A 43407-nucleotide genomic window follows, 5' to 3' on the forward strand; every position below is an offset into this window, starting at 1 on the left:
GTTGGAGCCGTGACTGCGTTCCACAACTTCGGCCGCTTTTCCACGAATCATCGTTATCCCTTCATCCAACAGTCGGCTGTAGAATTCTTCGTACCCTTTTCCGAACGCGCGCATATCGATGTAAAATTGGTAGATAGCCGCATCGGTTCTGTCGTGAACTAAATGCGCGAATTTAAGTGCATACATGCAGCACACACGCGAACAGTACGGATGGTTTTCAACATCACGTGAACCTATACAGTGAATTATGCCGACTGATCTGGGTTGGTTCCCATTTTTCATTACAACTTTTCCACTGGTTGGACCGGTTGAATTCAATATTGCTTCAAACTCGAGAGACGAATAAACATTATCGAGTCGTCCGTAACCAAACTGCGCAAGTTTTGAAGCATCGAAAAGATCGTAGCCGGTTGCGAGCAAAACCTGTCCGGCATCAATTTCAACAATTTCATCTTCCATTTTATAATTGATCGCCTGCGGTTCGCATACCTTTGCACATGTTTGACACCCGCCGGTTTCAAAATAGATACAAGACTCGGTATCGATTACCGGAACCCGCGGAACGGCTTGCAGTGTCGGCACGCTTATCGGAGTTTTCACACCAAGTGTAAATTCAGGTTTCTTGCCTTTATAATCTTCGACAACCATTTTAATATGACCGGTTGGACACACATGAGCGCAAGCGCCGCATACAATACACGCATCCGAACGTTCACCGAACGGCAGAACAACTTTCCGTTTTATACCGCGGCTTTCGAAGCCGAGCACCGATGCTTTAACCAGATCGCGGCAAACATTCACGCACAAGCCACATAAAATGCAGGCCTCTGTCGCTTCATCTTTCTCCAGACTTTCGAACCGGGGTTTTTCAACCCCCAATCGTTGGGCCATCTCTTTAACAACTTTAACATTGGGCCAGCGCGACAGCATCAATTCCATTATAACTTTTCTGATCCATTTGACCTTGTCGGAATTTGTCAAAACACTTATACCATCCCGGACCGGATAGTTGCATGCCGTAACAAGACGGCTCCTTTTCCCACGAACCACCTCAACGCTGCACAATCTGCATACTCCATAAGGTTCAATAAGATCCGAATAGCACATCGTTGGGATCCAAACACCTGCTTTTTCGGCCGCTTGAACTATTGTGGTATCTTCCACAACTTGAATTTCTATTCCATCTATTTTTACATTTACCATAGCTGCTCCTGTTGATTACTCTATATGGATAGCATCGAATTTACAGACATCATAACAAATGCCGCACTTTCCGCATTTGGATGGATCGATACGGTGAGCCTGATTTTTTTCACCGATGATTGCATTATCGATACATTGCTTTCGGCAAACATCACAACCATGCCCGACTTGAATGCAGACATTTTCATCTATACTATATTTAATGAGTGGTTTACAAACGTGCGCAGGACATTTTTTATCGCGGACATGCGCTTCGTATTCTTCACGGAAATATTTCATGCTGGTTAAAACCGGGTTGGGCGCCGAACCGCCAAGCGCGCACAGAGAAGACTCCACTACCATACTCGATAATTCTTCGAGCATAACAAGATCTTCCTCGGAACCTTTTCCCATCGTTATTTTATCCAGAATATCCAGCATCCGCTTTGTACCTTCTCTGCAAGGGATGCATTTTCCGCAAGATTCATCTTGAGTAAAGCTAAGGAAATATTTTGCCATATCAACCATACAGTTTTCCTCATCAGTCACAAGCATTCCGCCGGAACCCATCATAGATCCGACTTTTGCAAGTTCTTCATAATCGACAGGCAAATCGAGTAAAGTTTCGGGTATGAATCCACCGGAAGGTCCACCGGTTTGAACGGCTTTAAATTTTTTACCTTCCGGGATACCGCCGCCGACTTTATAAATAATATCGCGCATGGTTATTCCCATCGGAACTTCTACAAGCCCGGTATTATTTACTTTTCCGGCTAACGAAAACACTTTTGTTCCTTTGCTTCCGCCCCATGGATCGACAGAAACATCTCCTGTTCCAATACTTGAAAACCATTTGGCACCCTTGAGTATAATCTGAGGAACATTAGCCCATGTTTCAACATTATTCAGGCACGTGGGACAGTCCCAAAGACCTTTTTCGACTGTGTGAATATATTTTGCTCTCGGTTCACCGACTTTTCCCTCGATTGATGTCATGAGTGCAGTCGACTCACCGCACACGAACGCGCCGGCACCACGACGGATTTCAATATCGAAGTCAAAACCTTTATCGAAAATATTTTTTCCAAGAAGACCATACTCACGCGCCTGTTTAATTGCGACCTCGAAGCGATGGATTGCAAGAGGGTATTGCATACGAACATATATAAAACCCTGCGTAACATTTTCAATCGCGTACGCCCCAATCAGCATTCCTTCAATCACAGAATGAGGATCACCTTCAACAATACTTCTATCCATAAATGCACCCGGATCTCCCTCGTCGGCATTGCATATAACATACTTAGCTGTGCCATGGGCTTTTTTACACGATTCCCATTTTACACCGGTAGGGAATCCACCGCCGCCTCGTCCTCTCAAACCCGATGCTTTTATCTCTGTTACAACTTCTTCGGGTTTCATGGATGTTAATACTTTCGCGATAGCTTTATAACCGCCCCGACCAATATAATCTTCGATTTTTTCTGGATCGATCATGCCGCGGTTGCGAAGAGCAATTAAAGTTTGATCTGCAAAAAATGGTATCTCCGACATTTTCGGAATAGGCGTTTTCTCTTCCGGCGGAATGTACATCAGTTTCTTTACGGGGCGCCCCTTAAGGAAATGTTCTGCCACCAAATGCGGAATATCCGACACCTTCAGAAGTTGATAGAAAATTCCATCGGGCTGCACAACTACAAGAGGTCCGGCACCGCAAAATCCGTTACAGCCCGTTGTTATGACCGCTGCTTCTGTTTGCAGATTGTTTTTCTTAATTTCCCTTTCAAACGCATCTCTTATTTCAAATGCATGGTTCGATACACAACCGGTACCTGTACATACCATTACTTGTATTCGATGAGTCGTCATTCTAATCTCCTTTTATAAAATTTTTTCACTGCCGATAGCGTAGGCATATTCCTGCACAAATTTACCTTTCATGATGTGCTCATCGAAAATTCGTTTCGCTTTCGCTTCGGTAAGTTGGATGTACTTTACAGGTGCCTGACCCGTCAGCTCAATCGTTATCATCGGTTCTTTATTGCAAAGACCGGCACAACCTGTGCTTGTTATAATAACATCATGTACATCGTGCGTTTCAATCTCTTTCAAAAATGTATTCATGATGTTTCGGGCACCGGCGGCAATTCCGCAGGTTCCCATATGAACCGTGATTTTTGCCCTACCACCGCCTTCGCGTATCGTCATTTTTTTGCGCGCCTCTTCGGCAATTTTCTCTAAGTCTTCTATTTTCAGTTTACCCATACCTTATTTCCTTTTCGATGAATTCGGTTATTGGTATTTTTTTAATAGCTTTGTGGTTCCTTGTGCCGTCACTTTACCGTAGAGATCTTTTCCGATCACGACAACGGGGGCAATTCCGCATGCACCAACACATCGTACCGACTCAAGTCCGAACTTCATATCTTTCGCAGTTTCACCGCACTGGATTCCGAGTTCTTTCTCTAAAACATTCATTATTTTTGGAGCGCCGTAAGCATGGCATGCTGTTCCCATGCAAACGCAAACCTGGTATTTTCCGCGCGGAACCAAGCTGAACGCGTTGAAAAAAGTTGCAAGACTGTAAATCTGACTAAGCGGTACATGTGATTTTTTTGCAACTTCAAATATGATATCCCGCGGCAGATAATTAAACTCATTCTGCACATCATGCATCATCTCGATGATGTTCTCCGGACGCGCACCCCAGCGCTGAACAATTTCATCAGATTTGAGTTGAAGATTATATTCCATGGTCTTCTCCTTTAATTCTTAAAAAAACTTTCAATATTTTCTTCGATATATTTTTCGATAAAACTCAACACACTTGTTGAATTGATTGCGACATCTCGAATCTTGGTTTTAACATCCTTTGTCGCGAAGTTAAAACCTTTTTCATTTCTCTTAATATTTAATGTAAAATCAACATCGGGATAACTCGAAATAAGAGCTACGATCGTTTCGGAAATTTTACCGATCGGTTTCCGATCGATATGGCTCCAATTAAATACGGCAGTTACCGTTGTTCCAATATTCCTTTTCGATTCTATACTTAATGAACCGTCCGCCATCCGCGCGGCATCTTCAAGCAACGGTAATCCTAAACCGATTTTTCGACCAGACTTTCCTGTATAAAACGGATCCGGCGCCATCCTGGTTTGGGCATCATTCATACCCGCGCCGTTATCTTTGACGATTATCGTAAGAAGATCTTTGGCGGTTTCTCTTATCACGCTTATTACTATTTCCTTTGCCCCGGCACGAATCGAATTTTCGGCGATATCGAGAATATGAAGAGAAATATCTTCCATTATTGAATTATCTTTCTGCCTTTTTCATTTCTGAACGCTTTTACTATTTCGGCGAACGATATTTCTTCTATCAAAAATTTTGAAAAAACGTTTCCGAAATCTTTCAGGAAGTGGGCATCTGAGTTTTGAACGAACGTGTAGTTGGAATATTCGGGAAATCTTTTACGCGCCTCCGCAACCGTTAGGTTCGACGAGATTTCAAGACCATCGAAATGCGTGGTAATCGGTACAAATCCTAATTGAGATATAACGCTGTAGCTCTGCCGGTCGATATGAGATGCAAATGCCAGACCGTTTAGAGAATGAATGATATTAATAGCTTGCTCGATTGAGATATCAGCGGCACCGATTAGAAGTTTAGAATTGAATCCGACTACTTCATCGTTCTCGTCGGCAACAACCTGCATTCCGAAAGTTTGCTCGTCATTTTCACCTTCGAGCCGTTCGTACACATATTGCTGTAATTCGAATGCTGATTCTACATTATCAAAGAGCGCGACGACGTGAATTTCTTCTCTCGTGCAAACTTCCATGCCGGGCAGCACGATAAGCGGCGTTCCGTGAGCCGCGCGAAGAACTGCCGGAATGTTCACCGCGGTATTATGATCGCTGATTGCGATAACGTCTATGTTATGATGTAAAGCTTTAGCTACAATTTTTCGTGGCGTCATTTGCAGATCGCCACAGGGTGAAAGGCATGTATGCACATGCAAATCTGCCCTGATAATTGTTGACATTACGGTCCGGGGTGAATACCCATCTCGTAAAGTTTGCCGACAACCTGAAACGTCGATAATGTTGTAAGCATCAATGGAATTTTCTCTTCCTCGGCTTTTTTAACCGTTTCAGTGTCCGGTTCACGACCTTCGGTAATAATAATTCCGCCGAGATCTTTTAAAACCGCGACCGCAATTATATTGGCATGAGACATCATGGTTACCCAAACATCCCCCTTTTTACTGCGGGCAATTACATTGCTCAACAAATCACTTGCGTATCCCCCTGTAATTTCCTGCTCAAATTTTTGTTCGCAGCAGAGTAATTTTAATCCTAACTTATCGACTATACTATGCAATTTCATGATGTTATCATTTTAATATTGCTGTTTATTTTTTCACTGTGTCGAAGCACTGTTTCAAGCAAATCGCTTGATAATTTTTCAAATTTTTTTATCGCAACAAAGATGCAATCATCGAGCATTACACGCTCTAAAACCACGTCTTCGGCAAAAGCCAAACATGTTGGCGAACCACAAGCACCGCAATCAATCTTTGGAAGTTTATCGTGAATGTCTTGTTTCTTTTGCATTTTCTCGATAGCCCTTGATATTTCCTCATCCAGCGGTTGGACGGGGTGCGGCGAAATTTTACCAATTAATGAAAAGAAGTTCTTTTGATATAATCCACGAATTTTTTCTCTATTTTGACATGGGATTAATCCGTATTTTTCCACCATTCGAAGAACTCTGCCCCTGGCGATATAAGGATTTTCAACAGTCAGCGTTCCTCCTACACATGCGGTTGGACATGAATGACATTCAACATATTGAATATCTTTTAATCTATCATTCTCAATATCCTCAAGAATACGAACTGTATCTGTTAATCCGCCTACCGCGAAACAATCTTCTGCCTTCAAACACGCAACTTGCCCGCCGACTATGGGCCAGCCAAGTCCCAATCCTTGAATATCTTTTATATCATGATTACCATTAGATTGAGAAATTGTTTGCAGCAATGTAGGATAAATATCGCGCATGGCAATTGCGCCGTCGATGAAAGAGTGCTTTTTGCGCAACGGATTTTTTATGCTTAACATCTTCGCCGGGCATGGAGTTATATAGATCGCTCCTATTTCGCTTGCTTTGAGCCCGGTCTCTTTCATTTTCAAATTTTTCGCTTCCCGCGCGGCAATCTCCATCGGCGATTCAATCGGTATGAGATGGTCTAGTAAATTCGGATAACGAATCTGAATTAACTGCACGATAGCGGGACAAAAAGAAGATATCAACGGTCGTGGTGACTTATTCGTATCGAGATATTCTTGAATCGCGATACTAACGGCTTCCGAGGCGCACGCCACGTCGTACACATCGTTAAAACCGATTTTTTTTAGAGATTCTAAGATCAGAGAAGGAGTTGTATCTTTTCCGAACTGGGCATAGAATGCAGGAGAAGGTAGCGCAATTGTATATTTAAACTTTGAAAAATCTTTGAACGAGCTTGTCATCGCGATAATTGCATTATTCGGACAAACCCGAACGCATTCACCACAATCAATGCACCGGTCATCGAGCAACGATGCTTTCTGATTCCGAACACGGATGGCTTGTGTTGGACAAACACGCATACAATGCATATGCCCGTCACACAAATCATCGACAAACTTTATAGTATGAAATTCTCCGTGCATTTATTAATTAACATTCAGTGTTATAATTACTTTTGTTCCTTTGCCTATTACAGATTCAATTTTTAAATAATCAGAATTTTTCTTTATGTTCGGTAAACCCATTCCGGCCCCGAAACCCATTTCACGCATTTCACGTGTCGCTGTTGAAAATCCTTCTTGCATCGCTAAACTGACATCCGGAATCCCGGGTCCTTCATCATCAACTATTATCGATATTTGTGACGGTGAAACTTCAAACGTCAATGTTGCTTGCTTTGCATACATTACTACATTCATTTCGGCTTCATAAGAAGCTATTGCAACGCGCCTGACAATTCTTGCGTTTATGCCGAGCTGTTTCAGGATCGCTTTAATTTCCGTTGATGCTTTCCCGGCATTGTAAATATTTCCCCCTTGAATTTTAAAAGTTTGTAAAAAAGTATTATCCATTCTCGTTTTCGCACTTCAAACGCTCCATCGTTGGATCGAGTCCAATCTTGTACAATAAACCGCAAGCTTCATACATCGAGAATCGTGTGCCCAGAAGCGGTATCTTTTTTTCGGTTGCGAAAGCGATCATGCTAATATCAGGTTTTTTACCTCGAACCAGTATTACAGCGTTAATCTCTGCAATGTGTGCCGTTTTAATTGTTTGTATGTTCGCTAATCCTGTTAATAAAAGCGCTCCGGATTGCGAAAAAGCGAGAACATCGCTCATCAAATCGGAAGCACATCCGAATTCTATGGGCATACTAAGTTGTTCTTTCCCGCAGAATATATCGCATTGAAGAATTTCGCTGATGGAAGATAATAGCATTATCGTTTATCGGTTAATCCTGAATTTGCGTTATATTTTCGTTTATAAGTTTTCCATCTATAAATATAGATCTACCAGACGGAATCCTTGTTGCCGGACAATTACTCCAACACTGACCACAGCCGGTGCATTTATCGGTATCAACGTATCGAGCTTTCTTACGAACTTTAATTTTAAAATTTCCGATGAAACCGCTCATACTTTCCACTTCGGAATATGACATAAGAGTTATATCTTTCCTATGACCTACGGAAACCATTTTGGGTGTAAGTATGCACGCGGCACAATCGAGTGTTGGAAAAGTTTTGTCGAATTGACCCATCCGTCCGCCTATCGTCGGTTCTTTTTCAACTAAATAAACATGATAACCGGCATTGGCAATTTCGAGCGCTGCCTGTATACCGGCAATTCCTCCGCCAACAATAAGAGTGTTTTTGTTGATTTTTGCTTTACCAATTTCCAATGATTCGTGAAGGGCGACCCGGCTTACAGCCGCATTCACAAGCGCTTTCGCTTTATGTGTCGCCTCGTCTCGATTATCGTGAATCCATGAACAATGCTCACGAATGTTTGCAATTTGTACCAGATATCTGTTCAATCCGCCCGCTTCGGCGGCGAGCCGGAAAGTAAGTTCATGCATTAACGGAGAACATGCCGCAACCACGACACGATTAACGCCTAATTTTTTTATATCTTGTTTTATTAAATCCTGTCCCGGATCGGAACACATGAATTTATAATCACGCGCAATCACAACGTTTTTTGCCTTTGCAATGAACTCACGTACAGCGGCGACGTTTACAGTTGCAGATATATTCACTCCGCAGTGACAAATATATACACCGATTTTTGCTTGACCATTCTGTGACATAAAAATTCTCCATTAATCGGTCCCGCACCGTTCTATTAATTCCGGTGCGGGACAATTTATCATTTATTTGAACTGCTATCAACCAATCGTTGATGCTCTGTTAAACAGATCCGGCTGAATTTATTTCACCATTGCTAGGACTTCATCGCTCGATTTCTTTACCGAGGCAACAGATTTAGCAAATGCTTCTTTCTCTTTGTCAGTCAAATCCATAACGATAATTTTTTCAATACCCTTAGCGCCTAAAATTACCGGCACACCGATGAATAAACCATTAACACCATACTCACCGTTGAGTAATGTGCAAACCGGCAAAATCTTTTTCTTATCAAAAATAATCGCTTCTGCCATCTCCAACGCCGCCCATGCCGGAGAAACAAATGCCGAGCCGCTGCCCAACAACTTAACTACCTCACCGCCTGCTTGTCTGGTGCGAGCTTCGATAGCATCAAGTTTATCGGGGGCAATAAATTTTTCCACCGGCATTCCGCCTATGCGGCATGCCGAGCGGATTGGCAACATATCGTCACCGTGACCACCAAGAACCATGGCTTCAACGTTCTCAATGCTTACGCCAATTTCTTTAGCCACGAAGTATCTGTATCTCGCAGAATCCAACACACCTGCCATACCCATAACTTTCTCGCGTGGTGGTTTCAGATTCATATTGAGCCGATAAACAATTGCATCCAACGGATTGGCAATCGAGATGATTGTTGCTTTTGGGCAGAATTTCGAAATACCTTCGCTCACGGCGTCGGTAATTTTTAAATTGGTCGCCAGTAATTCTTCCCGTGTGGGAATTGTGCCGTCGGGTCGGGCGGCGCGAGGTACTCCGGCAGTATTTATAACCAAATCTGCACCGGATATAACATCGTATTCTTTTGCTCCTTCAACAACCACATCTGATGAAATGATCGGTGAACCTTCAGAAATATCCAAACATTTACCTTTGGACAAATCGGGTGCTTTCACGTCTACAAGACTTACATACTTTGCAAGGCGTCTCCGCACTATTTCCTGCACCAATACACCGCCTATGTTGCCGCCGCCTATAACTGCTATTTTCATTTCTTTAAACTCCTTTCGATTTCATTATTAATATTTTACAACAGATTTACTCTTTTATTTTTGATCCGACAATAGATAGTACGTCGATATCTATTCACGCATTTTATCTCGGCGATTGACATGCCGGATGCGTGCGATTTTTTGATCACAGTTGGCTACACTGAGCGTGTCTTGCATAACCATCTCCTTATATTGTTAATGTTGTTTGTGAATTAAGATATCAATCTTCATTGCACATGGAGATTTTTTTTGATCTGATAGAGAATTTGTTATTATAACCCGCACTTCTTGTTCAGATCGTTACTAATGATGTTATTTTATCGCCTAATGGAATAAAAGAAGAATCGAGACCGATGGCTTCTTGCTGTATTCCGAAAACAATTCCCAACAACTGAGTAAAATATAAAATTGGAACCGAAAACTTTGCATTATAAACTTCGTTGATTTTACTTTGATACGCTTCGAGGTTAAAGTGACATAGCGGACACGTTGTAACTATCGCGTCTGCCTCGTTTGCCACGGCACATTCGAGCAATTCTTTGTTCAACTTTAGCGCAGTGTCTTCAAACGTCGTCATCAGCATCCCTCCGCAGCATCGCACTTTCATCGGAAAATATACAACCTCAGCACCGCATTTCCGGAACAATCGGTCCATAAGAATCGGATTTTCTTTATCATCGAATGTTTTGTCGGGCCGAACAATTTGACATCCGTAATATGGCGCAATCTTTAAACCATTCAGGTCACGTTTCATCTTTTTTTGGATCGCTACCATACCAATATCGTTCATAAGTATATCAAGGGGATGGCGCACTTTCGTTTTTCCGCTGTAGTTTAAACCTGCCTCGGCTAACGCCTCATTCACGTCGGAATGGAGCGCCGGAATTTCGTTTAAAATTCTATTTGTCTTTGATAAAACGGTAAAACATGAACTGCACGGTGCCATTATCTGTAAACCCATTTGCTCGGCAAGAGCGAGATTCCTTGATGAAATTGCGAGCGAAACAGTTTCTTTAACCGACATATAAACGGTTGCACCGCAACAATTCCAATCTTCAATCTCCACTATTTCCTGATCAAGTGTCCGGAACACTTCGCGAACAGATTCGTCGTAACCACGTTGGGTTTTTTCAAGACTGCATCCGGGATAATACGCGTACTTCATTTTTAATTCCCTTTCCGTTGTTCGAGTGCCATATCACCAACCGCTTTGTAACCTACATAGTCCGGAGAATATTCCATCGGTTCCGGTGCATGGCGGATTTCAATTTCCTGCGCTTTTTTAATTATGCGTGAAAGGGCTTCATGTTGTTTTATCTTCTTCGGAAAAACCGCGATGCGTTTGGTTGCGAACATTTTTTTACCGAGCGGAATAAGCCCGAACATTTTTCTCACATTCGTTTTCATGTAATATTTTCTGATGAGTGTTCCCTCATGCAACCGTCCATACGCCATCAGGTTTTCAACAAAAAGACTGGCAAGTGTTTGTACTTGCGGTGCTTTAGATTTGTAATGCTTCTCCATCGATGTTCGTTTAAGCGCATAGATAATATCTGTAATCTTGATACCAGATGGACATCGGGTTGTGCACGAATAACAGGAAGCGCAAATCCATATGGTTCGGCTTTTCATGATTGTTTCCATCTCACCTGCACGAAACAACGCAATTAACTCGCGAGGCGAAATATCCATGGCATAACTAACCGGACACGATCCGGTGCATGTTCCGCATTGGATGCACCTTTTGATTCTTTCCCCGCCAGGAATTTGTTTAACTTGTTCGAGGAATATTTGCCTCAGTTCTGATTCTGTTTTTGACATAAAGAATGGAGTTCGTAAAGATTCAGCCATAATATGCCTTTTGTTCGGAGTGATTATTTTTATTTAAATTAATGAATCGTTCCACAAAAAATATTTTTTGTGAAAGAAATAAGAATGCCATTAGTCGCGAAAACCGCATCATGACGATTCGGTCTGCAACCTTTTGAAAAAGATTTTTATGACAGAGCATGTCCACTATTATTTTTCTTACTACCAATAATAAATTCCGAATTTTTTCAAAATACGGAAATTCTCTTGTTTATAAAACCGTGAATTATTAGGTAGAACGAGTGAATCAAATGCCCATCTAAAAAGAATCTCCATTTATCCCAATTTGATGGGGGGATAAAAAAATGTATCTCTTCTTAGATTAAAACAAGGCGACGAATCAAACATGTTTCGCACAACTTTCATGCCATTACATTACATCGGCGGATGCGCCATATCGCACAAAATTCAATCAAATTGGATTTCGTTTTTCATAAATGTAAAAGCCCGGTAAATCATCTTATCAATTCTAATAAAGATAATATATTAATACATCCAATGATTTCGGACAATCGAATCTTATTCAATGAAATAATTAAATTATTTTGCTGAAATTGAATTTGTATTTTCTTTTCTCCAAAATATTTTTTACTATTTGTCTGTATATTATACCTAGCATGAAGAAGATTTCCACAAAAAGCATTCAATCTCAACTCATCTTATATTTTACGATCGCGATTCTTGTCCCTACCGTAATTACAAGTGTCGTTGGTGTAAAATTAATTTATAATCAGATCATCACGCGAGCGGAAACCAAAACATTATCCGATTTGAATTCGGCGCGGGAAATTTTCAGAAACAAGATTACGCATATCGAGAGCATTGCGCGGTTGACATCAGCTCGATCTTTGATTGTAAAAGCATTGATTGAAAACAACAGAACATTTTTACAAAAAGATTTATTGCGAACGCTAACGCGTGAACACCTGGATGTTCTCACAATCCTGGATAAAAACGGTCACCTGATAAGTCGCAGCCGCAAGCTCGAACCGGATGAGCATTCGTTCATTCGAGATAAATTCGTTCAACGGGTGATAGATACAAAAAGGATTGTCAAAGGAGTGGATATTGTTTCCCGCGATTATCTGGTCAACGAATCGGCTCATCTTGCAGAGCAAGCGGCGATGGATATCATTCCCACTCCGAAATCGAAAGCCCACACCGAACACAAAGAGACTTCGGGGATGATGTTGAAAGCCGTGGTTCCGATATTCGAAGACAATGGAATATTTGTTGGTGTGTTGATTGCAGGTGTGTTACTGAACCGCAATTTTGAAGTCGTTGATAAGATCAAAGAAGTGGTGCACGAAGGTGAAATTTACAAAGGAAGCGAAATAGGAACCGCGACAATTTTCCAAAATGATCTTCGTATCTCTACAAACGTTAAAAATCAGGATGGATCCCGCGCAATATCAACTCTTGTCTCGGAAGAGATAAATTATGAAGTGCTTCAAAAAGGAAATCGGTACGTCGGTGAAGCATTTGTTGTCAACTCGTGGTATCTCAGCGCGTATGAACCAATCAGGGATATTGAAAATAAAATTATAGGCATTCTTTACGTAGGAATTCTAAAAAAACCTTTCGACGACATTCTTCGTAACGCTTTGATAACATTTTTAAGCATTGCCCTCGGCGGTATTGTGTTGATCATCTTTGGCGCCGTTCGCATGGCGAAACAAATTTCGACTCCGTTGAAACGAATTGAAGACATAGCCAATAAAATTGCCGACGGTGATTATCATCACTCAATAACCGTTCATGCCCCGCGAGAAATTGAGCATCTGGCCGGTTCAATTAACAGAATGGCAAAAGAATTGGAAAAGGAAAAACAAGAATTAGAAGTGTGGGGAAATAAATTAGAGGTTAAAGTATCTGAACGAACGGAAGAAATTAAAAAAATTCACGCTCAATTATTCCGCTCGGAAAAACTTGCCTCGCTCGGGAAACTTGCCGCAGGCGTGGCTCATGAAATAAACAATCCGCTCACCGGCATACTCACCAACAGCAGTTTACTTCTTGACGATCTGCCGGCGAGCGATCCTAGACGAGAAGACATCGATGTTATAGTGAAGGAAACAATAAGATGCAGAGAAATCGTGAAGAGATTGCTCGATTTTGCGCGGCAAACAAAACCTCAAAAACAAATTGTCAACATAAACGAGATAATCGAAAACATTATTTTGCTCGTCCGCAACCAAACATCGTTCCGAAACATTCAGATGCAGCGGAACTTACATGAAAACCTGCCAGAAATTATGGCAGACAGAGATCAGATTCAACAGGTATTCATCAACATCATTATCAACGCCTCCGAAGCTATGTCGAAAGGCGGATTACTTTCTATAAGCACTGCTATATCGCCGGTAAAAGATTCGCTTATTATTACATTTAAGGATAACGGACCGGGTATCCCGGAAAATATACGCGAAAAAATCTTCGACCCTTTTTTTACAACCAAAGAACAGGGAACCGGGCTTGGGCTTTCTATCAGCTACGGAATTATTGAACAGCATGGCGGGGAGATCAACGTTGAGAGTTCTTCAGGTCAAGGTACAACTTTTATAATTCAACTTCCCATCAACTCAACCGAAAGCGAGTAATTCTTGGAAGCAAATATTCTTATAGTAGACGATGAACTTGTAATTTGCAAAAGCTGTGAAAAAATTTTACGACGTGCCGGGCACAACGTAACCTACGCAACATCGGGCAAAGATGCGATTCAAATTCTGCAATCGGAACAGTTTGATGTTGTATTCACCGATTTAAAAATGATAGATATCGGAGGAATGGAAGTACTGCAGACAGTGAGGCAAAAATATCCCGAAACCCTTGTTATAGTCATCACCGGTTATGCAACAATCGCTTCTGCAGTTGAGACGATGAGAAGCGGCGCATTCGATTTTCTTCCGAAACCTTTTACACCAAGCGAACTTATTGCCGTTCTCGATCGCGCTCTCGAAAAACGTAAGCTTATCCATTTATCATCAGAGGGATTCGAATACTCAAAAGATTCCGGTTTCGAGGGAATGATCGGTAAAAGTCCGAAGATGCAAGAAGTTTACCGCCTCGTTCAAAAAGTCGCACCAACAAACAGCACGGTTCTGATAATAGGTGAAAGCGGAACAGGGAAAGATCTCGTCGCAAAAGCTCTGCACAATCAAAGTAAACGTAAAAAAGGAAAATTTTTCGCGCTCGATATTTCAACACTTTCGAGTTCACTGATAGAGAGTGAATTGTTCGGGCATGTGAAAGGTTCGTTCACAGGCGCCCATGCCGATAAGCAGGGCATATTTGAAGCGGCAGATGGCGGAACAATTTTTCTGGATGAAATTGGCAACCTGCCGGTTGAAATTCAGTCGCGCTTACTCCGCCTTCTACAGGAAAAAGAATTCATGCCCGTCGGCAGTACAACCACGAAACATTCCGATGTTTGGCTTATCTTTGCCACTAATCAAAATTTAAAACAATTGGTAGCCGCCGGAAAATTCCGGGAAGATCTTTATTACCGGTTGAATGTTTTCCCGATAAAACTTCCATCACTTCGTGAACGCAAAGAAGATATTCCCGAACTCGCGCTTTATTTCTTAAAAAAATATTGTCAATGTAACGGAAGAACTATTCCGAAAATCCAAACAGAAGCAATTGAAGCACTTACAAACTATCACTGGCCCGGAAACATAAGAGAACTTGAACATGCCATAGAGCGGCTCGTCATTTTAGTTGAAGGAAATGAAATAGAACCGGTTCACGTCTCTGCCGCGCTTTTCAGGACCGATGCGTTTGTCAGTTCGATAATTCCGAAACACAGTGACGAATTGAAATCATTGAAGAAACAAATCCGCGAAGCATCTGTGCACGAAGTTGAAAAAGTTTTCATCCACGAGGCGCTCATACGAAACAATTGGAATATTTCAAAAGCAGCGCGTGAAGTGGATATGCAGCGTTCAAATTTTCAGGCATTGATGAGAAAATACGGTATTTCAAAACCCGGCTCATCCGCATAATCAAGTATACACCTGCATATATATTTTATCTATCATTTTTATCGAATATCTTTTCATTTGGGGAGTTTCATCAATTTTATCTTTGAATTAGTCTTCACTGATTCAAATATAAAAACAGACCTATCGTTTTTCTATTTCATTAGCAGATAAGGAGTTACAGTTCTAATTTTATTTTTTATTAATTGATGGCACATTCCTTGTACTTGTTTGAGAAGAAATCGAAAATAACTTCATCTGAACATTCAAAGGAAAAATAAAATGATTACAAGTAAAATATTAGTTGTCGATGACGAAGAAGTGGTATGCCAGAGCATAAAGAAAATTCTTTCGCGCAAAGGATATACTGTAGATAACGCGCTCGACGTTGATACCGCGGTCAAAAAAATGAACGATTCACCTTTCGATCTGGTGATCACGGATTTGATGATGCCGAAAACCAACGGCATGGAACTTCTTCAGATAGTTCGCGATCACTATCCTGAATTAGAAGTCATAATGATCACGGGTTACTCATCGATAGAATCTGCCGTGAAGGCAACAAAATTAGGCGCTCACAGTTATCTGCCGAAACCTTTCACTCCCGATGAACTGACTAATGTTACCGAGAAGGCATTAATATCCAGAAAAGAAAAAATAGAAACAGTGGCCCGGCAATCGGTTAAACCGACGATTGAAGAAATCTCAAAAGAAAATATCGACGTTGACATGCCCTTCAACGAAGCCGAAGTTACAAAAGCTACTTCACCGGAATATGTTGAAGCATTGACCCACACAGATGTTCCCCTTGCAAAAAAGGTAGCCGATAAAGCATATTGCCAAACGGGAAAACGCGATTGCCGTAAGGTTGTCCTCGACGGGCGCGAGTGTGCTGGCGAATGTCCGATTGAAAAGAAAGAAAAAGCTCGCGCAAAGCAGTCTCCCCGCACAGTCCGTGAAAATATAGAGATGATAGATGCCGATATACCGTTCCCGATTTCCGAAGTTGAAAAATATACAAGTGCAGATTATATAAACTGCCTCGGCAGATCTGATATGCCCCGCGTTGCGCTATGGGGTCGTGATGCCACAGCGAAACATAATGTCCTAGTCATCGATGATGAACCGATAGTTTGTCACAGCGTGCGAAGAATTCTTTCGAAGCAAAGCTGCGCGGTTGAAGAAGCATTCGATGTAGATGCGGCGATGCAAAAGATGAAGCTCAATAAATTTGATTTGGTAATACTCGATCTTAAAATGCCTAAGAGAAATGGATTAGAAGTGCTCGATTCTATTTCGAGATCATATCCCGAAATACCGGTTATCATGGTAACAGGATTTGCATCGATAGATACGGCAATTGAGGCAACTAAGGCGGGAGCTTACAATTTCATTCCAAAACCGTTCACACCTGCCGAGTTATCGAAGGTAGCAGCAGAAGCATTGGCTGTTTAAATTCGATATCATAGGCACGAATCAAAAGCCCGGCAGGAGCGTGAAAACTGTCGGGCTTTGTTATTGATAAAGATAAACCTCCGGTATCTTCTTTGGTCAATATAACATGTTAAATCTTACCGCAGTAATATCATCTTCTTCACGCTCGTGTACGATTCACCCGCAACTCCTTCTTCATCATCTCTTAAACCGTTTGCAATTAAACGGTAGAAGTAGACACCCGATGGCAATCCGTTCGCGTCAAATTCGAAATCTTGCACACCGGACTCGATGAGTTGATGATCTATAAGTGTTTTCACTTCCTGTCCGATCATGTTGAAGATTTTGAGTGTTACCCAGCTATCGACGGGTAATTGATAGCTGATAACAGTAGTCGGGTTGAATGGATTCGGATAGTTTTGATCCAACGCATAACCGCTCGGTATCTCAGGCTCAGGATGATCAAGAGGAATTATAATAGCCGGTATTTCAAGCGGATTTGCTCGCAAGAACGGCACATCGATTAGTTTTTTTGTTCCTTTAATGACCAATTCATCTGCGAATGAGATCGTATCCATTTCTCCTTCAAATGCTGTATTGATGCGATGGAGCGTTTCACTAAGATTGTTAAATAACGATTGATCGGCAAAAAGTTTTTTATGCGAAACATCGTCATAAACACCCATAATCAATTCGTCACCGTAATCTCCGATCACTTTTAACATCAATCCATTTAACGGATTAGACGTACCATCGTCATATTTCAACTCACCGAAACCGTGAGGAGTTATTCCAAGCGCGCTCGCGGCGATGTTCACTTTCAGCGCAATCATCTCGGCAAGTAACACGTTATTATGTTTCTCGGGTGAAATAAATTTTTGCGCTCCGGTAATATAACGATGATTGGTAAATTGATCGAACCCACGAGCAATGCCATTATGTAATGCGCTTCCTTTTTTCGCCACAAGCGACTGCAAAACATTTTTATAATTCTTACTCTGCAGCCAGCCGTAATACTTGGAACTGTCTATTCCATTTTTTCTATTCAATCCCACAAGCAGCCCGCCGGTGAAATCATATCCGCCCTGTCTAAATGTTTCGTATAAGGCATTCACTCTGTTCGGCATCGCTAAAAATAGCTGGTTGACCGGATTAATATTTTCGTCATAATGTTTACCACCAGCGTAGATGCTCCAGGCATATGAAACCTTCATTCCTTTTCCTTTGGCTCCCCATCCGGTAATTTTTATAGTTTCTCCCGGAAGGATACTGTCACTCCATGTAACATTCAATATCCTATTCTGTTTTGCGAATGAAGTGCTTAATGGAGTGGGAGTAATAATTAAAGGATAATTCGGATTTCCACTAATTAAAACCGGCTCAAAATGAATATGAAAATTAATTTGTTTCTTGACGGTATTATTCGGGATGGTGCACTCGAAATACACTCGCACCGGTTTTTTCATCACATATTTATTTATTTTCCCCTTATTGTCTTTATCAAGCGCGATACTATCTGCAGCAAAACTTCTGTACGAAATTTGATAGAGAGAATCTTCGATGAAGTTTGCAGTAATAGATTTATCTCCGTCAACAGTGAGCGGGTACGGATTGGCAGCGCCAATAATATCTCCGCTCCAGTGAGAAAATTTCCATCCCAATTCTGCATCTGCCTGTAATTGAACAATGCTTCCGTAACCATACCATGAATAATCAGGAACTTTTGTTACGCTTCCGTTACCGACCGAATTGACCGTAACGCTAAATAAATCGATTCCGAACACCGCGCGTATTGTATGATCGGTAACGATGTTTGTGAATGTGTAACTTGGGACTGCTCCTACAGAAACATTATCGACAATGACTGTGTCGATATGATAATGCGGATCAGGTGTTACTGTGAATGTTTGATTTTCGCCTTCATCGAATGTCAGAATCCCGGATGGAGAAATAATTCCACCGGCTCCTGCTGTCGCATTGATAATATATGTTGGCGGTATCGGATTTGGTAAAAATACAGCGGTGATTGTCCTATTCTGATCCATAACCACGTTCAGCGGATTATCAGAACCGTGTCCCGCCGGAAAATCTCCGGTCCAATTGTTGAAATGATAATCTACTGCAGGTGAGGGTATCAATTGCACCAGTGTTCCGTAATCGTAAGTTAATTGATCCGGAATTTTTTGAACCGTACCGTGAGCCGCATTTACCGTCAATGTATATGTGTTGATGGCAAAGTTAGCCGTGATGGTTTTATGCGCATCCATTGTTAACAAAAGTGGATTATCTGTTGTATGACCAGCCGGTACATCCGCACCACTCCAATTTACAAAGTGATATCCAATGATAGGAACCGGGGCAAGTGATAAAATGGTGCCATGATTGTACGGTCCGGTGGGTGGTGTTACGTTTACACTTCCGTTTGTAGCGTTTATCGTCAGAGTATAAGTATTGATTGCAAAGTTAGCTGTAATAGTTTTATTCGCGTCCATTGTTAACAAAAGTGGATTATCATTCTCATGACCCGCCGGCACATCTGCACCACTCCAATTCACAAAGTGATATCCGATGTTGGGAACGGGAACTAGAGATAAAATAGTACCATGGTTATATGGTCCCGTTGGTGGAGTTACGTCGATTGAACCATTCGAGGTGTTAACTGTCAGTGTATATAATGATAACAACGTCATACCGGGATCGAGGTACCATGGATTGTAATCGATGAACGCTGAGACCGAATCACCGATACCCATCGGATTATTATAATTCGGAGTAGCAGGCAATAATTTAGGATCAGCGGGTCCGGTTGAAGATCCCCACCAATTTTCGCGTGCATCCTGAAGCACTCCGGTTTGATCGAGCACTCCGTAAATATTTCCGGTGATAGAATTTCTTCGCATTACACCGTTGAGCGTTGCGCCGGTTTCTTTATAGAAAACAAAACCGGTACCCCAATTTGAAACCGTATTTTCATTCGCACTGAAATTCAAAGTTTCGGTTCCTAACGCGTCGGCTTCGATGCCGGTTCCATTTCCACCGCCATTCATTACGTTAAGATTTACTATGGTTGTTAACGCGGTAACGGAGTTGATGGATGCGGCTTTCTTTGGTACACTTTCAATATCAAAACCGGAAACTTCCGGTAATTGCGATTTCCCGATTCCCGGATCGGCTACAATTCCCCACCAGTATGGTGTTGCACCCATACCGGCAACTGTATTTGTAACAGTATCCTGAGAAATTGTTCCTTGGGCATTGATGTAATAAATTCCGGTTTGGCATTCATCAATTTTATTCCCTGTAACTGAAATTGAACCGAGCGCATTATAAATCAACATACCTGTTGATGTCCATGTACCCGGTGTGTATGAAAATCCTGCGATATGATTACCAGATGCACTACCGGCTGCGCCATAAATCTGAATTCCATTTTGGGCAATGAAACTCACTGCGCCTGCGCCGGTAATCGTATTTCCATTTGCAGATACAGTAAGGTTTCCTCCGGTAAATACAGTTCCATTTTTCTGGAAACCAAAGATAGTATTGTTGGCAACATTCAATGTCCGTGCATTGCCGTCGTCAGCATTCGCATATAGACCGACACCATGTTGAGAGCCATCAATGGGATTATTCCTGATGTCCTGAATTGTCGATCCACTTACCGTCCCGCCTGCATTTCTGTAACCAATGCCGATGAACCGATAATTTGCATTTCCACGTCCGAAACCATCAACCGTGAAATTGGAAATTGCAACATTTGAGGCATCGTGCACATACACTATTGGATAATTATTATTACTACCAGTCGTAAAGAATTTCGTTAACGTAACCGGCGATTTGATAATTGTTGATGCCATAGATTGACCAGACAGGTTTAATTGTTTGTTTATCTCTACTTGTTCTTCGTACGTACCTGCCGCAACATTTACGGTCCATCCATTGCTTGCCGCGTCAACGCCACCTTGAATACTGCCGGTCTTTCCGTATAGAGCCGGCACGACGTAAACATTGTTTGTTTTCACCGACACAAAACCGTTCTTGCCGGTATTCATTCTGTGAACCATTCTGTATTCAAGTGCAAAAAGCTGGTCTAATGTCATGGCTGTAGGGATCAAACCATCATATGTGTTGGCTGTTGCATCGAAGAACGCGGAAGGATCGATTCCTCCACTAAGGTTAATAACTGTGCTGGATGCAGCATTATTGAATATGTTACCCGAGATCGTATAATTACCTGCCCCGACAAGCCCGAACGACAGCGCGGTCCCGTTCTCCTGGAACGTGTTTCCCGTAACTGATGCAGCGGCAGTGTAACTGTCGAGATTTATCGCGGAGCGACAATACTGGAATACATTATTTGTAATTGTGGTTGCTATGCCTCCACCATCCGACCATACACCTCGTCTCCATCCTTTGTTGTTGAATAAATCGGCAGTCGAGCTTCCAAGGAACAAATTCTGATCGACCGTTATTGTTCCGATCGCGCTTGGCGTGACAGTGATCGCGCGTGGATCAGCCGATGATATTGATGTCGTTGCTGCGCGTGAGAAAATGTTGTACTTGATCTCATGTGTTGCGGATGTTGGAATGTATATAAGATGCCGCATCCCGGTCGCAGTGATATCATTATCGATAAACTTGAATCCGTTAATAACAACTTTACCCGAACTGGTAATCTGGATGAGTTGGAAATTGGTCGATCCCCCGGTTGAAATAGCCGATTCATCAATAATTGTTTCAGCGCCGCGTATCCCGGTATTCGGATTAATATCGGCATTCGCACCTTGCAGTGTAACGGACTTATGAACATTTAAAATTTCAGAATATGATCCTGCTGCAACGGTAATCAGATCTCCGTTTAATGTTGTTGGCGCGTCAATGGCACCCTGGATTGTGCAGAAGTATGTTCCTTGTGTTACATTGTGAACATTCGGGGTTCCGGTTGCCGTGCCTGTCATTCCTGCATCAGTAAACCATGGAATAAAATCAACGTTGGTAGATACAGAATCTCCTAACCCGCAGGTATTGGATGGAGTATTGTAAGGTCCTGTTGCATCACCCCACCAGTTCCGCATTGCATCGGTCAACGCTGTAGTTTGGTTAACAACACCACCATATGTTGACCCATCAGTACCGGAATAAGTTCTTATGTTACCGGTTATTGTGGCATTATGAATGGTAACATTTGTGGGGGTTGTGTTGCTTTTTCCAGGTTCGCCAAACCGAATTCCACGTTCATTGCCTGTAAACGTTCCACCGTTAATTGTCACGTTGTTGAGTGTTGCAGGATGTAACGCATAGGCTCCGCCTCCACCGTTATCGGCTCCTGTCCCTCTCGCTTTGATCATCATTCCCGCACCTTCTTTGAAACTCAAGCCGTTGTTTGTGACGGTCAGATTGTTGAAGACGAGATTCTGATATAATTCTTCTCCTTTTAAATTTATATCCACGCCGCCGTTCCACGTATCATTCCAGAAGGAACTGGATCCATTATTAGAAATGACTACGTTCGTAAAGGTGGCATCGGAAAGCTTCTCAACATAGATTCCTTTGTAATCATTGTTAAGGAACGTTGTATTCGTGACTGTCATGTCTACAACATTACTCCCTCCTGGTCCCCAATCTCCATGCTTCGCGAAGTACCAGCCATAGTCGCAGTACTGGAATGAGCAGTTATTCATGGTCATATGCATCAGACTTCCATCAGTCGCGATTTTGAAACCATTTTCATTCTCAATCGTCCGGGGCAACGGACCAACCACAAAGACATTCTCCAGTTTGACGTATGATACAGTGGTTGCATTCGTCACTTCCAACCCATTGATTCCAACAGGCACAATTCGGAAATTCTGCAATAAGACAGGTGAGACCATCGAAGTCCCTGATGCAGTAAGGAGAACAACTCTCCCATTCAAACTATTTGTAATGATCGTGTTGGAGGCAGGATCGCTTCCACTCCCTGCGCCTTGAAGAGTTACTTTCTTATTAACATTAACATTTTCAGTGTAGGTGCCAGCCGCGAGGTTCACCGTGCTTCCGGTTACCATATCGATACCTTCTTGTATCCGCCCAGTTGATCCAATTTGTGGACTACCATCATCAACCCAAAGATTTGAGAAGTCACCCTGAAAACCTAAAGTGCCGAGCTGGGTATCGGTACCGATATTCAGCCATGGGGTGTAATCGACATTTGCATTTATCCTTCCTGCTACAGTAGTTGGATCTGAGCTACCCCACCAATTGCTTGATGCGTTCACCATCTGAGCAGTGTTGTTCGCTACACCATATCCACCTGTTTTGATAAGTTTATTATCAAACACAGTAACATTCGTGAGTGTTCCGGTAGCATAATCACGGAGATTGAGTGCACGAATAGTTGGCCCGTAAATTTCCACATCATTATTTCGAATTTGGACATTATTCAGATTGTTATTCGGTACTTCATAACCAAATCCACCAACGTAAATTCCTGCATTATCAAATTGTCCGCGGATACTATTTCGTTGAATAACAATATCCTGCCCCGCCAAACGACGCATAGTAACAAGAATACCGATACCCGGATAGCGACTACCGCCATCTATAATATTATCCTCAATAACTCCGTACGAAGTGTTGGTTAATTCCAGACCGTAACCGGAATTAGTGAATGTGGTTGGACCGAAGTCGGTGAGAACATTGCGCGCAATAGTCCAATAGGTATGATCTCCAATGGCGCCATCGTTCCCGACCAGAACGCCGTTCCAAGAAAGATGATGCATGTAGTTATCACTCACAGTGATATAGCTTGTGCTGGCTACCCATGCCTGAACTGCGTTACCTACGCCGTTACCATTTCCACTTCCGTCCCACGCATAGTTACGAATCTCAAAACCCTGAATGGTAACATTGGATACACCGTCAGCGAGCAGGAAGGCATCCGACCAAAGATTTTGTCCATCTATGATAGGTGCATTAACACCCGGTCCAGGTTGCGCATCACCGGGATTACCAATTACTGTTAGCGGTAGGTTAATCGTTATGTCGTGTTCATTGTAGGTGCCTGCGCCAACTTTTACAATATCGTTAGTCAGAGCGTGGTTGATTTCTGATTGAATATTCCCACCGATTCTGCGACAATGGTTTATAACTCCATACCCGCCTGTGTATGAATATTCACGTATATCGGAGGGAGGTGAAGAGCCAACGACAACCGCATTATCGAAACTATTATTATTCCAATATGATGACCAATCGAATTGTGCGTTGTCATAATCTCCTCGCGCGCGGATGTGTTGAGAATTATGAAGAAAAGTATTCCCGGTTATTACCGCACCGCCAACACCATGAACAAACCATGGGACGGGCGTTCCGGAACCGGTAAAACTTATGGATGCACCGGCATATGAGCCAAGATCGATCAAATTATTTTTAATAACTCGTCCGCTAACCGGTCCTGTATAACCTGCACCGTTATTGGGATCGATACTGCAATGATCGAACCAATTTCCTTCAATCGTGTAGCGCTGAATATGGGAAATGTTAGAACCTTCATCATACATTTCATCATCTATATATAATGAACCCCAGGGATTGACAGAACTGACATCGGTAAGATGGCAATACTTAAAAGTAAAATTATCACCTACAACAGAAATAGTTTTATTGGTACCAAGCAGCGTATCCTGCCAGATGCTTAATCCTGTAATGGTGACATCGTCACCTTCCATAAAGATTCCATCCGGACCAAAATTATTAGTCGCTTCAGTTTGGACTGACGCAACAATGTCATGATAATCGGTTATAATATTCCCCGAAGCATTAACACCTTGGACTGTGATTCCGTTTTTGTCTTGCCCGATATATAAGCCAAAAGTATATGTACCGGGAACTGAAACCGGTGAACGGTTACTCGCAGTTTCAATATAAAATCCCGGATAAACATTTACCGTTCCACCTGAAGCAACACCATCGATTCCATTTTGAATCGTACTGAAGGCATCGAAACCCCACAAGTGACCTCCGCATGATGACGGAGTATAATCATCATCCACCCATACGGTAGAAGCGTTACTCCCGAAGTACAATGCGGAAGTGCATTCACCACCAATCTCAGGATAATGAGTGTTATCGCTGTACACCCAACCGCCATTCGCGTTTTGGGTGGCTGCGAGATAATATGCACCATGATTGATTTCGGTTTCATAAGTTGAAGGGTTGAGAGCGGCAAGCGTCATGACCGCGTAAGCAGTAGTTTGCCAATCGTCATCATTAGTATGCACACCATAACTTCCGCAGAAGCCACCGAAAGATGCCTGACTATTTTGAAGCTTCGTTACAAGCCCTGGAACATCCGAGGTATGAGTTCCGGAAGCATGAAACGCATCTATTAAACCAGACACACCAAGGTTGTACCACCAATAATCAACAGTTGCCCACGTCGGATCCCAACCCGCACATCGGACTAAATCAAAATAGTTTGCGTTAGTTACAAACGATGCATTATATGCTACATCTGCTATATCACCAGCATCGGTGTGGTAAATTCCTCCGAACCGATCGTAAAGCATTTGAGCCGCAACTGCCCATGCACCCAAATCCCATCCAATGATACCATTATGATACCCCTGTGTAATTCCACGCTGATCACGAATATACTGTGCAAACAAAGTAGCTGTTCCGCCATTAGCAGCAATCCTTGCATCGTATTTCGACTTTGCCGCATCTTTATATGCTGTACCAGCAACCCCGGGAAGATCATTATAAAGCATTAGAAATTTTAAAGCAGAAGCATCCCTCACAGATGCATCGGCAATCATCTTGTCTGCGGCATCCTGCATCGCGGTTTTCAGTGATGCATCATTAGTGCGAATGTATCCATAATACAATCCTAATCCGGTTGCACCGTATAAATTTTTCGGACTCGCGGAAGCTGAATGTGTAACATTAGGCAGAGTCAACATCCAATCCCATCCACCGTCGTTATTGTCTGTGTCAGGATTTCCGTTTCCTGCGTTATCTTCAGTCACATCCGACTGAGCATGTTTAACATAATTTGCGCCGGCAACGAGAGCGGAGTTTATATTTGCCGGATCGCCAATTACCGTTAAACCATTTAAGGCCGCAGCCGAGTTGGTTTTATCCGGAGTGAAAATTTGTTTTTCGGAATTAGCGGAGTGTGGAGACACGAGTGGATGATTGAGAGCACCCCCTTTAATGTCTTCATTGTTTTTAAAAGATTCATCTTTGATATTAGCGTTGAGACTCGCGCCTTTTTCTTTTTGTTGGAGAGAAAGAGATTCCGCGTTTTTATTTAACTGGAATATTTCCGAACGGTTAGCTTTAACGATAGGATTACTCCATGGTTCTTGTCCCGTTGCAATAACAGCAATAAAGAATGTAATTGCGAGGAGAGAAGAAAAGCATCGTAAAAATGTTTTCATAAGGTTACCCCTTCCAAATTTAATTTAAAATAGAAAACTAATTACTGGTGAAAAAAATAATATTTATAGAGAACTTTTTCTTTATCAACTTTTTTGATAATTCAATTAGATGTGTGGCTTCCCCCGTTCAGGCATCAAGTTGGAATTGAATTGCGTAATAGCAACTCCCGAAAATATACGAAAACGGTTCGGGAATGTCAAACTAAAACAGGTAAAACGCTAACCAAGATCATAATAAATTTATACCTCTAATTATCTTCGAATTTAAAGAATATCAGACGTTTTTATCAATAAAGTCGTGATTCCATCGCATCAATCACACATGAATTTCTCAGTTAATCAATTATTAATAGCCCCGCCAGTCATTCTGACGGGGCTGACCCTTCCCTATGCTATTGATTCATTTTCAGACAAAATAAATTATTATGCCATCTATGCTGATGAATGATTATTTCACCAGTATCATTTTCCGGACACTCGTGTACATTCGGCCAAGAATTTCCTCATCTTCATCGCCCACACCGTTTGCAATCAGGCGGTAAAAGTACACTCCTGACGGAAAATTGCTTGCGTCGAAATCCAAATCCTGTGTTCCTGCTTCCATCATCTCTTGGTTCAACAATGTCGCCACTTCCTGACCGAGCATATTGTAAACCCTCAACGTTACAATAGCATCTTCGGGCAACGTGAATTGAATCATCGTTGTTGGGTTGAACGGATTAGGATAATTTTGTTGAAGACCAAACGATTCAGGCATTTTTAACAACGTTGATGATTCACTCTCACCCGGCGCAGGCGGTGGTAATTCGTCTGTGTGTATTATTTGTATCTTATTTGCATGCAAAGCAGAACCTGAATTTGAGAGAATCAATTTGCCCGCTTGATTTGTCTTTACCCAGTATGCCTTTCCCGGCATTATATTATCTGATGATAGGTATGTTCCTGTATATGAAAAAAATTGTGACGTGACTATTCCACCAGGTTCAGATGTAATGTTTGATACCGCAACCGGTGTACTTATAGAACCGATTATATTCCATTTGTCTATTACTTCAATGGTGTCATTAGTAATCGGTGTTCCAGCATACGCTACTGTCTGGGGTGAATCAAACTTTACCCAATAACCGATACCTGATTGAAGTGTATCGTTCATGATATATGAACCCTGATATGTGAATGCCGGTGAGACTGCAGTAGGATATATTGATGACTTCAAATAATCTGAGGCATGTACTGGAACAGATGACATGTTCCAACCATTTTCTACAACGCTAGTAAACCGATTGTCAGCTGTACAAATAATCCTGCTTGATAATCCAACACCATTGTGATAATAGATAACGGTATCGATCCGAAAATTATACAAGAGACTTATTGGAGAAAATCTAAAATAAAATTTCATACTATCACCCGGAGTAATAGTTGCGCTCGTTGGATTTACTGTAAACTCAGGGTCGGTCGATAACGCAGAGCTGATGGTAAGCACCGAATCACCGGTGTTTTTAATGAATGCACTGTCTTGTTTCGTCGATCCAGGTGAAACAGTCCCAAAGAATATATTCGCAGGATTGGCTAAAAATTGAGGTGATTTTAATATGTATCCCTTACCAGATATTTTCACCGTATCGTGAGAGCTGAAACCGTTATGAGAGAAAATAATTGCACCATTTTTTAGACCACCCGATACCGGACTAAATGTTATATAAAATTTCTGATTACTCGATGCTGGTATTGTCCCGCTTGGAGGAAACACACCGAACTCAAGGTTATTTGATATCGCGGAGCCAATAATCAACGACGCATGTCCATTGTTATCCACGGTTATCGAGTCTGTTTTCATCCCATTTACGGCAACACTGTCAAACTGTACTGTCGTTGCTGACGACGCAAAATATCCCTGAGGAATCTTCCACCGACCCCAATAGAGAGAAGTTTTTCCGCCCGCTGTCAAGAAATCACCTCCCACATAAAGGTCGGGTCCAATAACACAGAGGGCATACACGTCTCCCTCTACACCACTCCCGAGTGCAGACCACGCACTTCCATCCCATTTTGCAATGTTTTTTGCACTTACTCCACCTGCGGTAGTAAATTTGCCACCTACATAGACGTCAGTTCCGCTGAATACAATTGCCTTAGGTGATTCATTACTACCTCTACTCAGACCCGTTCCAAGAGCAGACCATGTTGTTCCATTCCACTTTGCAATTTGATTTGCACTTACACCGCCGATGGAGGTAAACCATCCGCCGACATAGAGCGTGTTGCCAGCCGCAGCGAGTACACTTATGTAACCATCGGTTGGTCCGCTTGGACTTCCTACGGCAGACCATGTAGTTCCGGTCCATTTTGCAAATCCATTGACGGCAATACCTCCCGCATGATCAAAATTACCGGCAACGTAGAGATCCGATCCTATCACAGCCAAAGAATACACTTGCTCATATCCTCCAACTTTGCTAATGCCGCTTCCAAGTGCTGACCACGATGTGCCGTTCCACCTGGCAATGTTATTGACCGGATTTGGCCAACCGAATCTTCCTCCCGCGTAGATATCATTCCCGATAACTGCAATTGCATTGACCGTTCCATCCATAAGCCTGGAGTCAGAATAATAACCCCAGCCATTATAGCTATCCCATCTTAGGAAACCGTAATTTCCACCCATATACATATTGGTCCCACCAACGTATACTGTCTCACCGACAATTGCGATTGCCTTTATCGGGCCGCCGGAATGACCGCACGAAACATCGGTTACAGAAGTACGGTTAAATTTGCCAATGGAATTTATACAAGTCATGTTGTTAAAAAGCCCGCCGAAATACAGATCATTGTCTTTCCCGGCCAGCGACTGCACGCTCCCATTCAGGCCAAGCCAAAGACCACTCGGGATGCTCGACCAATGGCTGCCATTCCATTTTGCCACACATTTTGTTAATTCACCCCCCACCTTGGAGAAATCGCCGCCAATAAAAATATCGCTACCGGATGCCACAAGTGCATAAATGTTTCCATAAGAATTCAATCCTGTTCCCATCGCGTACCAATTGGCTCCATCCCATCGTGCGAGCTGATTTGCACTTACACCGCCAACATTGTTGAAATTCCCACCGGCGTACACATCTGTTCCATTCACTGCAATGGCAGTTATGGAACTGTTCGCTCCGGTTCCTAGTGCAGACCACGTACTTCCATCCCACTTGGCGATGTTTGTTGTAATTAGCGTGCCAATCGAATCAAACTGTCCTCCGACATATACATCGGTTCCACTCAACGCAATTGCTTTTACAAAGGAATAACCACCATAGGCAGCACGAATGGTATCGGATCCGAGGGCAAACCAATTACTACCATCCCATCTCGCAATGTTTTTTGTTGCAACCCCGCCGCAGGTACCAAAGACTCCACCAACGTACATATTACTACCACTCACAGCAATGATATTTATCGTTGTAGTTCCATACCATCCACCACTAATTCCTGTTCCCAGTGCGCTCCACGAACTTCCATTCCATTTTGCAATGTTATTTGCGCTTACTCCACCGGCGCTGGTAAATGGACCTCCGACATACACATCAACTCCGTTGGTCGCAATAGCAGTTGGAGCGGCAGATGGAATTCCTGACCCTAATGCAGTCCAGTTTGTGCCATTCCACTTCGCAACGTTTTTGACTAGAACTGTTCCAGCCGTATCGAATCCGCCAACAACGTAGAGGTCGCTTCCATTCACTGCAATTGCATTTACCATTCCCCAGTTTCCAGCACCCCCTCGTAATCCTAATCCCAAAGCAGACCAGCTACTTCCATTCCATTTAGCGATTCGCTTTGCTTGTATATTATGAATGTAGTTAAAATCACCGCCGATATACACATCAGTTCCACTCACCGCGATTGCTCTCACCGGCAACCATTCAGTACCCGAATACACAAACTTATCATCCCACGATGAGTCGGCTGGTACTACGGCCGCAGATTCTGTCGTTTGGATAAACTGAGGTGTACCTTTTGGATCGATCACCATGTGGTAACCTTCTGGGTCAAGAGTGCCTGAAAATCCTGACTTGGTATTTATCGTGCCGTCGGGATTAAGCAGTTTTTCCAATGGTGTGGTAGTCTGTTGCTGTATCACCGTTGTTGATTGTGCAAAACTCAGTGATACATTTATGCACAGAAGAACAAACGAAATGATGGTGATGTGTCTCATTGTGAACTCCAATATTTTTTGATAATTATTTAAGATTTTAAATTCAAAGGAGGGTAGCCCATGCTCCACCCTCCTGATTGATTCCATGTTTTTATTATTTTTATCAGTCCCCCATGGAAACAATTCGTATTAATGAACTTATTTTAGTAGTATCATCTTTTTTGATTCTGTGAATGTGCTGGCGCTTAATCTGTATGTATAGATACCACTTGGTAAATTACTTGCATCTAACTTTACTGATTTATATCCCGCCTCTTGCATCCCATCCACAAGTTTGAGAACCTCTTGACCAAGCATGTTGTAGATTTTTAATGTTACATAATTTGCAACCGGCAGCTGATAATCGATAATCGTTGAGGGATTGAACGGATTAGGATAATTTTGTTGAAGACCAAACGATTCAGGCATTTTTAACAACGTTGATGATTCACTCTCACCCGGCGCAGGTGGTGGTAATTCGTCTGTGTGTATTATTTGTATCTTATTTGCATGCAATGCAGAACCTGAATTCGAGAGGATCAATTTGCCCGCTTGATTTGTCTTTACCCAGTATGCCTTTCCCGGCATTATATTGTCTGATGATAGGTATGTTCCTGTATATGAAAAAAATTGTGACGTGACTATTCCACCAGGTTCAGATGTAATGTTTGATACCGCAACCGGTGTACTTATAGAACCGATTATATTCCATTTATCCACTACTTCTATAGTGTCATTAGTAATTGGTGTTCCAGCATACGCTACTGTTTGGGGTGAATCAAACTTTACCCAATAACCGATACCTGATTGAAGTGTATCGTTTATGGTGTATGAACCTTGATATGTGAATGCTGGGGAGACCGCTGTAGGATATATTGTTGACTTCAAATAATCTGAGGCATGTACTGGAACAGATAACATGTTCCAACCTTCTGAAACGGAATATACATGTGAGGTTGTATCAGTATTCCATATTCCAAAATTCTGTGAGGGTTTCAACCCGGCATTTATGAATTCTCCACCAGCGTACACCAGATTCTCTGTTGCACAGATAGCGCGTACACGCTGATCAACTCCACTACCAAGAGCTAACCAATTGCTTCCATCCCACTTCGCGATATAGTTTGTACTCGTACCACCAGCCGTTGTGAAATCGCCTCCGGCATAAAGATCGCTTCCGCTAAAGGACACTGATCTGACCCAATTGTTCGTTCCACTTCCGAGGGGCGTCCAGTTAGTTCCATCCCATTTCACAATATTGTTTGCAGAAAATCCGCCTGCTGTTGTAAAACCACCTCCGATATAAAGTTCACTTGCTGAGGTTGTCATGCAGCGAACAAAATCATTCATTCCGGTTCCAACAGCGGACCAATTTGAGCCATCCCATTTGGCGATATACGATGCAGGATTGCCTCCGGCATTAGTGAAAAGACCCCCGGCATAGAGATATCCTCCAAGTGTGTCAAGAGCATAGACGACGCCGTTCATCCCCGTCCCCAGAGCCGACCAGTTACTGCCGTCCCATTTTGCGATGTAGTTTGTTCCCGCTATACCTCCAGCGCTCGTGAAATTACCACCAACATAAACATCTGTCCCAACTACTTTGATTGCATACACATCTGAGTTTGTTCCACTTTTCAAAGAATCCCACATCATGCCATTCCATTTCGCGATGTTCGGACGGAAGCTGCTCCATCCATTATCCAGATCACCTCCTATGTAAACGTTAGAACCACTCACTGCTATGGCAAAGACGCTGCCAGTATATATCGGGTCAGGAGTACCATTCCCGAGTTTTTCCCACGCTGAACCATTCCATTTTGCAATACGATTGGTTTGAAGGTCGCCTGTGTACATAAAATCTCCTCCCACGTATACATCGTTGCCATTTTTCTCAATTGCACGTACGATTCCTTTCACACCCTCGCTTCTTCTTTCGTCGATACCAATAGTTGACCAGGCAGAACCATTCCACCTTGCAATGCCGCATGTCTTAACATTCCCTGCTCTCCGGAATTGTCCACCGACATAGAGATCACTTCCCATTACGGCCATTTTGTAGACAAATCCTGGATATACAGAATATGCAAGGCCATTCCCAAGTGAGTCCCATGTCGTTCCATTCCATTTGGCAATACCATTTGCAATCTTACCACCGGCATACGAGAGCTGTCCCCCGATGTAGATATCACTTCCCATTATTTCAATTGATGATACAGTACCAGTAATATCATTCCCCAGAGAATCCCAAGCCGTTCCATTCCATTTTGCTATCATGTTTGCAGTAACACCACCCGCTGTTGTAAATACCCCACCGACATAGACATCGCTCCCTTTAATTGCAATTGCACCCACATGGTACCCGTCGTAGTAGGAAGGGCGGACAATACCACTTCCGAGGGAATCCCATTTGGTTCCATTCCACTTTGCAATATTGTTAACACTAATTCCACCTGCCGATGTGAAAGATCCCCCGACATATACATCGCTTCCACTGATCGCGATCGCCGTAACGCCAATATAATATCCACTTCCACTCACGCCACTTCCCAGCGAAACCCAATTCGTTCCATTCCATTTAGCAATGCGGTTTGCAGTCGCACCACCGGCAAGTGTAAAATCTCCACCAACGTAAAGATCACTTCCGCTCACTGCAAGATCATAGACATTCCCGTTTACTCCTATTCCAAGAGGATACCATGCGCTGCCGTTCCAATATTGAATGAAGTCTGCAACAGCATAAGGAAATGTGCTGGGGAAACTACCACCGATATAGATATCGCTTCCGATGATTGCAATAGCATTAATATTGCTTGGCCCACTAACAACCGAGTCCCATGTTATGCCATTCCATCGTGCGATGCAGTTTGCGCTGATACCGTTGACTGAGGAAAATTCGCCGGCCATGTAAAGCTCTGTACCTGATACTTCAAAAGCCCTTGAATAGCCCCAATCCGGTTGACCAGTTATCATCTGTAAACCAGGATACATAAATCGATCATCCCAGTTAACATCGTCCGGTGACGATGTTGTGGTTGCAGGATTGCGTACAAACCTCGGTGCGCCTTCAGGGTCCTCAATCATGCGGTAACCTTTAGGATCGAGAGTGCCGGAATATCCTGACTTGGTATTTATTGTGCCATCGGGATTAAGCAGTTTTTCCAATGGTGTGGCAATTTGTTGCTTTGTCAGAACTGGTGATTGTGCAAAACTCAGCGATACAATCATGCACAGAAGAACAATTGTGATAACGTATTTCATGAGGAACTCCATTATGTTTTGATTATGGTTTGTAACTTTATATTCTTAGGAGGGTGACTTATGCTTCACCCTCCCGTTTCCGTCAGTGAACTTCTAATCCACGATCACCGAAGGTGTTGAGAAGCTTTGTTTTTAGTTTTTGATTATTCTCTCGATATCAACTAATTTTTCTTTTAAAACGAACTCAACAGCACCAATCCTGCGCGCTTTCTCTTCTAATTTTGGATCGTCGTACTGAGTGATCATAATAATCTTCGCATTCGGAAATTCGGATAAGATCTCCTGAGTTGCTTCAAATCCGTCCATCATTTTCATTTTTATATCCATAAGCACCCAATCGGGGTGAAACTGTTGGTACGATTTCAATGCTTCATTGCCATCGCTGCATTCATAAACATTATCCGCTGTTGTTGACAGTATCGAGCGAATCATATCTCGAATAGAAGCATTATCGTCAACAATCATTACTTTCATCATTACCTGATTTCATTTAAAATTTATGTGTGTGATAGTATAATGGAAAAGGAAAACGGAGTAAATAGAGGGAGGTACTTAATTGGGGATGAGTAGGAGTACTTATTTTAGACTATTGATTGGGAATTGCACATTAGAGATTGCGGATTCCTCCAGTCATAGGAGTCATCCCGACAAGCTTTTGGTCGGGATCTAAACAGAAGTTGGATTTGCATAAATGCCGACCAGAAACATGTCAGCATGACGAGTAATCAGAGGTACGACTTATTTTCTATAGCAAATTTTAGGAGGGCATTACTTCCATGAATGGCTAGTTTATTGCAGATATTCATACGGTGGTTCTCCACTGTACGGATGCTGATGAACATTTGGTCTGCAATTTCTTTACTTGATTTATTTTCAGAAATAAGCTTGAGTATTTTTCGCTCATTGGGAGTGAGTTGAGCAAGACCCGGATTCTCAAGAAGAATGGATTCTGTTTTGCCCCGACGATTCAATAAGTACTTGGAAATTGCCGGACTGATATAATATTCATCATTTATGACCGATTTAATACTTTGCAGAATGTCGTTCACAGCCGACTCTTTCAAAACATAACCCCGAACACCGTGGTCCATCGCCTTGTTGAATATTCCCTCCTCTTTATGCATCGTGAGTACAATAATCCTTACAGGAAAATTTTCATCCTGGAGAGATGCCGCTATATCTAAACCGTTCGAACCGGGCATATTAAGATCGAGGAGAAGGACCAGCGGTTTCAACTCGTGAACAAGCTTCAGCACCTGATTACCGTCGCCTGTCTCTCCAACAACAATTAAAGATTTTTCTGCCGCAACAATATCGCACAGGCCTTTGCGGAAAACGGGGTGATCATCGGCAATCACTATGGGTACGGATTCTTTGTTATTTGTCTGTTCCATTCTTTCAAAAATCTTTGTTAGTATTAATATATGGAATTGTTATGATAATGGTTGTGCCCTGGTTTTGCGATGATTTGATTTCCAATGTCCCGTTCAGTAATTTAACGCGCTCCGAAAGACCCACCAACCCGAACCCTTTCCGCGCTCCTGCACCATTCGTTACGGAAAGATTATCGAATCCTTTGCCGTTGTCGCGGACGGTAATTACTAGTTCATTCTCATGCTGTTCAGCAATTAGGGAGGCTTCTGAAGCATCTGAGTGCTTTACAATGTTGTTCAAACATTCCTGAATAATACGATAAATATTGATACCGATTTTTTTATCCGCTATTTGATCCAACGCGAAAACATTGGTTGTAAATATGGTGTGTGATAATTCAGCTATCTTATCCACCATGCTCTTAACTGATTCGATCAAACCGAGTTGGTCTATGTGATATGGACTGAGGTTATATGCGATATCTCTTACATTCTCAATTGCCCGCGAAGCAGTTTGTGAGATTTCGGTTAATTGTAATTTCATTTTTTCCGTTTCGGTTACATTCAGTCCCATCTGTGCCCTATTGATAATAACCATCATCTCCTGGCCAAGACCATCGTGCAGTTCACCTGCAACACGCTTCCGTTCTGCTTCTTGTGAATCTATGAGTTGCCGGGAAAATTCGCGGCTAATTTGTTGTTCTTTTAAAATCCGTGCTGTTTTGAAACTAGATATAATCCAAATTATCAATAAAATTCCTACAAAAATAATTCCACCAAACCACCATGTTCGCCAGTACGGGGGTGCTATGTTGATTGTTATTGATGCTGGTGCGGCACTCTCAAGACCGTCGAGGTTGATTGCTTTCACTTCGAAACGGTATGAACCTGGATCAAGATGCCCGTAAGTAATCGATCTATTGAAAGTTGGTTCCTGCCAATTCTCATCTGAATTAATTAGACGATATTTGTAGCGGATAGCTCCTTCATCCTTAAAACTGATACCGATAAAACCTATCTCACAATTCGCCTCGTTGTGTGATAATTCTATTATTGGTTTTACTTCCCGCCGAAATCCGTTCACATTGAGATTAGTTATATAGACCGGAGGTAGTATAGTATTCTTCCTATCGTGAGTATAATCATACACCCAAAGATCTGTTGGGGTGATAAACCAAACCATCCCACTTCGTGTTGTACCGGCACAGGGAACGCCGGAACCGAGGAATGTTGGATTCTTAATGAACGATTTCGACCCCGGATGATCTTCATAGATCAGTCCGATTGACGTACCGAGCCAAAGACGACCTGAAGAGTCGCGGGTTGCGCACTCAATTTTGTTACTCGGAAGTCCTTCACGCTGAGAGAGAATGGCGATTGAATCTCCGTTGAGCATTGCAAGCCCTCCGTTGGACGTGCCGATCATCATCAAACCTTTCTCATCTTCTATGAACGACCAAATACCGTTGTCCGGTAAACCATTTGCATTAGTGTAGTGATTTATCTTGCCATCGGGTGCGATTTTAATTGCACCTTCGCGTAAACTACCGGCCCAAATGTTACCATGGCGATCTTCATATAACTCGCGGATATAATTTTCAGGTATTCCATCGGAAGTGTCGTAGATTCGCACAATGGGATTTTTGCTTTTCGGATCGAGACGCGCAATTCCATGGCTTCCCACCCATACATCTCCTGTTTTCGAAACTACAATCGAAAAAATTCCTTTCTCAAGTAAAGTGTTTCGAAGTGAAATTGTCTTTATCTTCTTTAGTTTAGATGGCTGATCGTCGATCTGTTGAGCTTTTTGGGAGCGCTCAATTTCATAGCATTCTACTACCCAACTGGGATTTTCTGTTTTTGTCATCCAAAGTCTGTTCGACTTGTCTATCGTTACGCCACCAATCGCACCATTCTTATGTTCAATTGGAGATACTATGCCATTGTATATGCCGTGCTTCATCGAATGCCAGATCTGGAATTTGTCGCGCCATACCTCAAGAAGATCCTGGTCTGAAACAACCCACAGATGATTGCTGCTGTCAGCCGCCGCTATTCGATGGTGGTGCCAGTACCAGAGGTACCCAAGTGGAAACCTGATAGAGTATCCGATGGAGAGTTTTGCAAGCCCTTTGTCGCGACCGCCGATCCAGAGGTTCTGTTCCTTGTCGACGTAGACACACCGGACTGTGTTCTCTTGAAGCCCATTCAAGGTTGTGAAGTGTTGAAACGAAGCGTGCGCAAATCGATACGATTGAATCTTTGAAATCCCGCCATATCCTCCAAACCAGATATTATTTTCGATATCTTCTACCGCATCGATTGGAGTAGCAGGGTTCCGCCTGGTCCCTACAACTCTGCCGTCACGAATTCTAACACTAACTGAATCACCCATTAGAGCATATAACAGTCCGGCTTTATCAACAAATAACTTCCAGAGATTTCCATTTCCATAAGGTTTGCAATCCAAGCGATCAATGCGACCTGTTCTCCGCGAATAAGAAATCAGAAGTGATCCGCGTGAAAACCATAAAACGCTGTCACCAACTTCGGCGATTCTCTCTATTTGATCGTTTAATTCATACGGCTTGAAACGAGAAACCGAATCGCCATCTATTGTAAAAACACCAACATCCGTACCGCACCAAATCACACCACGATTGTCCTGATGAATACTGATCACGCTACCAGCATTTAGTTGAATTCGTGTAATGCTGTTATCGATGAACTTGCAAAGACGGCTTCCCGCAATAATCCATACAATGCCTGGGATATTTCGATCGGGCAGGATCTGGTTGACGAAATTCCCGGGCAAACCATCATGAGTCGTGAAGTTTGTGAATGTTTGTCCATCGTACACGCTGACACCATCGGTGGTTCCAAACCACATACGTCCGTATGAATCCTGCGCAATCACTTCTATGTCGTTCGAAGGAAGTCCATCCTTAACAGAATAAGTTTTGAATGGGAGAATCTGGGATACACTTGTTGAAAATAAACATAATGTTTGAATAGAAACTACCATACATAGACGGAAAAATATTTTTTTCCAATCTTTATATCGACCAAGGATTAGTCTTACCTCTGTCATGAAGATTCAATAGTATTTAAGAGATACTTATCCGATTTATCATACAGCAAAATAACGAGTAATGGATTGAAAGTCAAGGTGGAAGATATTAATTGTCAGAGAGTTTCTGATGGATAGTTTTCGTCGTTGCACAGCATCATTTCACATAATGTATTGAAACAGAAAAGCCCGACTCTATTAAGAACCGGGCTTTAGAAATTTTGAATGATTGAATGATTCAATAGGTTAAGGAGATATTAGAATCAACTTGCCATTCATATTTACCTTAACCCAATAAGCTTTTCCGGGAATAATCACATCGGTAATTTTGTATCCATCTTCAAAACCGAAATATTCAGAATCTACAATATTTGTAGGTACTTGAATGATACTGCTTGTTGCGATAGGTTTAGAAATCGATCCTATGAGATTCCATCCTTCATTCACTTCAATTGTATCAATCGTATTAACAACTCCTGGAATATTAAACTCTTCGTAAGAATTAAATTTGATCCAATATCCAATCCCATTCTCAATTCTTGGAGATTCCTGATAACCCAAGGTTTGATCATACTTATATGTTTTGGAGATTGCTGATGGAAAAAGAATGTGGGTTGAATCGTTGTCCGCAAGTCGCGGGTTCGAAACGAGATTCCATTTTGGATTAACTGTAACTACCATAGTATCGTAATCTAATGCCATTCCTTCAACAAAAACAGTATCGGGGGATGATGGTGCATTGTGTGTGAAGATAATGTGACCGCTTTTCGAACCGGGACTCAGAGGTGAAAATGATATATTAACAGTCATAACCTGACCGGGAAGAAGAATTAAATTACTTTGGGTTGAAACAAATTCGCTGTTGTCAGATTGTATTTTTGAGATCGTCATAGAATCAGATCCGGTATTCATTAAAACAATACTATCTGTTCTTGATTCTCTTTCTATAATTTTACCGAATTTTATTTCGGTTTGTGGTAATACAAGATTTTTAAATTTAGCTCTCTTAAGTATTAATCCATTACCTCCGACCACCCAACCATGTTTTGAATCGATAAAATATATTTTTCTTAAATTCTGAATCGTACCGCTAATTTCAATCGACCAGGTACTACCACCGTTTATCGTATGTAAAATGGTTCCACCATCTCCAGCAATATATCCTTCGGCAGAATTTAAGAAAAAAACACTATTCAGGTTTTGAGAAGTGCCGCTAATTTGAGATTCCCAATTTAATCCACCATCGGTTGTTTTCCATATATTCCCACTGCTTCCTACAATCGTACCAATTGTTGTATCGACAAAATGAATACTGTTTAGCTCGTATGGAAAATTGCCTAACAATCTCCAGTAACTGTTTCCGAATATTTTATCTCTATCTGTTAATGTGTCCCTCATTAACCGATAAATATTTCCTTGTTGGGTTATTGCAACACAGAAGTTTGTGTCGGGATAAGATACATCTGTCATCACTTCGTCCGTGGAAGTATCGTTACACATAACCATGAATGATTTCCAAATACTATCATTATTCTTAAACCTGAAATTATAAGCCCAACCCCGTTGGTCCCAATAACTATAAGCATGACCAACACCCAATCCATTTGTCGTAGAGTTGAAAGTCAAGGCATTAATTCTAGAAACCGGCTGGGGTTTGGTTTGCCAGTTTAAACCTCGATCAGTTGAGCGATATACCATTCCACATTCCCCATCCATACAGACTTGATAACCTGCGGCGAATACAGATTGAGAATCTGCGTATACAACATCGTTGGAATCCATATACCTCTCACCAAAACGAACAGACCAGTTATAACCTCCATTTGAAGTAAATAGAATTTTTCCGCTATCACCTACGGCAACACCATAAGATGTATCAAAGAAGGATACAGAATTTAAATTTTGAATTGTGCCGCTGGTCTGAAATCCCCATTGTGTTTGGGGAAATAAGTTCATGCTAAATAATAGAAAGAAAACGATTATGAAAAGAATTCTATAAGTGTTAACAAACATACACCCTCCTGTTGAGAACTTATCTTTATTGTTGATCGGGCATTTTCATCTAAAAAAACACCCCCCCCCATAAAAGTCAAGAGGAAATTTTTTTAACCGAAAGATTTATGTCGATAAAATTAAACCTAAAAATCCCATCAGGAAAAGATTCAAGGCAGGATAATCATAAAACAGAAAAGCCCGACTCTATTAAGAATCAGGCTTTTGAAAAAACTCCTGGCAACGACCTACTCTCCCATACAGTTACCCGTATAGTACCATCGGCCCTGCGGGGCTTGTCTGCTCTGTTCGGAATGGGAAGAGGAATTTCACCCGCGGCATTGTCGCCAGAAAAATTATTGAAGAGTCGTCCCGTTTTAGCGGGACTACTTCATAATCGTAAAATGTTTTAATATTCAATCTAACTTTAAGATACATCTATCGAACGACTGTTCGAAGCATATAACTTTGGGAACGAGTGAGATTTGTGAATCAATAAAAATTAATGGTTAAGTCTCACGATCTATTAGTACCACTCGACTGAATACATTACTGTACTTACATCTGTGGCCTATCAACGTAGTAATCTTCTACGAATCTTAAGAGGTCTTACGACCTGGGACATCTAATCTTGGGCCGGGTTTCGCACTTAGATGCTTTCAGCGCTTATCCCTTCCGGACATGGCTACCCAGCGTTTGCCACTGGCGTGACAACTGGTACACCGTCGGTCCGGTCACTCTGGTCCTCTCGTACTAGGAGCGACTTCCCTCAAATGTCCTTCGCCCGCATAGGATAGGGACCGAACTGTCTCACGACGTTCTGAACCCAGCTCACGTACCGCTTTAATTGGCGAACAGCCAAACCCTTGGGACCTTCTCCAGCCCCAGGATGCGATGAGCCGACATCGAGGTGCCAAACCTCGCCGTCGATATGAACTCTTGGGCGAGATCAGCCTGTTATCCCCGGAGTAGCTTTTATCCTTTGAGCGATGGCATTTCCACACACAACCATCGGATCACTAAGTCCTGCTTTCGCACCTGCTCGACTTGTAGGTCTCGCAGTTAGGCGTTCTTGTGCCTTTACACTCGTCGCATGATTACCGACCATGCTGAGAACACCTTTGAGAGCCTCCGTTACAATTTAGGAGGCGACCGCCCCAGTCAAACTACCCGCCTGACATTGTCCCTTCGCCGGATTCACGGCGAGAGGTTAGAAGTCAAACAGAACAAGGGTGGTATTTCACTGACCGCTCCACGGATGCTAGCGCACCCGCTTCAAAGCGTCCCACCTATGCTACACATGCTTTGTCCGAATCCAGTGCCAAGGTATAGTAAAGCTTCACGGGGTCTTTCCGTCCATATGCGGGTAACCGGCGTCTTCACCGGTACCACAATTTCACCGAGCCCATGGCCGAGACAGTGACCAAATCGTTACACCATTCGTGCAGGTCGGAACTTACCCGACAAGGAATTTCGCTACCTTAGGACCGTTATAGTTACGGCCGCCGTTTACTGGGGCTTCGGTCGCAAGCTTCGCCTTACGGTTGACTCACTTCCTTAACCTTCCAGCACCGGGCAGGTGTCACACCCTATACGTCCACTTGACGTGTTAGCAGAGTGATGTGTTTTTGTTAAACAGTCGCTTGGCCCATTTCACTGCGATCCCGACCAGCTTCAGAAAGTAAATTTCTTAACCGGTTGGGACACCGCTTATCCCGAAGTTACGCGGCTAATTTGCCGAGTTCCTTGGCCATGGCTCACTCGAGCACCTTAGAATACTCTTCTCATCTACCTGTGTCGGTTTACGGTACGGACTGTCTACAATTTCCCATACGAAGGTTTTCTCGGCAGCTTGATTAAGATCAGTTTGTTCCCTTGCGGGATCCCATTCGGCTCTCGGCGATAACTGGGATGCGGATTTGCCAACATCCCACGCCTACAACCTTAGACCGTCTAATCCAACAGACGGCTGATCGTTCACTCCTGCGTCGCTCCTTATGGTCAAACAATTGCAAACAGGTACAGGAATATTAAACCTGTTTTCCATCACCTACGCCTTTCGGCCTCGGCTTAGGGTCCGACTAACCCTGAGACGATGAACGTTGCTCAGGAAACCTTAGATTTTCGGTGCGCAACATTTTCAGTTGCGTTATCGTTACTCATGCCTACATCTGCGTTTCTATTCGCTCCAGTACACATCGCTGTGCGCCTTCGTCCCTTGCGGGATCTGCATGCACTGCAGTCGCGGAATAGAATGCTCCCCTACCACGTATATTACTATACATTCATAGCTTCGGTGCAAGGTTTAGTCCCGAGAATTATCGACGCCGAGTCGCTTGACTAGTGAGCTATTACGCACTCTTTCAAGGAATGGCTGCTTCTAAGCCAACCTCCTAGTTGTCACTGCAACTCAACATCCTTTGTCTGTTAACCTTGACTTGGGGACCTTAGCTGATGATCTGGATTGTTCTCCTCTCGGCATCGGCGCTTATCCGTCGTTGCCTGACTCCCGGGAAACATGTTTTCGGAATTCGGAGTTTGTCTGGGGTTGGTATCGTTGTGACGACCCTAGCCCAATCAGTGCTCTACCTCCGAAACATTATTACCCGAGGCTAGCCCTAAAGCTATTTCGGGGAGTACGAGCTATCACCCAGTTCGATTAGCTTTTCACTCCTATCCTCAACTCATCCAAGAAGTTTTCAACCCTCACTGGTTCGGACCTCCATGAGGTTTTACCCTCACTTCATCCTGGTCAAGGATAGATCACATGGGTTTCGCGTCTACCGCACGTAACTAAATCGCCCTATTCAGACTTGCTTTCGCTACGGCTGCTGAACTTAGTTCATTAGCCTTGCTACGTACGAGTAAGTCGTAGGCTCATTAAGCAAAAGGCACGCCGTCACTCAGAAAAAGTATTGCTACCTTTTCTTTGCTCCGACCGTTTGTAAGCATACGGTTTCAGGTACTATTTCACCCTCCTGTTAGGAGTGCTTTTCACCTTTCCCTCACGGTACTTGTTCACTATCGGTCACCAGAGAGTATTTAGCCTTGCGAGATGGTTCTCGCAGGTTCCCACAGACTTCCACTTATTCCGTGGTACTTGGGAACGCTCATCAGAGAGCCATCACAATTTCGCTTACAGGATTTTCACCTTCTATGATTCGTTGTTCCAAACGA

Annotated in this window: 25 protein-coding genes, 1 rRNA gene and 1 other annotated feature (1 of these 27 cut by a window edge); of the genes, 3 read left to right on the forward strand and 23 right to left on the reverse strand. The window is 42.7% G+C overall.

The genetic code is table 11. The annotated features are described in order from the left end of the window. The 14 genes from HZB59_13390 to HZB59_13455 form a co-directional block, all read right to left on the reverse strand. A protein-coding gene (locus HZB59_13390) for a 4Fe-4S binding protein (GenBank protein MBI5022423.1) crosses the window boundary here: on the reverse strand, nucleotides 1-1203 show its 5' portion. The gene continues 561 nt to the left of window position 1, outside the view; 1203 of the gene's 1764 nt are visible here — the first part of the coding sequence; the start codon lies at nucleotides 1201-1203; the stop codon falls past the left edge of the window. 15 nt (nucleotides 1204-1218) lie between these two features. Beyond that, the gene (locus HZB59_13395) at nucleotides 1219-3051 is read right to left on the reverse strand and encodes an NADH-quinone oxidoreductase subunit NuoF (protein MBI5022424.1); all 1833 of its coding nucleotides are present in this window, start codon (nucleotides 3049-3051) and stop codon (nucleotides 1219-1221) included. 12 nt (nucleotides 3052-3063) lie between these two features. After that, on the reverse strand, nucleotides 3064-3447 hold the full coding sequence (locus HZB59_13400) for a (2Fe-2S) ferredoxin domain-containing protein (GenBank protein ID MBI5022425.1): 384 nt from the start codon (nucleotides 3445-3447) through the stop codon (nucleotides 3064-3066). Nucleotides 3448-3474: 27 nt separating this feature from the next. After that, complete coding sequence (locus HZB59_13405) at nucleotides 3475-3936, reverse strand: NAD(P)H-dependent oxidoreductase subunit E (protein MBI5022426.1); 462 nt, start codon at nucleotides 3934-3936, stop codon at nucleotides 3475-3477. Nucleotides 3937-3947: 11 nt separating this feature from the next. Then, a complete protein-coding gene (locus HZB59_13410) occupies nucleotides 3948-4493 on the reverse strand; it encodes a sensor histidine kinase (protein ID MBI5022427.1) in 546 nt (181 codons plus the stop codon). Beyond that, nucleotides 4493-5230, reverse strand: coding sequence for a PHP domain-containing protein (locus HZB59_13415; GenBank protein MBI5022428.1), 738 nt, complete (start codon nucleotides 5228-5230; stop codon nucleotides 4493-4495). Before HZB59_13415 ends, HZB59_13410 begins: the two co-directional genes overlap by 1 nt. Further along, nucleotides 5230-5574 carry a serine kinase gene (locus HZB59_13420; protein ID MBI5022429.1) on the reverse strand — a complete coding sequence of 115 codons (345 nt, stop codon included), beginning with the start codon at nucleotides 5572-5574 and terminating at the stop codon, nucleotides 5230-5232. Before HZB59_13420 ends, HZB59_13415 begins: the two co-directional genes overlap by 1 nt. Then, on the reverse strand, nucleotides 5571-6905 hold the full coding sequence (locus HZB59_13425; GenBank protein ID MBI5022430.1) for a 4Fe-4S binding protein: 1335 nt from the start codon (nucleotides 6903-6905) through the stop codon (nucleotides 5571-5573). Before HZB59_13425 ends, HZB59_13420 begins: the two co-directional genes overlap by 4 nt. A 3-nt stretch (nucleotides 6906-6908) precedes the next feature. Then, entirely contained in the window at nucleotides 6909-7334 is a 426-nt protein-coding gene (locus HZB59_13430; protein ID MBI5022431.1) for an ATP-binding protein, read from the reverse strand. Continuing rightward, complete coding sequence (locus HZB59_13435) at nucleotides 7327-7701, reverse strand: hypothetical protein (protein MBI5022432.1); 375 nt, start codon at nucleotides 7699-7701, stop codon at nucleotides 7327-7329. The genes HZB59_13430 and HZB59_13435 overlap by 8 nt, the downstream gene beginning before the upstream one ends. Nucleotides 7702-7714: 13 nt before the next feature. Then, the gene (locus tag HZB59_13440; GenBank protein MBI5022433.1) at nucleotides 7715-8572 is read right to left on the reverse strand and encodes a CoB--CoM heterodisulfide reductase iron-sulfur subunit A family protein; all 858 of its coding nucleotides are present in this window, start codon (nucleotides 8570-8572) and stop codon (nucleotides 7715-7717) included. Nucleotides 8573-8692: 120 nt separating this feature from the next. Then, nucleotides 8693-9643 carry a malate dehydrogenase gene (locus HZB59_13445; protein MBI5022434.1) on the reverse strand — a complete coding sequence of 317 codons (951 nt, stop codon included), beginning with the start codon at nucleotides 9641-9643 and terminating at the stop codon, nucleotides 8693-8695. 292 nt (nucleotides 9644-9935) lie between these two features. Beyond that, nucleotides 9936-10808, reverse strand: a complete 873-nt coding sequence (locus HZB59_13450) for a CoB--CoM heterodisulfide reductase iron-sulfur subunit B family protein (GenBank protein ID MBI5022435.1) — start codon at nucleotides 10806-10808, stop codon at nucleotides 9936-9938. A gap of 2 nt (nucleotides 10809-10810) precedes the next feature. After that, on the reverse strand, nucleotides 10811-11494 hold the full coding sequence (locus HZB59_13455) for a 4Fe-4S dicluster domain-containing protein (protein ID MBI5022436.1): 684 nt from the start codon (nucleotides 11492-11494) through the stop codon (nucleotides 10811-10813). A gap of 635 nt (nucleotides 11495-12129) precedes the next feature. On the opposite strand from HZB59_13455, the gene HZB59_13460 reads away from it, so the two are divergent. The 3 genes from HZB59_13460 to HZB59_13470 all read left to right on the forward strand — a co-directional run bounded on the left by HZB59_13460 (nucleotide 12130) and on the right by HZB59_13470 (nucleotide 16947). Beyond that, nucleotides 12130-14112 (forward strand): cache domain-containing protein, encoded by a 1983-nt coding sequence (locus HZB59_13460; GenBank protein ID MBI5022437.1) that lies wholly within the window; start codon nucleotides 12130-12132, stop codon nucleotides 14110-14112. 3 nt (nucleotides 14113-14115) lie between these two features. Next, nucleotides 14116-15516, forward strand: a complete 1401-nt coding sequence (locus HZB59_13465; GenBank protein ID MBI5022438.1) for a sigma-54-dependent Fis family transcriptional regulator — start codon at nucleotides 14116-14118, stop codon at nucleotides 15514-15516. 258 nt (nucleotides 15517-15774) lie between these two features. Continuing rightward, on the forward strand, nucleotides 15775-16947 hold the full coding sequence (locus tag HZB59_13470; protein ID MBI5022439.1) for a response regulator: 1173 nt from the start codon (nucleotides 15775-15777) through the stop codon (nucleotides 16945-16947). Between the two features lie 116 nt (nucleotides 16948-17063). Here the strand turns inward: HZB59_13470 and HZB59_13475 are convergent, their stop codons facing one another. The 9 genes from HZB59_13475 to HZB59_13515 all read right to left on the reverse strand — a co-directional run bounded on the left by HZB59_13475 (nucleotide 17064) and on the right by HZB59_13515 (nucleotide 41338). Beyond that, a complete protein-coding gene (locus HZB59_13475) occupies nucleotides 17064-26348 on the reverse strand; it encodes a right-handed parallel beta-helix repeat-containing protein (GenBank protein ID MBI5022440.1) in 9285 nt (3094 codons plus the stop codon). A 448-nt stretch (nucleotides 26349-26796) separates the two neighbouring features. Next, a complete protein-coding gene (locus HZB59_13480) occupies nucleotides 26797-30555 on the reverse strand; it encodes a choice-of-anchor D domain-containing protein (GenBank protein MBI5022441.1) in 3759 nt (1252 codons plus the stop codon). Between the two features lie 138 nt (nucleotides 30556-30693). Then, nucleotides 30694-33795, reverse strand: a complete 3102-nt coding sequence (locus HZB59_13485; GenBank protein MBI5022442.1) for a T9SS type A sorting domain-containing protein — start codon at nucleotides 33793-33795, stop codon at nucleotides 30694-30696. Nucleotides 33796-33927: 132 nt separating this feature from the next. After that, the gene (locus HZB59_13490) at nucleotides 33928-34272 is read right to left on the reverse strand and encodes a response regulator transcription factor (protein MBI5022443.1); all 345 of its coding nucleotides are present in this window, start codon (nucleotides 34270-34272) and stop codon (nucleotides 33928-33930) included. Between the two features lie 248 nt (nucleotides 34273-34520). Further along, nucleotides 34521-35189, reverse strand: a complete 669-nt coding sequence (locus HZB59_13495; protein MBI5022444.1) for a response regulator transcription factor — start codon at nucleotides 35187-35189, stop codon at nucleotides 34521-34523. A gap of 4 nt (nucleotides 35190-35193) precedes the next feature. After that, the gene (locus HZB59_13500; protein ID MBI5022445.1) at nucleotides 35194-38259 is read right to left on the reverse strand and encodes a hypothetical protein; all 3066 of its coding nucleotides are present in this window, start codon (nucleotides 38257-38259) and stop codon (nucleotides 35194-35196) included. Between the two features lie 225 nt (nucleotides 38260-38484). After that, nucleotides 38485-40251 (reverse strand): DUF1573 domain-containing protein, encoded by a 1767-nt coding sequence (locus HZB59_13505; GenBank protein ID MBI5022446.1) that lies wholly within the window; start codon nucleotides 40249-40251, stop codon nucleotides 38485-38487. A gap of 214 nt (nucleotides 40252-40465) precedes the next feature. Beyond that, nucleotides 40466-40582: ribosomal RNA gene (gene rrf / locus HZB59_13510) — 5S ribosomal RNA — on the reverse strand. Nucleotides 40583-40735: 153 nt separating this feature from the next. Next, nucleotides 40736-43406 (reverse strand) — a sequence feature (possible 23S ribosomal RNA but does not have good blast hits on one or both of the ends). Then, complete coding sequence (locus HZB59_13515; protein ID MBI5022447.1) at nucleotides 41180-41338, reverse strand: hypothetical protein; 159 nt, start codon at nucleotides 41336-41338, stop codon at nucleotides 41180-41182. (Overlaps the previous feature by 159 nt.) Nucleotide 43407: the final 1 nt, after the last annotated feature.

It is taken from the genome of Ignavibacteriales bacterium, from assembly GCA_016214905.1.
Lineage (GTDB): Bacteria > Bacteroidota > Ignavibacteria > UBA10030 > SZUA-254 > PNNN01.

Excerpts from the sequence above, each read along its gene's own strand:
- HZB59_13440 (MBI5022433.1), bottom strand. The coding sequence starts at position 8,572 with ATGTCACAGAATGGTCAAGCAAAAATCGGTGTATATATTTGTCACTGC.
- HZB59_13480 (MBI5022441.1), bottom strand. The coding sequence starts at position 30,555 with ATGAGACACATCACCATCATTTCGTTTGTTCTTCTGTGCATAAATGTA.
- HZB59_13470 (MBI5022439.1), top strand. The coding sequence starts at position 15,775 with ATGATTACAAGTAAAATATTAGTTGTCGATGACGAAGAAGTGGTATGC.
- HZB59_13425 (MBI5022430.1), bottom strand. The coding sequence starts at position 6,905 with ATGCACGGAGAATTTCATACTATAAAGTTTGTCGATGATTTGTGTGAC.
- HZB59_13460 (MBI5022437.1), top strand. The coding sequence starts at position 12,130 with ATGAAGAAGATTTCCACAAAAAGCATTCAATCTCAACTCATCTTATAT.
- HZB59_13500 (MBI5022445.1), bottom strand. The coding sequence starts at position 38,259 with ATGACAGAGGTAAGACTAATCCTTGGTCGATATAAAGATTGGAAAAAA.
- HZB59_13485 (MBI5022442.1), bottom strand. The coding sequence starts at position 33,795 with ATGAAATACGTTATCACAATTGTTCTTCTGTGCATGATTGTATCGCTG.
- HZB59_13395 (MBI5022424.1), bottom strand. The coding sequence starts at position 3,051 with ATGACGACTCATCGAATACAAGTAATGGTATGTACAGGTACCGGTTGT.
- HZB59_13495 (MBI5022444.1), bottom strand. The coding sequence starts at position 35,189 with ATGGAACAGACAAATAACAAAGAATCCGTACCCATAGTGATTGCCGAT.
- HZB59_13400 (MBI5022425.1), bottom strand. The coding sequence starts at position 3,447 with ATGGGTAAACTGAAAATAGAAGACTTAGAGAAAATTGCCGAAGAGGCG.
- HZB59_13420 (MBI5022429.1), bottom strand. The coding sequence starts at position 5,574 with ATGAAATTGCATAGTATAGTCGATAAGTTAGGATTAAAATTACTCTGC.
- HZB59_13435 (MBI5022432.1), bottom strand. The coding sequence starts at position 7,701 with ATGCTATTATCTTCCATCAGCGAAATTCTTCAATGCGATATATTCTGC.
- HZB59_13475 (MBI5022440.1), bottom strand. The coding sequence starts at position 26,348 with ATGAAAACATTTTTACGATGCTTTTCTTCTCTCCTCGCAATTACATTC.
- HZB59_13430 (MBI5022431.1), bottom strand. The coding sequence starts at position 7,334 with ATGGATAATACTTTTTTACAAACTTTTAAAATTCAAGGGGGAAATATT.
- HZB59_13455 (MBI5022436.1), bottom strand. The coding sequence starts at position 11,494 with ATGGCTGAATCTTTACGAACTCCATTCTTTATGTCAAAAACAGAATCA.
- HZB59_13450 (MBI5022435.1), bottom strand. The coding sequence starts at position 10,808 with ATGAAGTACGCGTATTATCCCGGATGCAGTCTTGAAAAAACCCAACGT.
- HZB59_13490 (MBI5022443.1), bottom strand. The coding sequence starts at position 34,272 with ATGATGAAAGTAATGATTGTTGACGATAATGCTTCTATTCGAGATATG.
- HZB59_13445 (MBI5022434.1), bottom strand. The coding sequence starts at position 9,643 with ATGAAAATAGCAGTTATAGGCGGCGGCAACATAGGCGGTGTATTGGTG.
- HZB59_13515 (MBI5022447.1), bottom strand. The coding sequence starts at position 41,338 with ATGGTCGGTAATCATGCGACGAGTGTAAAGGCACAAGAACGCCTAACT.
- HZB59_13415 (MBI5022428.1), bottom strand. The coding sequence starts at position 5,230 with ATGTCAACAATTATCAGGGCAGATTTGCATGTGCATACATGCCTTTCA.
- HZB59_13410 (MBI5022427.1), bottom strand. The coding sequence starts at position 4,493 with ATGGAAGATATTTCTCTTCATATTCTCGATATCGCCGAAAATTCGATT.
- HZB59_13405 (MBI5022426.1), bottom strand. The coding sequence starts at position 3,936 with ATGGAATATAATCTTCAACTCAAATCTGATGAAATTGTTCAGCGCTGG.
- HZB59_13505 (MBI5022446.1), bottom strand. The coding sequence starts at position 40,251 with ATGTTTGTTAACACTTATAGAATTCTTTTCATAATCGTTTTCTTTCTA.